This window comes from Acidovorax sp. GW821-FHT10E03 (assembly GCF_059415205.1).
Genome location: NZ_JBWKMU010000003.1, coordinates 175172 through 232247, shown reverse-complemented (window position 1 = coordinate 232247; position 57076 = coordinate 175172). Strand labels below are relative to the sequence as shown.

The window sequence follows — 57076 nt, the reverse complement described above, 5'->3', positions numbered from 1 at the left end:
AGCGCTTTCTCCACACCAAATACGTCGGCCAGAAGCGTTTCTCCCTCGAAGGGGGCGAAAGCTTCATTGCCGCCATGGACGAACTGATCCAGTCCGCCGGCGCCAAGGGCGTGCAGGAAATCGTGATCGGCATGGCCCACCGCGGCCGCCTGAACGTGCTGGTCAACTCCCTGGGCAAGATGCCTGCGGACCTGTTCGCCGAGTTCGACCACACCGCCCCCGAAGACCTGCCATCGGGCGACGTGAAATACCACCAGGGCTTCAGCTCCGACGTGACCACCCCCGGCGGCCCGGTCCACCTGTCGCTGGCGTTCAATCCGTCGCACCTGGAAATCGTGAACCCCGTGGTCGAAGGCTCGGTGCGTGCCCGCATGGACCGCCGCGCCGACCCCCATGGCAAGCAGGTGCTGCCCGTGCTGGTGCACGGCGACGCGGCCTTTGCCGGCCAGGGCGTGAACCAGGAAACGCTGGCGCTGGCGCAGACCCGTGGTTATTCCACGGGCGGCACGGTGCACATCATCATCAACAACCAGATCGGGTTCACCACCTCCGACCCGCGCGACGCACGCTCCACGCTGTACTGCACCGACATCGTGAAGATGGTCGAGTCGCCCGTGCTGCACGTGAACGGCGACGATCCCGAAGCCGTGGTGCTGGCCACCCAGCTCGCCCTCGAATTCCGCATGGAGTTCCAGAAGGACGTGGTCGTGGACATCATCTGCTTCCGCAAGCTGGGCCACAACGAGCAGGACACGCCTGCGCTGACCCAGCCGCTCATGTACAAGAAGATCGGCCAGCACCCCGGCACGCGCAAGCTGTACGCCGACAAGCTGGCCACGCAGGGCCTGGGCGAAACGCTGGGCGACGACATGGTCAAGGCCTACCGTGCCGCCATGGATGCGGGCAAGCACACGGTCGACCCGGTGCTGACCAATTTCAAGAGCAAGTACGCCGTGGACTGGAGCCCGTTCCTGGGCAAGAAGTGGACGGACGCTGGCGACACCGCCATTCCCCTGGCCGAGTGGAAGCGCCTGGCCGAGAAGATCACCACCATCCCTGAAAGCGTGACGCCGCACCAGCTGGTCAAGAAGGTGTACGACGACCGCGCCGCCATGGGCCGTGGCGAGATCCCCGTGGACTGGGGCATGGGCGAGCACATGGCGTTCGCCTCGCTCGTGGCCAGCGGCTATCCCGTGCGCCTGTCCGGCGAGGACTGCGGCCGCGGCACCTTCACGCACCGCCACTCGGTCATCCATGACCAGAAGCGCGAGAAGTGGGACATCGGCACCTATACGCCCCTGCAGAACGTGGCCGAGAACCAGGCTCCGTTCGTCGTGATCGACTCCATCCTGTCCGAAGAGGCGGTGCTGGGCTTCGAGTACGGCTACGCGTCCAACGACCCCAACACGCTCGTGATCTGGGAAGCCCAGTTCGGCGACTTCGCCAACGGTGCGCAGGTCGTGATCGACCAGTTCATCGCCTCCGGCGAAGTGAAGTGGGGCCGCGTGAACGGCATCACGCTGATGCTGCCGCACGGCTACGAAGGCCAGGGCCCCGAGCACAGCTCGGCACGCCTGGAGCGTTTCATGCAGCTGTCGGCCGACGCCAACATGCAGGTGGTGCAGCCGACCACGGCCAGCCAGATCTTCCACGTGCTGCGCCGCCAGATGGTGCGTGATCTTCGCAAGCCGCTGATCATCATGACGCCCAAGTCGCTGCTGCGCAACAAGGATGCCACCTCGCCGCTGTCCGAATTCACCAAGGGCAGCTTCCAGACGGTGATCCCGGAGCAGGACGAAGCCATCGTGAAGAAGGCCGCCAAGGTCAAGCGCGTGATCGCCTGCTCGGGCAAGGTGTACTACGACCTCGTGAAGAAGCGCACCGAGCGCGAAGACGATGACGTGGCCATCATCCGTGTGGAACAGCTCTATCCCTTCCCGCACAAGGCGTTTGCCGCCGAACTCAAGCGCTACCCCCATGCCACCGACGTGGTGTGGTGCCAGGACGAGCCGCAGAACCAGGGCGCCTGGTTCTTCATCCAGCACAACATCCACGAGAACATGCTCGAAGGCCAGAAGCTGGGCTACTCCGGCCGCGCGGCATCGGCGTCGCCTGCCGTGGGTTACTCGCACCTGCACCAGGAACAGCAAAAGGCGCTGGTGGACGGCGCGTTTGCCAAGCTCAAGGGGTTTGTCCTGACCAAGTAAGGCCAGCTACCCGAACGAACACAGAACAAACAGAACCCTACTGAAAGAATTCAAAATGGCTATCGTAGAAGTCAAAGTCCCCCAGCTGTCCGAATCCGTGGCGGAAGCCACCATGCTGACCTGGAAGAAGAAGGCCGGTGAGGCCGTGGCCGTGGACGAAATCCTGATCGAGATCGAAACCGACAAGGTCGTGCTCGAAGTGCCCGCGCCGTCGGCTGGCGTGTTGTCCGAAATCATCCAGGGCGACGGCGCCACCGTGGTGGCCGAACAGCTCATCGCCAAGATCGACACCGAAGGCAAGGCTGGCGCAGCCGCCCCCGCACCGGCTGCCGCTGCGCCGGCTCCCGCGGCCGCAGCGCCCGCCGCCGCACCAGCGGCTGGCGGTTCGAAGGGCGATGTGGCCATGCCCGCAGCCGCCAAGCTGCTGGCCGACAACAACCTGTCGGTGTCGGCCGTGGCCGGCACGGGCAAGGATGGCCGCGTGACCAAGGGCGACGTGCTGTCCGCCGTGGCCGGCGGCGCCAAGGCTGCTGTGGCTCCGAGCGTGATTCCCACGGGCGTGCCGACCAAGACGCTGCCCCAGGTGTCCGCGCCTGCCGCCAAGGAAGACCTGAGCGGCCGTCCCGAGCAGCGCGTGCCCATGAGCCGCCTGCGCGCCCGCGTGGCCGAGCGCCTGCTGCAGTCGCAGTCGACCAACGCCATCCTGACCACGTTCAACGAAGTGAACATGGCCCCCGTGATGGATCTGCGCAAGAAGTTCCAGGACAGCTTCACGAAGGAACACGGCACCAAGCTGGGCTTCATGTCCTTCTTCGTGAAGGCCGCCGTGCACGCCCTCAAGAAGTACCCCGTGCTGAACGCCTCGGTGGACGGCAACGACATCGTCTACCACGGCTACTTCGACATCGGTATCGCCGTGGGTTCGCCCCGTGGCCTGGTGGTGCCCATCCTGCGCAATGCAGACCAGATGAGCTTCGCCGACATCGAGAAGAAGATCGCCGAGTTCGGCAAGAAGGCGTCGGAAGGCAAGCTGGGCATCGAGGAAATGACCGGTGGCACGTTCTCCATTTCCAATGGCGGTACGTTCGGCTCCATGCTGTCCACCCCCATCATCAACCCGCCCCAGTCGGCCATTTTGGGCGTGCACGCCACCAAGGACCGCGCCGTGGTCGAAAACGGCCAGATCGTCATCCGCCCGATGAACTACCTGGCCATGTCGTATGACCACCGCATCATCGACGGCCGCGAAGCCGTGCTGGGCCTGGTGGCCATGAAGGACGCGCTGGAAGACCCATCGCGCCTGCTGTTCGACATCTGATCCCCTGACTGTATCGACCCACCCGCGTGGCCCGGCCTCTGGTCCTGCCCGCCGGTGGGTCTTTCTCCAACTGACTGAACGAGATTTCCCATGAGCAAACAATTTGATGTGATCGTCATCGGTGGCGGCCCCGGCGGCTACATCGCCGCCATCCGCGCTGCCCAGCTGGGCTTCAACGTGGCCTGTATCGACGAGTGGAAGAACGAGAAGGGTGGCCCCGCGCCCGGCGGCACCTGCACCAACGTGGGCTGCATTCCGTCCAAGGCGCTGCTGCAATCGTCCGAGCACTTCGAGCACGCCAACAAGCACTTCGCCGAACACGGCATCACGGCCACCGGCGTGAAGATGGACGTGGCCAAGATGATTGCCCGCAAGGACACCGTCGTGAAGCAGAACAACGACGGCATCCTGTACCTGTTCAAGAAGAACAAGGTCAGCTTCTTCCACGGCCGCGGCTCGTTCGTGAAGGCCGCCGAAGGTGGCTACGAGATCAAGGTGGCTGGCGCCGCTGAAGAGTCCATCGTTGGCAAGCAGATCATCATCGCCACTGGCTCCAATGCCCGTGCGCTGCCCGGCACGCCGTTCGACGAAGAGCTGGTGCTGTCCAACGACGGCGCGCTGCGCGTGGGCGCGGTGCCCAAGAAGCTCGGCCTCATCGGCTCGGGCGTGATCGGCCTGGAAATGGGCTCGGTGTGGCGCCGTCTGGGCGCTGAAGTCACCATCCTCGAAGGTCTGCCCACTTTCCTGGGGGCCGTGGACGAGCAGATCGCCAAGGAAGCCAAGAAGGCGTTCGACAAGCAGGGCCTGAAGATCGAGCTGGGCGTGAAGGTCGGCGAGATCAAGACCGGCAAGAAGGGCGTCTCCATCGCCTACACCAACGCCAAGGGCGAAGCCCAGGCGCTGGACGTGGACAAGCTCATCGTCTCCATCGGCCGCGTGCCCAACACCATCGGCCTGAACACCGAAGCCGTGGGCCTGGCCCTGGACGAGCGCGGCGCCATCGTCGTCGATGCCGACTGCAAGACCAACCTGCCCGGCGTGTGGGCGGTGGGTGACGTGGTGCGCGGCCCGATGCTGGCGCACAAGGCCGAGGAAGAAGGCGTTGCCGTGGCCGAGCGCATTGCCGGCCAGCATGGCCACGTGAACTTCAACACCGTGCCGTGGGTCATCTACACCAGCCCCGAGATCGCATGGGTGGGCCGCACCGAGCAGCAGCTCAAGGCCGACGGCGTCAAGTACAAGGCCGGCAGCTTCCCGTTCCTGGCCAACGGCCGCGCGCGCGCGCTGGGCGACACCACCGGCATGGTCAAGATGCTGGCCGATGCCGACACCGATGAGATCCTGGGCGTGCACATCGTGGGCCCGCAGGCCAGCGAGCTGATCTCCGAAGCCGTGGTGGCCATGGAGTTCAAGGCCAGCAGCGAAGACATCGCGCGCATCTGCCACGCGCATCCGTCCCTGAGCGAAGCCACGAAGGAAGCGGCCCTGGCCGTGGACAAGCGCACGCTGAACTTCTGATATTTGAATAAAAACCGGCTCCAGCGCTTGACCATCAAGCGCTGGCAGCTATTAAATTCATAGTATCAGGACAACCACCACGTGACCGTCAAACAGGCTTACCTGGCCGAGCTGGCCGCCAAAGGCTTTCAAAGCGACCCTGCCCAGCTGCGTGCCGTGGATGCCCTCCAGCGCTGCGCCGATGAATGGGCGGCCTACAAGGCCCGCCGCTCCAACGCGCTCAAGAAGCTGATCAACCGGCCGGACATTCCGCGCGGCGTGTACATGTATGGCGGGGTGGGGCGCGGCAAGAGCTTCCTCATGGAGTGCTTCTTCGACGCCGTGCCCCTGAAGCGCAAGGTGCGCCTGCATTTCCATGAATTCATGCGCGAGGTCCACCGCGAGCTGGCGGCGCTGCAGGGCACGGTGAACCCGCTGGACGTGCTGGGCGAGCGCATTGCGCGGCGCTACAAGCTCATCTGCTTCGATGAGTTCCACGTTGCCGACATCACCGACGCGATGATCCTGCACCGCCTGCTGGCGGCACTATTCGACAACGGCGTGGGTTTTGTCACCACCTCCAATTTCAAGCCCGACGACCTGTACCCCGGCGGCCTGCACCGCGACCGCATCCTGCCCGCGATCGCCCTGCTCAACGAGCGGCTGGAAGTCGTCAATGTCGACAACGGCACCGACTACCGCCGGCGCACCCTGGAGCATGTGAAGCTGTACCACACGCCACTGGGGCCCGAGGCGGACGCCGAGATGGGCCAGGCCTTCGACCAGCTGGCCGAAGTGCACGACGAAGACCCGGTGCTGCACATCGAGGCCCGCGAGATCCGCGCCCGCCGCAAGGCCGGCGGGGTGGTGTGGTTCGACTTCAAGACGCTGTGCGGCGGTCCCCGTTCGCAGAACGACTACCTGGAGATCGCGACGCAGTTCCATACCGTGCTGCTGTCCGACGTGCCCCACATGCCCGTGAGCATGGCGTCGCCCGCGCGGCGTTTCACCTGGCTCGTGGACGTTCTCTACGACCGGCGGGTCAAGCTCATCCTGTCCGCGGCGGTGCCGCCCGAACAGCTGTACACCGAAGGCCCCCTGGCGCACGAGTTCCCGCGCACGATTTCGCGGCTCAACGAGATGCAGTCCAAGGAATTCCTGGCGCTGGAGCGCCGCACTGTCGATACGGGGCTGACATGATCATGCTGAAGCGCCTGGCCCTTGTTGCCCTCGCAGGCTTTGCCTGTGTTTTCGCGGCCCCTGCACCGGCGCAATCCGGTGCGCCAGCGGGTGTGCCGCAGGGCAGCCCACAGGCCGCGGCCGCCCAGCGCAAGGCGGAGCACGACCGTATTCGCCACGAGCGCGATGCCGTCAAGGCCCGGCGCCAGCAGGACGAAGCGGCCTGCTACCAGCGCTTCTCGGTGGAGGACTGCCTTCGCGGTGTCCGTGCGGGAGCGCGTGACGCGGAGTCCCGCCTGCGTGCCCAGGAGATCGAACTCAACGACGCGGAGCGCAAGGAAAAGGCGGCGGAGCGCCTGAAGTCGATCGAGGAAAAGCAGCGGGCGGTGGTGCCGGAGGGGCCGTCGGCGGGTGCCAGCGCGCCGGATGCCTTGCTGCGCAAGCCGCACGATCCGCAGGGCATGAAGTCCCAGCGCGACCAGGAGGCAGGGCAACGGGCGCAGCAGCAGCGCGACCGGGTGCAGAAGCAGGCAGAGGAACGGGCTGCCCACAATGCCACGAATGCCGAGCGTGCCGCGCAGGCGCGCGAACGCCACGCGGCCGCGCTCAAGGCCGCGCAGGAACGCCGCGCACGGATAGAAAAGTCGCAGGCAGAGGCCGCTGCCCAGGGGCGCAAACCCGCCGCGCCGCTACCCGCTGCTTCGGCGGCGCGCTGAGAACGGTTCTGGCGTAGGGCATGCGCAGGGGCGCCGCGCAGGGATCTGGCGGGGCGGCCTGGGCCCACCAACCAGCGTCAGCCGGGCCCCGGGGCGTATCAGGGCCGGCCTGCGTCGGCGGGGACCAGGCGCGCCACCTTCTTTTCTTCCACCAGCGCTTCCATCTTCACGATGACCAGGGAAAGGTTGTCACCGCCGCCGCGCGCCCGGGAACGGGCTTTCTCGATCAGGAACTCCGTGGCTTCCCGTGGCGACAGCGAGTCCACCACGGAACCCAGTTCGGTGGGCGAAAAGTAGTGCCACACGCCGTCGCTGCAGGCCATGAGCACGTCGCCCGGCTGCAGCTGCGGAATCACATGGGTGGTGATGGGCGGGTCGCTTTCGGTCCCCAGGCAGCCCACCAGGATGTTGGAATGCGGATGGTTGTTGGCCTCCGCCTCGGTGAGCTCGCCCCGGTCCACCAGTGCCTGGACATAGGAATGGTCGCTGGTGCGAAACACCATGCGCGCGCCCTGAAAGTGGTAGATGCGCGAATCGCCCGCGTGCACCCAGTGGCAGTCGCCGCGCGGGTTGATGAGGAAGGCCGCGATGGTGCTGTGCGGCTCCTGCTCGGCCGCGATGGCCGTGAGGCGGATGACGATGTGGGCTTCCTCGACCATGCTCTTGAGCATGGCCACCGGGTCGTCGGTGTCCGGGGAATAGCGTTCGAACAGCTGGCGCGCCGTCATCATGACCTGGTCGGATGCCTTGCGCCCGCCGCTGCGGCCGCCCATCCCGTCGGCAATCACGCCCAGCACGCAGCCGTTGTGCCGCTCGTGCGAGATCAAGGTCACCTGGTCTTGCTGGTACTCCCGGTCACCCTTGTGGATACCGGTGGACGCGATGAGGCGAAACGCTTTGGTCATGCTGGTGATTGTGGGGGCGCGTACGCAAACGGCCGTCGCGGAATGCGGGCCAAGCGCGTATTATCCGCCCGCCTGTGGCATTTTTGCCATCCTGCGGCCCCCACGCCTTGAACCTCAGCCTCCATTCTCCGCACCGGCAGCTCATTGCACTGCGCATCGAACATGCCGATCTCGATGCCCTGATCGACCTGTGTGCTCCAGACGGGGCACCTGACGAATTCACACTGCGCCGCCTCAAGAAGCGCCGCCTTGCGCTGCGCGATGCCATGCACCGCCTGGAGCGGGCCCTTCAACCCCAAGAGCCCGCCTGATGGCGCTGGCGGAAATGGTTCAGGAGGTGTTCGCCGCCGATGGCGTGCTGGCGCGGGCGGACGTGCATTTCCAGCCCCGCGCGGGACAGACGGACATGGCGGTGGCCGTGGCGCGCACCATCGAGGCCGGTGGCGCCCTGGTCGTGGAGGCGGGCACGGGGGTGGGCAAGACCTTCTCCTACCTCGTGCCGGCGCTGCTCAGCGGCGAGCGCGTGCTGCTGTCCACCGCCACCAAGGCCCTGCAGGACCAGCTGTTCGCGCGCGATCTTCCGCGCCTGGCCCAGACGCTGGGCCTGCCGGTGCGCATGGCGCTTCTCAAGGGCCGGGCGAGCTATCTGTGCCTGTACCGCATGGGGCTGGCGCGCCAGGACGTGTCTGCCCGTGAGCCCGGCGTGGCGCGCGTGCTGGCCAAGGTGGAGAGCTGGTCGCACGGCACCCGCTCGGGCGATCTGGCGGAGCTGACAGGGCTGGACGAGCGGTCGCCCGTGATACCGCTGGTCACATCCACCCGGGAGAACTGCCTGGGCTCCCCGTGCCCGCGTTTCCGCGAATGCCACGTGCATCTGGCACGGCGGGAGGCGTTGGCGGCGGACATCGTGGTCATCAACCACCACCTCTTCTTTGCCGACCTGGCGGTCCGCGAATCCGGCATGGCCGAGCTCTTGCCGTCGGTGCGCGTGGTGGTGTTCGACGAGGCGCACCAGATCAACGAGACCGGCGTGCAGTTTCTGGGGCTTGCGCTGTCCACGGGCCAGCTGATGGACTTCGGCAGGGACCTCCTGGCCGTGGGGCTGCAGCATGCGCGCGGCCTGGCGGACTGGACGGGGCTGGCCAGCCTGGTGGATCTTTCGGCCCGGGACTTGCGCCTGACGGTGGGAGAGCGGCGGGGCGGGGCGAAGCTGCGCTGGACGGATGAGGCCCCGCAGGGCGTGGCGGCTGATGCGTGGCATGCGGCCATCCGCGGCATGGCGGTCGCCTGCGCACAGGCCCAGGAGGCGCTCGACACGGTCAGCGAAATGGCGCCCGACTTTGTGCGGCTGTACGAGCGCGGGACCGAACTGCTGGCGCGGCTGGCGCATTTCGCCGGCCCTGGCAACCCTGACGCCGTGCGCTGGATCGATGTGGGTGCGCAATTGCGCCTGATGGAGTCGCCCCTGGACATCGCCGAGGCCATGCGCACCCGCCTGCTGGCCTCGCCGGCCGAACCGGCGGGCGAAGATGGCTGGCCCGAGGAGTCCGCGGCGGGCCCCGGCAGGGCATGGATCTTCACGTCGGCGACGCTGGGCGATGACGAGCGGCTGAGCTGGTTCACGGAGCGGGCCGGCTTGCAGGATGCCGAGATCCTGCGGGTCGCTAGCCCCTTCGACTATGCGTCGCAGGCGGCACTGTACGTCCCGCGCCACCTGCCGTCGCCGGCCGACCCCGCGCACAGCGGCATGCTGGCGCAATGGGTGGCCCAGGCGGCGGAGCAGCTCGGTGGCCGCACGCTGGTATTGACCACCACGCTCAAGGCCTTGCGCACGATCGGCGATGCGCTCGGAGACCGGTTTGCGGCATCGGGCAGCCTGGAGGTCCTGGTGCAGGGCGAGTGGCCCAAGCGGCGGCTGATGGAGCGTTTTCGGGAAGGGAGCGAGCACGGACAGCGGGGCTGTGTGCTGGTGGCGTCGGCCACGTTCTGGGAGGGATTTGATGTGCCCGGCGACGCATTGCAGCTTGTTGTCATCGACAAGCTGCCTTTTCCGCCTCCGGGCGACCCCCTGGTGGAAGCGCGCACGCAGCGCATCGAAGAATCGGGCGGGAAGGCGTTCAAATCCTACGCGCTGCCGGAGGCCGCCGTCGCGCTCAAGCAGGGGGCGGGGCGCCTGATACGCCGCGAGTCCGACCACGGCATTCTCGTGGTGGGCGACACCCGCCTGGTCACCATGGGCTATGGCAAGCGCCTGCTGGCGGCGCTGCCGCCGATGCGGCGCCTGGAATCACAGCAGGAATTCGAGGCCGCGGTTCAGGCGCTTACCAGAACTTCCACCACGGATCGGCCTTGGCCCTGAGGCCGCCGCGCACGTACTCGCTCTGGGGGTACGAGGTGTCCATCACCCGACGCGCATCGTCGCGCAGCTGCGTCATGCCCAGCGCGTCATAGGACTGGATGAGGATGTACAGCGCTTCTTCCAGCGCGGGCACGCCCTGGTAGTCGGCCAGCGCCACCTGCGCGCGGCTGATGGCCGCCACATAGGCACCGCGCTGGAAGTAGTAGCGCGCCACATGCACTTCGTATTGCGCGAGCGAATTGACGATGTAGGTCATGCGCTGGCGCGAGTCCTGCGCGTAGCGCGATTCCGGAAAGCGGGTGACCAGCTCGCTGAAGGCCTCGAACGAATCCTTGGCGGCTTTCTGGTCGCGCTCGGAGAGGTCCTGGCGCGAGATGAACGAGAACAGGCCCAGGTTGTCATTGAAGTTCACCAGGCCCTTGAGGTACAGCGCGTAGTCGAACGCCGGACTGGCAGGGTGCAGCTTCATGAAACGGTCCAGCGTCGCGATGGCCTGGGCCTTCTCGCCGGCCTTGTAGTGCGCGTACGCCTTGTCGATCTGGGCCTGCTGCGCCAGCGGAGTGCCTGCCGCGCGGCCCTCCAGCTTTTCCAGCAGGGGGACGGCCTTGTCATAGGCGCCGCTGTTCATCTCGTCCTGCGCTTCCGAATGGATGCGGTTGGGGCTCCAGTTGGCCGTTTTGTCTTCGGTCGTGCTGGAGCAACCCGCCAGCAGACCGGCAAGCAGCAGGGCGGAAACGAGGGGCAGTGGGGCACGCAGCATCGCAAGCAGCTTTCAGCAAAAGAGGAGACAGGGGGTGCAGGATATCTGCGCCGGTCCAGCGGGCCGGGCGCCGTTGGCATCCGGGGCACGGAAAGGCATTGTACCGGCGGCCGTCCCTGTCAAGAGGCGCCGTGCGGCTGGCTTTCGTGGCGAGGCGCGTGGGGCTTTCTACAATGCTCCCATGTTTGTTCACCTGCGCCTGCACACCGAGTTTTCCGTCGTCGACGGTACCAATCGAATCGATGAGGTGGCCAAGGCCGCCGCCAAGGACGGCCAGCCCGCGCTGGCCATCACCGATCTCAACAACCTTTTTGGCGCGATCAAGTTCTACAAGGAGGCGCGGGGCAAGGGCGTCAAGCCCGTCCTGGGGGCCGAGATCTTTCTGGAGGGCGAGGCGGGCGCAGCGCCCTCGCGCCTCATCGTGCTGGTGCAGAACCGCCAGGGCTACCTCAATCTGTCCGAACTGCTGGCGCGCGCCTGGACGCGCAATGTCGTCAAGAACCTGGCGCTGTGCACCTGGGACTGGCTGCAGGAGCTTTCGGAGGGGCTGATCGCCCTGGCCGGGGCACAGGCAGGGCCCGTGGGGCAGGCCCTCCTGAAGGGGGATGAGTCGGGCGCCGCCCAGGTGGCCTTGCGCCTGGCGGGGCTGTTTCCACACCGGTTTTACATCGAGTTGCAGCGGGCGGGCCGCGTGGACGATGAAAGCCACGTGGTGGCCGCGGCGCAGCTGGCGGCGCGCCTGAGCTTGCCCGTGGTGGCGACGCATCCGGTGCAGTTCGCCACGGCGGACGACTACGAGGCGCACGAAGCGCGCATCTGCATCGCTGAGGGCGAGATCCTGGCCAATCCGCGCCGCGTGCGCAAGTTCACGCGCGACCAGTACTTCAAATCCTCCGCGGAGATGGAGGCGCTGTTTGCGGACGTGCCCTCGGCCATCGCGAACACGGTGGAAATCGCGCAGCGCTGCAACCTCACCCTGGTGCTGGGCAAGCCGCAGCTGCCGGACTTTCCCACACCCAACGGCATGCCGATCGACGAGTATTTCGGGCTTGCATCGTTCGATGGCCTGGAGGCGCGGCTGAAACTGCTGTTTCCCAAGGAGGCCGAGCGCGACCAGCAGCGCCCGCGTTACGTGGAGCGGCTGGAGTTCGAGATCGGCACCATTCTCAAGATGGGCTTTCCGGGTTACTTCCTCATCGTGGGGGACTTCATCCAGTGGGCCAAGGCCAACGGCTGTCCCGTGGGGCCGGGCCGGGGCTCGGGCGCCGGCTCGCTGGTGGCCTATGCGCTCAAGATCACCGACCTGGACCCGCTGCAGTACAACCTGCTGTTCGAGCGCTTCCTGAACCCCGAACGGGTGTCCATGCCCGACTTCGACATCGACTTTTGCCAGTCCAACCGGGACCGGGTGATCGACTACGTGAAGGACAAGTACGGCAAGAACGCGGTGAGCCAGATCGCCACCTTCGGAACCATGGCCGCCAAGGCGGCCATCCGCGACGTGGGCCGGGTGATGGACATGAGCTACATGTTCTGCGACGGCATCTCCAAGCTGGTGCCGGGCAAGCCCGGCATGTCGTACACGCTGGCCTACCCGCCCGAGGTGAAGAAGGAAGGCGACAAGAACAACTACGCGCTGGAACTGGAGCCGCAGCTGTACGAGCGCGTGCAGAAGGAAGAGGACGTCAAGACCATCATCGAGATGGCCCAGAAGCTCGAGGGCATGACGCGCAACATCGGCATGCATGCGGGCGGGGTGCTGATCGCGCCGGGCAAGCTCACCGACTTTTGCCCGCTGTACCAGCAGCCGGGCAGCGAATCGGCCGTGAGCCAGTACGACAAGGACGACGTGGAGGCCATCGGCCTGGTGAAGTTCGACTTCTTGGGCCTGGCCACGCTGACCATCCTGGAGATCGCGCGCGAATTCATCATGAAGCGCCACAAGGGGCAGGAGAACTTCACGTATGAAGCCGTCCCGCTGGACGACGGGCCCACCTACCGCCTGTTCTCGGAAGGCAAGACCGAGGCGGTGTTCCAGTTTGAAAGCCGGGGCATGCAGGGCATGCTCAAGGAGGCGCGCCCCAGCCGGCTGGAGGATCTGATCGCGCTCAACGCGCTGTACCGCCCGGGCCCCATGGACCTGATCCCCAGCTTCGTGAACCGCAAGCACGGCAAGGAGGTCGTGGAATACCCGCACCCGCTGGTGGAAAAGGTGCTCGCCGAGACCTACGGGATCATGGTGTACCAGGAGCAGGTGATGCAGACCGCCCAGGTGCTGGGGGGCTACAGCCTGGGCGGCGCCGACATGCTGCGCCGCGCCATGGGCAAGAAGAAGGCCGAGGAGATGGCCGAGCACCGCGAGATCTTCCGCAAGGGGGCCGCCGAGAAGGGCATTGGCCAGGAGAAGGCCGACGAAGTGTTCGACCTGATGGAGAAGTTCGCCGGCTACGGCTTCAACAAGTCGCATGCTGCCGCGTACTCGCTGCTGGCGTACCACACCGGCTGGCTCAAGGTGCACTTCACGGCCGAGTTCTTCTGCGCCAACATGACCGTGGAAATGGACGACACCGACAAGCTCAAGGTGCTGTTCGAGGACGCGCAGAAGATGGGGCTCTCGTTCGAGCCGCCGGATGTCAACCGGGGCTTCTACCGCTTCGAGCCGGTGACCGACAAGATCATCCGCTACGGCCTGGGGGCCGTCAAAGGCACGGGGCAGCAGGCCATCGAAGCCATCGTGGCCGCGCGCGAGGGGCGGGGCGAGGGGCCGCAAGGCTCGACCACCGGCCCGTTCAAGAGCCTGTTCGACTTCTGCGTGCGGGTGGACCGGGCGCGCCTGAACAAGCGCACGGTGGAGGCGCTGATCAAGGCGGGTGCGTTTGACTCGCTCCATCTCAACCGCGCCTCCCTGGTGGCTTCCATCGACCGCGCGTTCGATTTTTCGGCGGCCACGCTGGCCAATGTGAACCAGGGGGGGCTTTTCGACATGATGGGCGACGACGCCCATGGCTCGAGCACGCAGGAGCCGGATCTGGTGGATGCCATGCCCTGGGGCATCAAGGAGCGGTTGACGCAGGAGAAAACGGCGGTCGGCTTCTACCTCTCCGGCCATCTGTTCGACGAAGTCGCCACCGAGGTGCGGCGCTTCGTGCGCACCTCCATCGACGAGCTGCTGGACAGCCGAGAACCCCAGGTCCTCGCCGGGATCATCAGCGACTTCCGGGTGATCAATGGCCAGCGCGGCAGGCTGGGCCTCTTCCGCCTGGACGACAAATCCGGTGTCATCGAAGCCTCCGCGGACGAAGCACTGCTCAACACCTACCGCAACCAGCTCAAGGAGGACGAGTTCGTGGTGATGATGGGCCGCCTGCAGCTGGACCATTTCAGTGGCGGGCTGCGCGTGAAGGTGCAGCAGGTCTGGGATCTGGCCGGGGCGCGCTGCCGCTTCGGCAAGTATCTGCATGTGCTGGTGGGCGACAAGGGGCCGGATGTGCCCCGGCTGGTGCGGGAATTTCCCGCCCGCCGCGAGGAGATCGCGGAGGGCGAACTGGTCCATGGCCTGCGGGTGCGCATGGGCGTGCGCTGCGTGGCGGGCGACGCGGCGGCGGTCGCGGAGCTGCAACTGGGAGAAAGCGCCCGTTTCTATCCCACCGACGCGGCGCTCGCGGCCTGGACGGCCCAGGCTGGCAGCGGGTCCGCCACCGTGGTCTACGAATAGGGCGGGCCCGCGACACCAAAGAGTGAATATCCGGCGCGCCATAGCTTGAAAAAAACAGGATCAACGTCAGATTTCTCTCACGGCATCACCCCGCGCGGATCGCTAGAATGATTTTCATGGCAACAAAACCACCTTCACCCCCCACCGCGCCGCCCGTGACCCGGCCAGCGCGGGATGATGGCGGTTCGGTCGTGCTCGAAAGACGCACACAAAAGACCCAGCCGCCCCAGATGTACCAGGTGGTCATGCTCAATGACGACTACACCCCCATGGAGTTCGTCATCGTGGTGCTGCAGGAGTTTTTCAGCAAGGACCGCGAGCAAGCCACCCAGATCATGTTGAAGATCCACCTCGATGGCAAAGGCGTCTGCGGCGTTTACTCCCGCGATGTGGCTGCCACCAAGGTGGAACAAGTGCTTGACGCCGCCCTCAAGGCGGGCCACCCACTGCAATGTGTCAGTGAGCCTGTTGAATAACAGGTTTTTGATCCCGATCTACAGTTATCCCTTCCACGCAAGCACAAAGGAGTTCACATGATTGCCCAGGAACTGGAAGTCAGCTTGCACATGGCCTTTGTTGAGGCCCGTCAGCAGCGCCACGAGTTCATCACCGTGGAGCATCTGTTGCTTGCATTGCTCGATAACCCCAGCGCAGCGGAGGTGCTGCGCGCTTGTTCTGCCAACATCGATGATCTGCGTTCATCGCTGGCGAACTTCATCAAAGACAACACGCCCCAGGTGGCTGGCACCGACGAGGTGGACACGCAACCCACGCTGGGCTTTCAGCGTGTGATCCAGCGCGCCATCATGCACGTGCAGTCCACGGGCAATGGCAAGAAGGAAGTCACGGGCGCCAACGTGCTCGTGGCCATCTTCGGCGAGAAGGATTCCCATGCCGTGTATTACCTGCACCAGCAGGGCGTGACGCGGCTGGACGTGGTCAATTTCATCGCCCACGGCATCAAGAAGGGCGAGCCGCCAGAGCCCGCCAAGGCGGAAAACCAGGCCGAAGGCGAAGAGGGCGGTGGCTCCGAGCGCAACGAGAAGGCCTCGCCGCTGGAGCAGTTCACCCAGAACCTGAACCAGGCCGCCAAGGAAGGCAAGATCGATCCGCTGATCGGGCGCCACTACGAGGTGGAGCGCACGATCCAGATCCTGTGCCGCCGCCGCAAGAACAACCCGCTGCTGGTGGGCGAAGCCGGCGTGGGCAAGACCGCGATCGCCGAGGGCCTGGCCTGGCGCATCACGCAGAACGACGTGCCGGAGATCCTGGCGGAGGCCACCGTGTACTCGCTCGACATGGGCGCGTTGCTGGCGGGCACCAAGTACCGGGGTGACTTCGAGCAGCGCCTCAAGGGCGTTCTCAAGTCGCTCAAGGACAAGCCCAATGCAATCTTGTTCATTGACGAGATCCACACGCTGATCGGTGCGGGCGCCGCGTCGGGTGGCACGCTGGATGCCTCGAACCTGCTCAAGCCGGCGCTTTCGAGCGGCCAGCTCAAGTGCATCGGCGCGACGACCTTCACGGAGTACCGCGGCATCTTTGAAAAAGACGCCGCGCTGTCGCGCCGCTTCCAGAAGGTGGACGTGGTGGAGCCCAGCGTGGCCGAAACCATCGACATCCTGAAGGGCCTGAAGTCGCGCTTCGAAGAGCACCACAGCGTGAAGTACGCCGCGGCCGCGCTGCAGGCCGCCGCCGAGCTGAGCGCCAAGTACATCAACGACCGCCACCTGCCCGACAAGGCCATCGACGTGATCGACGAGGCGGGCGCCGCGCAGCGCATCATGGTGCCGAGCAAGCGCAAGAAGACCATCGGCAAGGCCGAGATCGAGGAGATCGTCGCCAAGATCGCGCGCATTCCGCCGGCCAACGTCTCCAACGACGACCGCGGCAAGCTGCAGACGCTGGAGCGTGACTTGAAGAGCGTGGTGTTCGGCCAGGACAAGGCCCTGGAAGTGCTGGCCAGCGCGGTCAAGATGGCGCGTTCGGGCCTTGGCAAGGGTGACAAGCCCATCGGCTCGTTCCTGTTCAGCGGCCCCACGGGCGTGGGCAAGACCGAGGCGGCCAAGCAGCTGGCCTACATCATGGGCATCGAGCTGATCCGCTTCGACATGTCGGAGTACATGGAGCGCCATGCCGTGAGCCGCCTGATCGGCGCGCCTCCAGGTTATGTCGGTTTCGACCAAGGTGGTCTGCTGACGGAAGCCATCACGAAGAAGCCGCACGCGGTGCTGCTGCTCGACGAGATCGAGAAGGCGCACCCGGACATCTTCAACGTGCTGCTGCAGGTCATGGACCATGGCACGCTGACGGACAACAACGGCCGCAAGGCCGACTTCCGCAACGTGCTCATCATCATGACCACGAACGCCGGCGCCGAGACCATGAACAAGGCGACGATCGGCTTCACCAACCCGCGCCAGGCGGGCGACGAGATGGGCGACATCAAGCGCCTGTTCACGCCCGAGTTCCGCAACCGGCTGGATGCCATCGTCAACTTCAAGGCGCTCGACGAGCAGATCATCCTGCGCGTGGTGGACAAGTTCCTGCTGCAACTGGAAACGCAGCTGGCGGAGAAGAAGGTGGAAGTCACTTTCACCGACGCCCTGCGCAAGCACCTGGCCAAGAAGGGTTTCGATCCGCTCATGGGTGCGCGGCCGATGCAGCGCCTGATCCAGGACACCATCCGCCGTGCGCTGGCCGACGAGCTGCTCTTCGGCCGCCTGACGGAAGGGGGCCGCCTGACGGTCGACATCGAGCTCAAGACCGATGACAAGGGCGTGGAAACGTCCGAGGTGCTGCTGGACATCCAGCCCTTGCCCAAGAAGGAGCGCTCGGCCAAGTCCGAACCTGCCGAGCCGGAAGAGGCCACGGCGGACTGACACGCGGCGGCGGCCGCCGCCCTGGCCGCGCGCGTGCCGGCCAGGTAAAAGCCCACGGTGTATGCCGTGGGCTTTTTTTTGGCCGGATTCGCGGAAGCTTGCGCTTTTCGCGCTGTCCGTGGGGGCGTGCAGCCGGGCGGGGCCCTGCGGGGTCAGGGCGCCTGCAGGCGCTGCAGCATCTCCAGGGTGGGGTAGCCGTCCGCCACGCTGCCGGTGCTGCGCTGGAAGGCGCGCAGCCCTGCGCGGGTGGCGGGGCCCATCACGCCGTCCGGGGTGCCGGCCGCGAAGCCCTTGCGGTTCAGTGCCTCCTGCAGGGCCTGCAGCTGGGTGCGCGACAGGGGCTCCAGGTCGCGTGGCCAGGGCGCGGCGATGGGGCCGCCCCCGCCGATCTGCTGGGACAACAGTGCGACCGCCAGGGCGTAGTTGACGGAGTTGTTGTAGCGAAGAATCGCCCGGAAGTTCGCCCCCACCAGAAAGGCGGGCCCGCGCGCTCCGGCAGGGGTCGCGATGGAGGCCGCGCCCAGGGGGGGCAGCGGCTGGCCCCCTGGCGCGCGCACGCCCTCGGCCTCCCATTGCGCGCTGGTCTGGCGCACCGCCGGGTCCGCGCGCGCGTGGTCGAAGGCCGCCGGCAACTGGACCTCGGCGCCCCAGGGCTCGCCGGATTGCCAGCCCGAGCGGGACAGGAAGTGGGCGGTGGATGCCACCACGTCCGGGATGCTGCCCCAGATGTCGCGGTGTCCGTCGCCGTCGGCATCCACGGCGTAGGCCAGGAAGACGGAAGGAAGGAACTGCGTGTGTCCCATGGCGCCGGCCCAGGAACCCAGCATGCGCTCCGCCGGGATGTCGCCCTGGTCCACGATGCGCAGCGCCGCGAGCAGCTCCGCCTGGGCCCAGGTGCGCCGGCGCCCTTCGTAGGCCAGCGTGGACAGCGCGTCCACGGTGCGAAACGTGCCGAAATTGCTGCCGTAGTTGCTCTCCATGCCCCAGATCGCCGTGATGAGGGTGGCCGGCACGCCGTAGCGGGCGGCGGCCGCCTCGAGCGCGGCGCTGTGTTCGGCCAGCTTGGCCTGGCCCTGGGCGATGCGCTGCGGGGAGACCGCGTTGTCGAGGTAGGACCACGGCGTGCGGGTGAATTCGGGCTGCGCGCGGTCCAGTTCCACCACGCGGGGCTGCCATTGCGCCTGGCCCAGCACGCTGCGCACCGTGCCGGGCTGGATGCCGGCCTCCAGGGCCTGCTCTGAAAAGGCGGCGCGCCAGGCGGCGAAGCCCGCTGCGTGGTCCACCATGTCGGCGGCGGGGCCGCCGGGGGAGGATGCGGGGGTGTCCGGGCCGGTTGCAGCGGGGGGCGCCACGCGGGCGGCTGCCGCCTGCGGCGCCGCCGCCGTCCCTGCGCCGGGGCGGTGGGTGGGGGGCGGGGCGGCGGCGCAACCCGCCAGCGCCAGGGCGGCAGTCCAGGCCGCCAGCGGGAGCCGGAGCGGGGACGCGAGGGAGATAGGGCGCCGCAAGAACGGGAAAGGTGCTCGGTGGGTGCTGTGCATGCGCCATTGTCCCGTGCCGCGGCGCGGGTGCCGGGCCACAGGTGTATCACGGCGTGAAGCGGCCGCGGAGGCGGTGGCCTTCGATTACTACTATTTTGATAGCTGTCAGCGCTTGAACGGTATGCGCTGCGGGCTAAAAATGCCTGCAAATCAGGTTACAGTTCGCTGTTTCCCCTGCCTTGTTCCCGTCCCGCCCCTGCTTGCCCACCGACCATGGCCCCCCACACCTTCCTCTGGCACGACTACGAAACCTTTGGTGCCAACACGCGCCGCGACCGGCCCGCGCAGTTCGCGGCCATCCGCACCGATGCCGAGCTCAATGAAATCGGCGAGCCGCTGATGTTCTATTGCCAGCCTGCCAGCGACTACCTGCCGGATCCGCAGTCCTGCCTCATCACCGGCATCACGCCGCAGCTGTGCCTGGAAAAAGGCGTGCCCGAGCACCAGTTCGCTGCCCGCATCGAGGCCGAATTCGCGCAGCCCGGCACCATCGGCGTGGGCTACAACACCATCCGCTTCGACGACGAGATCACGCGCTTCATGTTCTGGCGCAACCTCATCGATCCGTACGCGCGCGAATGGCAGAACCAGTGCGGGCGGTGGGACCTGCTGGACGTGGTGCGCATGACGTACGCGCTGCGGCCCGACGGCATCCAGTGGCCCCGGAAGGAGGACGGCTCGCCGAGTTTCAAGCTCGAGCATCTCTCGAAGGCCAACGGCCTGGTGCACGAGGCGGCGCACGATGCGCTGTCGGACGTGCGCGCCACCATTGCGCTGGCGCGGCTCATCCGCGAGCGCAACGCCAAGCTCTTCGACTTCGCGCTCTCGCTGCACAAGAAGGACCGCGTGGCCGCCGAGCTTCGCCTGCCGGCCACCGCCATCACGGCCCGGCCGTTCCTGCACGTCTCGGGCATGTTCCCGGCCGAGCGCGGGTGCCTGGCCGTGATGTGGCCGCTGGCCAGCCATCCCACCAACAAGAACGAACTCATTGCCTGGGATCTCTCCCAGGATCCGGCGGCCCTCGCCACCATGGGGGCCGACGAGATCCGCCTGCGCATGTTCAGCAAGGCCGACGCGCTGCCCGACGGCGTGACGCGCCTGCCGGTCAAGACCATCCACCTCAACAAGTCGCCCATGGTGGTGGGCAACGTGAACACGCTCACGCCCGCGCTGGCGCAGCGCTGGGGCATCGACCTGGCCCAGGCCGCCCAGCATGCCGAGGTGGCCCGCGGCCTGCCCGACATGAGCGGCATCTGGCCCGCCGTGTTCGCCCGCCCGCCCGAGGCCACGCCCGATGTGGACCAGGACCTGTACGGCGGCTTCGTCGGCAACAACGACCGCCGGCTGCTCAACGACCTGCGCACTATGAGCGGCGAGAAGCTGGCCCGCTCCCGCGCCGCGTTCGACGACCCGCGCCTGGCCGAGCTGCTGTGGCGCTACCGGGCGCGCAACTTCCCCGCTACGCTGTCGCCTGAAGAAGCGCAGCAGTGGGAGGCGCACCGCGCGGCCTGCTTGTTCGACGGGCAGGGCGGGGCACGTACGGTGGAGCAGCTGTTCACCGAAATCGACACGCTGTCGGAGACCGCCGAAGACGACCGCACGCAGGACATCCTGGGGGCCCTGTACGATTACGCGGAGCACATCGCGCCGGAGAGGTGACTCCCCCTGAGGCGCTGCGCGCCTTCCCCCCTGAGGGGGACGCACCCGGTGGCCTGGCGAAGCCAGTTCCACGCGTGCACTGGTATGGGGGCGCGCCGGTTTTTGGGCGCCAGTGCCTTTCACATAGACATCGCTTCTTGTTATGACGACACCGCAGACCAACCATTTCACGACCGAGATCCTGCACGCCGACCGCCAGGGCGGCGCGGAGCATGGGGCCATCCACAAGGCCATCCACACCTCGGTCCAGTACGGCTACGACAAGGTCGAGGACCTGATCGCCGTGTTCCAGGGCACCGCCAAGGGCGGCTTCAACTACGCGCGGCAGGGCACGCCCACCACGGCGGCGCTGGAGGCCAAGATCACGCAGATGGAAAAAGGGCAGGGCACCATCGTGTTCGCCACCGGCATGGCGGGCATCTGCGCGATCTTTCTCACGCTGCTCAAGGCGGGCGACCACCTGGTGGCCAGCCAGTTCGTGTTTGGCAACACCAACAGCGTGTTCGGCACGCTGGCCGACCTGGGCATCGAGGTGACCCTGGTGGACGTGACGGACGCAGCCCACGTGGCCGCCGCGGTGCGGCTCAACACCCGCATGGTGTTTGTCGAGACCATCGCCAACCCCGGCACGCAGATCCCCGACCTGGACGGCGTGGGCACGGTCTGCCGCGAGCGCGGCCTGCTGTACGTGGTGGACAACACCGTGGCGTCGCCCTACCTGTTCCGCGCGTCCACGGTGGGCGCGGGGCTGGTGCTCAACTCGCTCACCAAGAGCATCGGCGGGCAGGGGGCGGCGCTGGGCGGCGCGGTGACCGACACCGGCCTGTTCGACTGGAGCACGTACCCCAACATCTTCGCCCCCTACCGCAAGGGCGACGCCAAGGGCTGGGGCCTTCAGCAACTGCGCAAGAAGGGCCTGCGCGACATGGGGGCCACGCTGTCTTCCCACGCCGCGCACCAGATCGCGCTGGGCGCTGAAACCCTGTCGCTGCGCATGGACCGCACCAGCGCCACGGCCCTGGCCCTGGCGCAATGGCTGGAGCAGCACCCGGCGGTCTCGCGCGTGCTGTACCCCGGCCTGCCGTCGCACCCCCAGTACGCGTTTGCCCAGAAGCACCTCAAGGCCGGTTCGTGGCTGCTGTCGTTCGAGCTGCGCGACCCCGGGCAGTGCCTGCCCGTGTGCAACCGGCTGCAGCTGCCGATCAAGGCCACGGGCCTGGCGGACACGCGCACGCTCATCATCCCGGTGGCCCACACCATCTTCTGGGAGGCCGGCCCGGCCGTGCGCGCCGCCATGGACATCGCCGACAGCATGATCCGGCTGTCGGTCGGGCTGGAAGAGGTGGAAGACCTGCTCGCGGACTTCGAGCAGGCCCTGGCCGGCTGCTGAGGCGGCACCCCGCAACCTGTCAGCGCGCCATGGCCACCACCACCTCGGCCCCGCCCGCCAGCATTGGCAAGTACCGCATCGAGCGCGAGCTGGGCCGGGGCGCCAGCGGCATCGTGTTCCTGGGGCTGGACGGTTTTCGGGGCCGCAAGGTGGCCATCAAGCAGACCCACGCGCACCTGCTCAGGCAGCCCGAGCAGGCCGAGCGCTACCGCAAGCTGCTGCGCAACGAGGCCGCCTTGTCCGGCCGCCTGCGCCACCCCAACATCGTGCGCCTGCTCGATGCGGACGAAGAGGCGCTGCCGCCGTACCTGGTGCTCGAATACGTCGACGGACAGCCCCTGTCGGCGTTTGCCACGCCCGACGCGCTGCTGCCCGTGCCCCAGGTGCTGGACATCGCGTTCAAGTGCTGCAACGCGCTCGAATACGCCTACCGCGAGGGCCTGGTGCACCGCGACATCAAGCCCGCCAACCTGATGCTGGCCCAGGGCGGCGACGTCAAGCTCACCGACTTCGGCGCGGCGCTGTCGCTGCGCAGCGATGCCACGCAGCTGTCGGGCCTGGTGGGCTCGCCGTCGTACATGTCGCCCGAACAGGTGCGCGAGCAGGACCTCACCCACCACAGCGACATGTTCTCGCTGGCCGTGGTGGTGTACGAACTGCTCACCGGCCGCCGCCCCTTCGACGGCGACACGGATTTCGCGACCCTCTACAAGATCGGCAACGAAGCCCCCACGCCGCCCAGCCTGCTGCGCGCCTCGCTGCCCGGCCATGTGGACGACGTGCTGCTGCGCGCCCTGGCCAAGCAGCCCGCAGACCGCTTTGCCACCTGGCAGGATTTCGCCCAGGCCCTGCTCGCCGCCCACCAGGGCCTGCCGCGCCAGCGCTCGCAGGACACCGAGGCCGAACGCTTCGCGCGCCTGCGCGCACTGCCGTTCTTCGCCGACTTCCACGACGTGGCGCTGTGGGAGCTGATGCGCCTGGGCAGCTGGCGCCGGCTGGAGCGGGGCACCGTGCTCATGCGCGAGAACACGCCTGGCGACTCCTTCTGCATCCTCATCGAGGGGCAGGTGGCCGTGAGCCGCCAGGGCTGGACCCTCAGCACCCTGGGCCCGGGCGTCACCCTGGGCGAGATGACCTACCTGCGCCCGGAGAACAGGAAGCGCACCGCCACCGCCGTGGCAGAGACCGAGGTGCTGGTGCTCAAGGTGCGCAACCCGGCGCTGCGCGGGGCGTCGGAAGACCTGCAGTCGCACTTCGACAAGGCGTTCATCAAGCTGCTGGTGGGGCGGCTGATCGCCACCAGCGAGCAGCTGGCGGAGTGGGAACAGGGCCTGAGCGGGCCGGAGTGAGGCCGCCGCTCATCGCACCGCTGGTTCCCGCGCCGCGCGGCGCCGGCTCCACCCGGCGCCCGCTGCCGCCACGCCCAGCGACAGGGCCAGCAGCGCCGGGAGGGACAGCGTGGGGATGGCGGCGGGCCCGGCGGGTACCGCGCCGCTGTCGGTGATGCGCAGCAGCACGCTGTTCGTATCCGCCACCCAGCTGGCGCCAGCGTCGACGGTGTAAAACGTGTCACCGGCGTCCGCCGCCGTGCCCCAGCGGAAGGTGTCCCCGGCCACGGCGGCCTTGGCCACCACCCAGAGGTGCTGCCCGGCCGGCGCGGCGTAGCTGCCCGTGAACTGTACGGGTTCCAGTGACGACGAGATCGGACCGACGGGTGTGAACGCCGCGCACGATGGCCCGGGCGCCGTGCCGCCAGGGCCATCGTCGCAGACCTGCAGGTTCACCGTGCCGATCGCGCTGACGCCGCCGCCGTTGCTGAGCAGCAGCGTGACCTCGGCCACGGAGAAGCCGGCACCTCCGACGGGGATGCGCACGGCGGTGAACTGGGTGAAATTCAACCCGTTGAACCAACCCAGTCCCCCCATCCCCAGGTTGTCATGCAGCGTGGCGGCGCCAGCCGCCAGGGGGGTGGCTGCCAGCGCGGCAGCGGCGGCTGCCAGGGCCACGCGCCAGCGGCAGGCGCGCAAAAGGGACCGGGGTCGAAGCAGCAGGGGCGAAAAATGCATGGCAAACAGTGGTGGAACGATGGAGGGGGTCCGGGCGGGGTCTCTGACGGCACCACGGCGGCGACGGGTTGAGCGTAGGCGGAGTGCGGGCGGCGGATTGACTGGCTATCCCGCCGGCCTTTGACCCGGCGTTTCCGGGATGGCGTCCCATCTCGACAATATGAATGAGAATCAGTATCATTTAAGTGCCTGAGTACGCCACACCCGTCCACCGCAAAAGGCTTGTCCTTCTTCAAGGAGCATTGCCATGGACACCGGCGTACACACCAACTCCCACCAGAGCGCAGCCGTGCACCACGCGCCCGCCACGCTGGCGCGGTGGCAGCATGCCGTGCAGCGCGCACGGGCAGCGCAGCAGACGGGCCAATGGCGCATGGCGACCGCCTATCAGCACCAGGCCCTCGCGTTGTCGCTGCGGCTGCTGGAGCACACGCCGCCACCGGGGCGCGAGGACGACTGCGTGGCGGCGGTCGTGGTCTCGCACCTCAATGTGGCCGACCTGCAGGTGCAGGCGGGCGCCGTGGACGACGCCACCCAGATCCTGTGCCGCGCCCATGCCGTGCTGCTGGGCCTGATGGCCGATGCACGCCACGGCGCGGGCCTGCAGCAGGCCGCGTGGCGCCACAGCCGCGAAACCCATGCCGCCTTGCTGCGCCATGTGCAGGCCCATGGCGCGCACCCGTCCGTCACGCAGGCCCTGGCCTCGGCCCATTTGGCCCACGGCCCGGGGCCGCACTGAAGGGCGTGCCGCTTCCTGGCCGTGGGGTGCCATGGCCCGAAGGACGACGCGCTCCGGCCTTTCTATCCACTCCGTTTCCGATCCAAGGACACCATGCCCCATACCTTGCCCGCCTTGCCCTATGCCTATGACGCGCTCGAGCCCCACATCGATGCCCGCACGATGGAGATCCACCACACCCGGCACCACCAGACCTACATCAACAACCTGAACGCCGCGCTGGAAGGCACGCCGCACGCCCAACTGCCCATCGATGAGCTGGTGGCGCGGCTGGTGCTGCTGCCCGAGAACCTGCAGGGCCCGGTCCGCAACAACGGCGGCGGCCATGCCAACCACAGCCTCTTCTGGAGCGTGATGTCGCCCCGGGGCGGCGGCCAGCCCCAGGGAGAGCTGGCGCGGGCCATCGATACGGATCTGGGCGGGTTCGGCGCCTTCAAGGAGGCCTTCACCAAGGCCGCGCTCACGCGCTTTGGCAGCGGCTGGGCCTGGCTTTGCGTGACCAAGGCGGGCCAGCTGGTGGTGGAAAGCACGGGCAACCAGGACAGCCCGCTCATGGCGGGCCCGATGTCGGGCCACACGCCCGTGCTGGGGCTTGATGTGTGGGAACACGCCTATTACCTGCAGTACCAGAACCGGCGTCCCGAATACATCGCCGCGTTCTACAACGTCATCGACTGGGCCGAGGTGGCCCGCCGCCATGCGCTTGCCCGGGCCTGACGGGCCATCGCGCCCGCTCCACCACCCGCATTCTGAAAACCGCCCCCCGACAACCCCAGGAGCCGCCATGCAGACCCCGCCCGCTTCCACCCATACGGTTCTCGAACCGCTGGCGCGTTCCGCCTCGGCGGCCCGCCGCGTCGCCACCCTGCGTGGGCGGCAGTGGCTCGGGCTGGGCATCGTGCTGCTTGGCATCGTGGCGGGCTCGGCGCAGGCATGGGCCTGGATCGCCGGCCAGCCGGTGGTGCTGGGTGCGCTCTGGGGCGGCCTGGCGGCAGCGCTGGCCACGGCGCTGGGCACCGCGCCGGTGCTGCTCTCGCAGCGCCTTTCCGAGCGCACGCAGGACACGCTGTTCGGCTTCGGCGCGGGCGTGATGCTCGCCGCCTGCTCGTTCTCGCTCATCATCCCCGGCATCCAGGCGGCACGCGCGGGCGGCGCCGGTGCCTGGGCGGCCGGGGGCACGGTGGGGGCGGCCATCCTGCTGGGCGCGCTGGTGCTGCTGATGATGGAGCGGCTGCTGCCGCACGAGCACTTCATCAAGGGCGTGGAGGGCGGGCAGGCCTCGCGCACGCTGCGGCGCACGTGGCTGTTCGTCTTCGCCATCGGGCTGCACAACCTGCCCGAGGGGCTGGCGATCGGGGTGGCCTACGCGGGCGGCGATGCCCTGCGCGCCAGCGCCCTGGCCACCGGCATCGCGATCCAGGACGTGCCCGAGGGCCTGGTGGTGGCCGTGGCGCTGCTCGCCGCAGGCTACCGGCGCTTGCTGGCCGTGGGGCTCGGGATGGCCTCCGGGCTGGTGGAGCCCGTGGGCGCCGTGCTGGGAGCCGCCGTGGTCAGCTACTCCGCAAGCCTGCTGCCCTGGGGGCTGGGTTTCGCGGCCGGGGCCATGCTGTTCGTGATCAGCCACGAAATCATCCCCGAGTCGCACCGCAAGGGCCACGAGGCCTGGGCCACCGGCGGCCTGATGCTGGGCTTCGTGATCATGATGCTGCTGGATACGGCGCTGGGGTGAATTTTGCTATCGAATTAATAGCTTTCAGCGCTTTCCTGTCAAGGGGGAGGTGCCGATTTGATCCGTAGTGCAGGGAATGCAGGACTGGCACCGCCCCCGCTGCCTCCGCCCGGCGCGGTCCGCACCCGTGCCACCGCGAAGCCGGCTTGCCGGGGGGAGGGGCAAGACATGCCGGGGGACCTTTTTCCCTACCCAAAGAACCGGTAGCACACCACGATGGCCGCCACCACGCCCGCCAGCTCGGCCAGCAGCGCGCAGCTGACGGTGTGGCGGGTGCGCTGGATGCCCACCGCGCCGAAGTACACCGCCAGCACGTAGAAGGTGGTCTCGGTGCTGCCCTGGATGGTGGCCGCTGCCAGCGCGGCAAAGCTGTCCACGCCCTGGGCCTGCATGGTCTCGATGAGCATGGCACGCGCGGCGCTGCCGGAGAATGGCTTGACCAGCGCGGTGGGCAGCGCATCGACGAACCGGGTGTCCGCGCCCAGCACCTGCACGCACCAGCGGATGCCGTCGAGCACATAGCCCAGCGCCCCGGATGCCCGGAACACCCCCACGGCGCACAGCATGGCCACCAGGTACGGCAGCAGGCCCTTGGCCACATCGAAGCCTTCGCGCGCACCCTCGATGAAAGCCTCGTACACGGCGACCTTGCGCCAGGCGCCCAGGGCCACGAACAGCACCACCAGCATGAACAGCGTGAGGTTGCCGAGCAGGGAAGACAGCTGCGACAGCGCCGCCGCGCTCAGCGTGGTCAGGAGTGCCATGAAACCGCCGAGCACCAGCGCCACGGGCAGCAGGTAGGCCAGCACCACGGGGCTCCACAAGGGCAGGCGCTGCACCACCGCCACGCTGAGCAGGCCCACGAGGGTGGATGCGGACGTGGCCAGCAGGATGGGCAGGAAAACGAGTGTCGGGTCGGGCGCGCCCTGCTGCATGCGGTACATGAAGATCGTCACCGGCAGCAGCGTGAGCGAGGAGGCATTGAGCACCAGGAACAGGATCTGCGCGTTCGTGGCGGTCTCTGGCTCGGGGTTCAGCTCCTGCAGGGCTTTCATGGCCTTCAGGCCCATGGGGGTGGCCGCGTTGTCCAGCCCCAGCGCGTTGGCCGCGAAGTTCAGCGTCATGAGGCCCAGGGCCGGGTGGCCGCTGGGCACGCCGGGCATGAGGCGGCGGAACAGCGGCGCCAGCCAGCGCGCGAGGGCGTCCACGATGCCCGCCTTCTCGGCGATGCGCAGGAAGCCCAGCCAGAGCGTGAGCGTGCCGAACAGCAGCACCATCACCTCGACCGAGAGCCTGGCCATGGCGAACAGCGCCTCGACCATGGCGGCGAAGATCTGCGCGTTGCCCGCCACGAGCCACTGCGCCAGCGCCGCCACCGCGGCGGTCAGGAAAAAGCCCAGCCACAGGGTGTTGAGCATCAGGGGGTACCGGGAAGAGTGGGGGGATCAGCCTGCATGCCGCCAAGGTTACCCGGCTTGCCGCGCAACACCCGCCGATACCGTGGCTGGCAGGCAACGGATGGGTCAGTGGTACCCTATAGGGTTCGGTTTACCGCCGTGCGGGGGCTTTGGGAAGCGCTTTTCCCGCGCCTGCGGGGGCCGCACCACACATCCTCAGGCGCCTGGCGCGCCGCAACACCAACGAAAAGAGATCCAACATGGGCGCGCAGTGGAAAGCAAAAGGCAAGGCACAGGTGGCGGATGCCAAGGGCAAGCTGTTTGGCAAGCTGGTCAAGGAAATCACCGTGGCCGCGCGCGGCGGCGCCGATCCGGCCAGCAATGCGCGCCTGCGCCTGGTGGTCGAGCAGGCCCGCAAGGCCTCGATGCCCAAGGACACGCTGGAGCGCGCCATCAAGAAAGGCTCGGGCACGGGCGCCGACGCGGTCAACTACGAGCGCGTGATCTATGAAGGCTTCGCACCCCACCAGGTGGCGGTGATGGTCGAATGCCTGACCGACAACGTGAACCGCACCGCGCCCGAGATGCGCGTGCTGTTCCGCAAGGGCCAGCTGGGCACTTCGGGATCGGTGGCCTGGGACTTCAACCATGTGGGCATGATCGAAGCCGAGCCCGCCACGCCCGATGCCGACCCCGAACTGGCTGCCATCGAGGCGGGCGCGCAGGATTTCGAGGCCGGCGACGAGGAAGGCACCACCACCTTCTGGACCGACCCCACCGACCTGGACCTGGTGAGCCGCGCGCTGCCCGCCCATGGCTTCAATGTGCTGTCGGTCAAGCTGGGCTACAAGCCCAAGAACCCCGTGAATCCCGCCAACCTCTCGCCCGAGCAGCTCGAAGAGGTCGAGAACTTCCTGGCGGCCATCGACTCCAACGACGACGTCCAGAACGTGTTCGTGAGCCTGGGCGGCTGATGCCGGTGCGCCGGCTTCGCGGCCGGGCCCGCTCCCTGCATCGCCCTCGCAATTGACTTGTCCATGACCGCAGACCACTACGCAGCCCTCGGGCTGGCGGCCAACGCGTCGCTCGCCGACATCAAGAAGGCCTTTCGCCAGAAGGCGTCGTTCTACCACCCGGACCGCAACGACGCGCCCGACGCCGCCCAGCGGTTCCAGGCCGTGCAGAAGGCCTACGAAGTGCTGTCGGACGACACCGCCCGCCAGGCCTACGACGACAACCGCCGCCGCAACCTGCTGGACGACCCGCTGCAGACCGCGCAGGAGATCTGGCAGGCCTACTCCTCGCGCATCCTTTCCTCTCCTTCTTCCGCTTCGTGAAACTATCTCCCTACTTCTACGATCTGCGCTCCGCCTACCAGGCCGAGCTGGATGACCTGGTCTCCGACTCCGAGGGCAAAGACGTCCTGCGCAAGCGCCTGGCGGAAAAGCGCAACGAGATCGCCTTTCTGGTGCAGATGATGGAGCTGGCCCCCGAGATGGTCGCGGTGGTCTTTCACCACGGCTTTCGCTTCACCAAGCCCGGCGCGGTGGAGCACCTGCTGGGCCTGCCGGTGGACGAACTGCCCGACTGGCACAGCCTGGCCCATGCCGTCACGCTCGAGCCCTGGGCCCAGAGCCTGGCGCAGACCGTGCTGCGCGAGCCGCAGGGCGCCCGGTTCATGGCGGTGGCGGCCGGGCTCGAGTACCTGCACCTGCATGCCCGCATGGCCCCCGCGGCGCACGCGGCCGAGGGCGACGGCGACCAGGGCGAAGACGCTGCGGATGCGGCGGAACACGATGACGATTTCAGCGCCCTGAGCGCCGACGACGCCGTGGACCCGCAAAACAGCCGCACCCGCGAGGAAGCCAGCTCCAACTGGCTGGCCGATGTGGGGTTCGACAGGAAGGACTGAGGCCCTCCCGAGGCGCTGCGCGCCATCCCCGCGAGGGGGACGCCTGCTGCGGACCGGCAAAGCCGGACCAAGGCAAGGCGGCGCTGGCGACGGCGGCGCGCCAGTTTTTAGCGGTCTGCGCCCGGCGCAGCGACACACCAAGGAATACGCATGAGCAGCAACAACACCCACCTCGCCCTGATCACCAGGACCACCAGCCTGATCGCGGCCGGCGACATCGTGGGCGCCGAGTCGGCGCTGGCCGAGCTGGCCGATACCGACGGGGACGGCGCGCTGATGGTGGTGCTGGACCAGCTCGCGCCCAAGGACATCCTGGCCGTGATGCGCGAGTACGACGACTCCAAGGCCTCGGTGGTCAACCTGCTGGTCACGCCCGAGCAGTTCGCGCGCGCGATGGTGCTGGAAAAGCAGTACAAGGACCTCACGCACACGCACCTGCGCAACATGGTCAATGCCGTCATCTTCCGCGACGACGCCGATCCCGTCGAGTTCCTCACGGCCATCGGCGACCTGGAAGGCGGCGCCGAGGCACTGGCCAACTACTTCGCCGAAAAGTGGAGCCGCATCGAAGCCTTTGCCCGCACCGGCACGTTCGACGCGGTGGAAGACTACGGCCCCACGCTGACCGACGACGAACTCCTCGCCTCGGGCTATGTGCAGCCGCGCATCGACCAGGACGAGGTGGCGGACCGCGACTGGATGCAGATGGCCTGGCTGCTGCGCTACGAGTGCCGCGACCTGTTCATCGAAACCTTGCTGGTGCTGCGCGCCAAGGCCCGCGCCTTTGACCTGGGCCTGGAAGAGGGCGACGAATCGCCCGCCGAGGAAGACGACGGCAAGTTCGAAACCAGCGAAACCGACCGTGGCAAGGCCACGCCCGCCGCCCGCACGTCCGACGAAGAATCCGCGATTTAGATGACAACCCCCTGTGGCGCTTCGCGCCTTCCCCCTTCTCTCGAATGGCTGCGCCATTCGGGAAGGGGGACACCGCCAGCGAGGCGGGGCGGCCCTTGCGCGGCGGTTCTGGCCTGGAGCGTGCCAGTTTCATGGCCCATGAGCACTGCGAAGCGCGATAGATACTGATATGACTGTGCCCAACACGCCTTCTTCAACGACTGACGAGATTGCAGCCGCCAACGCGCTGCAGCTCCACGACGCCCGCCCGTTCTTTGAAAAGGCGCTGGCGCATGGCGTCCAGCATGGCGTGCTGGGTGCCGACAAGCTCGCGGCCATCAATGCCGATGCGCCCAAGGGCATGGTGCAGATCGCGCGCTACTTCGGCAGCGAATTCTTGCGGCCCGAGCTGGAGAAGGCGCGCGACCGCATGGTCAACCTCATCAGCCTGTACCTGCTGGACACCACCGGGGGCGACCTGCACGAGGCCGCCGTCTCGCTGCGCGACCATTCGTTCCTGTCGCGCTCCAAGGGGGGCTCGGACATGCTCAAGCGCCTGATCGCCATGCCCGAGAGCAGCAATTTCGGCATGGCCGGCTATGCCGATGCCGAAACCCCGTTGCTGGCCGTGTGGTCGCTGCGCAGCCACGCCGACTACCGGGCCGAGCTGGCGCGCCGCACGCAGATTGCGCAGGCCATCCGGGCCGCCCAGTGGCTGGCCGGGCAGTTCGACCTGGACCCCGACGAGCTGGAAGCCGCGGGCGCCGACGCGGAAGCCGTCATCCGCGCTGGCTTGCTCATGGTGGCCCTGGCGCCCAAGGCCATGGACCTCGGCGAGTGGCCCAACACCGTGTCGTTCGAAAAAGTGCTGATGGCACAGCGCAAGAAGAAGCTCGCGCCGCCCGTGCAGCTGCGCCTGCCTGCCGGCTTGCCTGCCGAACTGCGCGAGGTGGTGCAGGCGCATTGCGCCAGCGTGCTGGCCGACCTGCCCAAGCTACTCGACGCGGCCACACCGGTGCGCACGCTGCTGCGCCCCACCGGCGCTTTCCGCGCGCGCTACTTTCTGCTGGACGACCCCTTGGCCGAGGTGGACAACTTCCACCGCAGCCTGGATGCGCTGGAGGAGGGTGAGGAACCCCCGCTTCCCGCGAGCAAGACCTGGACGAGAACGGTGCAGGGCAACGATGACGAACATTCGCTGCTCACGCTGTGCCTGTGCCTGGCGGCCGGGGCCCCCAAGAAGACGCTGCTGACCGAGAAGACCGCCGCGAGCCTCGTCCGAAAGATCCGCAAATCGGGCCTGCAGCCCGCGCTGGCGGCCGACTTCATCCGCGCCCATGCGCCCGGCGTGCACCAGCAGGACTACATCGCCCTGTGGACCGGCTTCGTGCAGGACGCGGAAAAGACCCTGCTCAGCGACATGGACTACCAGATGCACGACGCCCTGGCACTGCTGCGCCGGGAGTGCAACGTGGTGGGCGACTGAGCACCAAGGAAGAGGTGGCCGGCCGCGGCCTGGGGCATGGGCGCTGGCACCGGCGGCCCGCGCCCGTGGCGCCGCCGCGTGGCCCCGCGCGATAGTTCCTGCATTTCGCAACGGCTCGGTTAACATTCAGCGCGTTTCTTGTCCTGCCGCAATCCCTTCATGCCAGCCCCGCGGGGCTCCCTTACGCCGCTGCCCCGTTCCGTCTCCGTGCACAGCCCCACACTCGTCATTCTCGCGGCCATCCTGTCGGCGCTGGTTACCGCAGTGCTGTATGCCGTGTGGCATTTCAACAAGAACATCCCGGGCCTGCGGCTGTGGACGCTGTCATTCCTGGGCGCGTCGGTGTTCTGCGCCACGCTGCTGGCGCGCGAGCGGATGCCCGAAGTGCCGGCCGTGGTGCTGGCGCAGGGGGCCAATGCGCTGGCGGCCTACCTGTGCTGGCTGGGCAGCCGCGCCTACATGGGGCGCCCGCCCATCGCCCACCGGTATGCCGCGGCCGCCATCGTGTCGCTGGTGGCGCTGTCGGTGTATTTCACGGTGGCGCAGCCCCATCCCGGCGCGCGGTTCGCCCTGGCGGGCTGGTTCGCGGGCGTGTGCTTCCTGCTCACGGCGCGCACGCTGGCGCAGGGTGGCTTTCGCCGTGTGCCGGCGCGTTACCTGCTCGCGGGCGTCATGGCCTTCCATGGGGTGTGCGTGCTGGTGCGCCCCGTGATCTTCCGGCTGGCCGCCCCTTCGGATGCCGGCCTGCTGACGCAGCTGTCGCAGTTCGTGGTGCTGGAGGCCACGGTGGCCCTCGTGATGATCGCGTTTGGCGTGCTGATGCTGACCAATGAATTCGTGACGAGCGAGCTGCGCCACCTCGCCGAGATCGACCCGCTCACCAGCGTGTTCAACCGCCGCGCCTTCATCACGCTGCTGGACAAGGGCCTGAGCAATGCCCAGCGCACCCGGGCCGCGCTGCCCGTGCTGGTGATGGACCTCGACCACTTCAAGAAGATCAACGACACCGGCGGCCACCAGTGCGGGGACGACGCGCTGCGCCACTTCGTGGACCTGGCCCACCGCTGCCTGCGCCGGGAGGATGTGATGGGCCGCCTGGGTGGGGAGGAGTTCGCCATCTTCCTGCCCAACGCGGACGGCCCTGGTGCCGCCGGCGTGGCCGAACGCCTGCGGGCGCTGGTCGAGTCCGAGCCCATGGATGCCGAACGGCGTCGCGTGGCCCTGACCGTGAGCATCGGCATCACGCTGTCCACCAGCGGGGATTCGGCCGAGGCGGTGCTGCAGCGAGCGGACGAGGCGATGTACCTTGCCAAGGCGCGCGGGCGCAACCGGGTGGAGGTCGTGGCGCTGCCGGACGATCCCGTGCCGTTGAAGTGGCCGCGCCCCGCGGAGCGGCCAGGCACCGCGCGCAGCGCGGCGGTGCTGTAGCCAGCTTCCACCAGGCGCGCGTGCGGTCGCGCCGCCGGGCCCTGCCGCTTGCCTGATGGGCCTGAAACGCTGCCTGTGTCGGCTGCCCGACCTTCGGGCGTGCCGCCGCGCAGCGCGCCGCCGCACAATGGTGGCCTTGCCTCGTCCCGTCCATTCCCAGACCACCACCATTCCCCATGGCATTGAATCCCCTCGGCAGCAACCCGCTCGGCGGCGCGGGCCCGGGCACCGCGCCCGGTGCATCGCCGTCGGCGCCCGCAGCGCAGCGCAGGGCGTTCCTGGCATCCGGCACGGGGCTGGCCGCCCTGGGTGTGGCGGCGGCCGCCGGGGCAGGCTACCTGCTGTACCGGCCGGGCAACGACCGGCAACTCGTCTTTGGCACCCTGGCGCGCGCCATGCAAGAGGTCGAGCGCCTTGCGGGCGCTGCGGTCCAGCCGCTGGCGCCCGCCACGGCCTGGAACTGGCCGCAGACGCTGGAGCACTGCGCACAGAGCATCGAGTTCTCGCTGCGGGGCTTCCCGGCGCCCAGGTCGGCGCTGTTCCAGAACACCCTGGGTGCGGCTGCTTTCAACGTGTTTGCCCTGCGCGGCCGCATGAGCCACGACCTGGCGGAGCCCATCCCGGGCGCGCCCGCGCTGGATGCGTCCACGCCCGGGGCGTCGGCGGCCCTGGCCCGGCTGCGCCAAGCCGTGCAGGACTTCTCCGTGCACGCGGGGCCGCTGCACCCGCACTTCGCCTACGGGGCGCTGGACAAGGCGCAGTACGAGCAGGCGCACGCCATGCACCTGGCCAATCATCTGTCGGCGTTTGACGCAGGGGGCTGAGCGCGGGCTGCGCGGCCCTGTGCAGTTCCATGCCATGCGGATGCCGGCTGGATGCTATTGAAGTTATAGCTATTGGCGCTTGTCCAGAAAGCGCCAGAGGCATATTTCACCCGAATGTGCCCATTCTCTCTCAGCCCAGATCGTCAAAATCCCATTGGGCGCAGAGGGCGTCAAAGCGCAGGGCGTCCAGCACGCTCAGGAACACACCGGGTTCCGCAAGCTCCCCCTCGGAGTGCAGGTACCACACCAGCGCCTGCGGGCCCACGGTGAAGATGCGCAGCCCCGCCATGTCCACGACGGGCCGCGCCCGCAGGGCGTCCAGCAGCGACGCCAACTCGCCGGGCGTTGAGAACGCCCCGCACGTGCGCATGCCGCAGAACGGATAGCCGCCCTGTGCCATCTGGTAGTAGGAGACGGTGTGCAAAAACGCCTCCAGGCCCACGGCTTCCTCGAACCAGTCCGGGGAATCCAGGTCGGTGGTCTGCCACACCCGCTGCCGGGCATCGGTGGCCCACCAGCACACGCCCTGGTTCTCTTCCAGAAACAGCAGCTTGTCGCCCAGGCACTCCCAGTCTTGCGGCGGCGCAAACCGCTGAAAACCGGCCATCAAATCGGCACGCCTGCCCACGGCGGCGTAATAAGCGTGCAGGGCAGGGGGCACTGGGCCACCCAGGCGATGGCTTGCGGCGGCCAGTTCATCTTCCGGCAGCCCGTCTTCGGGGCTGACAGGGCGGCCCAGCAGCCAGGCCAGGGTGTCTGAAAGGGGCGGGGTGGTGAGGGCAGTCATGGGTGTCGGTTCAAGGGGCCGCCACGCGCGGCAGGTGCAGGCCGGATGTTCGGGTGGCGATTGATGCAGGTCAAGGGAGGGCGTGCTGCGGCTTGGGGTAACGCGGGGTGCAAAGCTACCATCCCTCGACGGGCCCAAGTGCCCACAAGGATGGACCATGAGCAAGCAATGGAAGATCGCTGCGGCTTTGGCCGTGGTGCTGCTGGGGGGAGGGCTGCTGCTGCGCTGGGCGCCCTGGCAGGCCAAGTGGCCAGGCCCCGGCTTCGTGAGCGGCAACGGCCGCATCGAGGCCACCGAGATCGCCGTGGCCACCAAACTCGCGGGCAAGGTGCTCGATGTGCTGGTGGCCGAGGGCGATTTCGTGAAAGCCGGGCAACCCCTGGCCCGCATGCAGATCGACAGCCTGCAGGCCCAGCGTGAAGAGGCGGTGGCCCGGCTGCAGCAGGCGCAGCTGGCCATCGGCAGTGCCCAGGTGCAGGTGGCCCAGCGTGATAGCGACTACCAGGCCGCGCTGGCCGTGGTCGCGCAGCGCGAGAGCGACCTCGACACCGCCCGCCGCCGCCTGCCGCGCTCCGAGCAGCTGGCGCGCGAGGGCTTTTTCTCCAGCCAGTTGCTCGACGACGACCGCGCCAAGGTGCGCAGCCAGCAAGCCGCTGTGACCGCTGCAAAAGCCCAGGCGAAGGCCGCGCAGGCGGGCATCGGTGCGTCGCGCACGCAGGTGACCAGCGCCGAGGCCAATGTGCGCGCGCTGCAGGCCACGCTGGCCCGCATCGATGTGGAGCTGGCCGACAGCGAGCTCAAGGCGCCGCGCGATGGCCGCGTCCAGTTCCGCGTGGTGCAGCCCGGCGAGGTGGTGGGTGCGGGTGCGCGCGTGCTGCAGCTGGTGGACCTGAGCGACGTGTACATGACCTTCTTTTTGCCTGAGACCGTGGCGGGCCGCGTGGCGCTGGGCAGCGAGGTGCGCATCGTGCTCGATGCCGCGCCGGGCTTCGTCATCCCGGCCACCGTGTCGTTCGTGGCCAGCACCGCGCAGTTCACCCCCAAGACGGTGGAAACCGCGAGCGAGCGCCAGAAGCTCATGTTCCGCGTGCGCGCGCAGATCGACAAGGCGCTGCTGCTGCGCCACCAGGAACAGGTCAAGACCGGACTGCCCGGCGTGGCCTGGCTGCGGGTGGACCCTGCGGTGGAGTGGCCCGCAGAACTCGCCGTCAAGGCTGGCCAGTGAACCCAGCGGCCGGCGCTGCACCCGTGGCCCGCCTGCGCGGCGTGGGCCAGCGCTACGGGCGCACGGTGGCGCTGGAGGGCATCGACCTGGAGGTGGCCGCCGGCCGCATGGTGGGCCTGATCGGGCCGGATGGCGTGGGCAAGTCCAGCCTGCTGGCCCTGGTGGCGGGCGCGCGGGCGGTGCAGCAGGGCACCGTGGAGGTGCTGGGCGGCGACATGGCCCAAAGCCGCCACCGCAGCCGGGTGTGCCCCCGCATCGCCTACATGCCCCAGGGCTTGGGCAAGAACCTGTACCCCACGCTGTCGGTGGAAGAGAACCTGCAGTTTTTTGGCCGCCTGTTCGGGCACGACGCGGCCGAGCGGCGCCGCCGCATTGACGAACTCACGCGCAGCACGGGGCTGTATCCATTCCTGGCGCGGCCAGCGGGCAAGCTCTCGGGCGGCATGAAGCAGAAGCTGGCCCTGTGCTGCGCGCTCATCCACGACCCCGACCTGCTGATCCTGGACGAGCCCACCACCGGCGTGGACCCGCTGGCGCGCGCGCAGTTCTGGGATTTGATCGGCCGCATCCGCGCCGCGCGGCCGGGCATGAGCGTGATCGTGGCCACGGCCTACATGGAAGAGGCGCAGCGTTTTGAATGGCTGGTGGCCATGGACGAAGGGCGCATCCTGGCCACCGGTACGCCTGCCGAGCTGATGGCCCGCACCGGGCACGATGCGCTGGAGCAGGCTTTTGTGGCCCTGCTGCCCGAGGCCAAGCGCCGGGGCCACCGGGCGGTGCAGATTCCGCCGTTGGACCGGTCGCAGGCAGACGACGCTGCCAACGTCGCCATCGAGGCGCGCGACCTCACCATGCGCTTTGGCGACTTTGTGGCGGTGGACCATGTGAGCTTTCGCATCCAGCGGGGCGAGATCTTTGGCTTTCTGGGCAGCAACGGCTGCGGCAAGTCCACCACCATGAAGATGCTCACCGGCCTGCTGCCCGCCAGCGACGGGCAGGCCTGGCTGTTTGGCCAGCCGGTGGACCCCAAGGACATGGCCACGCGGAGGCGGGTGGGTTACATGTCGCAGGCGTTTTCGCTGTACAGCGAGCTGTCGGTGGAGCAGAACCTGGTGCTGCATGCCCGGCTGTTCCACGTGCCCGAGGCCGAGGTACCCGCGCGCGTGACGGCCATGCTCGAGCGCTTTGACCTGCAGGCCGCGCGCGGCTCGCTGCCCATGAAGCTGCCGCTGGGCATGCGCCAGCGCCTGTCGCTGGCCGTGGCCATGGTGCACCAGCCCGAGCTGCTGATCCTGGACGAGCCCACCTCGGGCGTGGACCCCATGGCGCGCGACAACTTCTGGCGCCTGATGGTGGAGCTGGCGCGGCGCGACAAGGTCACCATCTTCATCTCCACCCACTTCATGAACGAGGCCGAGCGCTGCGACCGCATCTCGCTGATGCACGCGGGGCGTGTGCTGGAGAGCGCCGCGCCGCAGGACATCGTGGCCAAGCGCGGTGCTGCCACGCTGGAGGAAGCCTTCATCGGCTACCTGGAAGATGCCGCGGGCACGGCCCAGGCCCCTGTACCCGTGGAGGCTTCGGACCACACCAGGCTATCGGCTGTACCCACACCCAACGCCTCCACCTGGCCCACTCGTTTGCGCCAGAGCCTGGCCCGCATCCACAGCACCCAGTGGCGCGAATCTCTGGAGCTGCGCCGCGACCCCGTGCGGGGCGCCATGGCGCTGCTGGGCTCGCTGATCCTGATGTTCGTGATGGGCTACGGCATCAGCATGGACGTGGAGAACCTGCGCTTTGCCGTGCTGGACCGCGACCAGACCGCGCTGAGCCGCGCCTACACCCTGAACCTCGCGGGCTCGCGCTACTTCACCGAGCAGCCGCCGATTGCCACCTACGCCGAGCTGGACGCGCGCATGCGCTCCGCCGAGATATCGCTGGCGCTGGAGATCCCGCCCGGCTTTGCGCGCGACGTGGCACGCGGCCAGCCGGTGCAGATCGGTGCCTGGGTGGACGGGGCCATGCCCCAGCGCGCCGAAACCGTCATCGGCTACGCCCAGGGCCTGCACCAGCAATGGCTGGTGGAGCAAAGCCGCAGCCGCACGGGCGTGGTGCCCCGGGGCCTTCTGGAGGTGGAGCCGCGCTACCGCTACAACCCCGACGTGCGCAGCCTGCCGTCCATGGTGCCTGCCGTGATCCCGCTGCTGTTGCTCATGCTGCCCGCCATGCTCACGGCCCTGGCCGTGGTGCGCGAGAAGGAACTGGGCTCGATCATCAACCTGTATGTGACGCCCACCACGCGCACCGAATTCATGCTGGGCAAGCAGCTGCCCTATGTGCTGCTGGCGCTGTTCAACTTTGGCTTGATGTGCCTGGCGGCGGTGACGGTTTTTGGCGTGCCGATGACGGGAAGTTTTGCCACATTGACGCTGGCCGCCGTGGTGTTCAGCCTGTGCTCCACGGGCATGGGCCTCTTGGCCTCCACCGTCACGCGCAGCCAGATCGCGGCGATGTTCTTCGCCATGGTGGGCACCATCATTCCCGCCGTGCAGTTTGCGGGGCTCATCAACCCGGTGTCGTCCATGACGGGGTTTGCGCGCTGGGTGGGCGAGGTCTACCCGGCCAGCCACATGTTCACCATCAGCCGGGGCGTGTTCAACAAGGCGCTGGGATTGCAGGACCTGCAGGCCGAGTTCTGGCCCATGCTGGTGGCGGTGCCGGTCATCGTCGGTGCCGCCATTGCCTTGCTGAAGAAGCAGGAGACCTGACATGGCGTTGCGTGGACGGTGGTCCAACATCTTTCGGTTAGGCATCAAGGAGCTTTGGAGCCTGTGGCGCGACCCGGCCATGCTGTTCCTCATCGTCTACACCACCACACTCGCGGTGTACTCGGCGGGCATGGCGCAGCCCGAGACGCTGCACCACGTGCCCATTGCCATCGTGGACGAGGACGACTCGGCCTTGTCCCAGCGCATCGCCACCGCGTTCTACGCCCCCCAGTTCACGCGCCCCGCCATGATCAGCATGCGCGAGGTGGACCCGGGCCTGGACGCCGGCCGCTTCACGCTGGTGCTGCACATCCCCGCCCACTTCCAGCGCGACGTGCTGGCAGGCCGGGTGCCGCAGGTGCAGCTCAACATCGACGCCACGCGCATGGGGCAGGCGTTCGCGGCCAATGGGGCGGTGCAGCAGATCGTGCAGCTGGAGGTGGCCGAGTTCGTGCAGCGCGACCGCTCCGTGGCCGAGCAGCCCATCGAGCTCACGGTGCGCTCGCGCTTCAACCCGGCGCTGAACCCCGCGTGGTTCGGCTCGCTCATGGAGCTGATCAACATCGTGACCATGCTCTCCATCATCCTCACCGGCGCCGCGCTGATCCGCGAGCGCGAGCATGGAACGGTGGAGCATTTGCTGGTGATGCCCGTCACCCCGGGCGAGATCATGCTGGCCAAGGTCTGGGCCATGGCGCTGGTGGTGCTGGTCGCCACGTGGATTTCGCTCACGGCGGTGATCCGCTGGGCGATTGGCGTGCCCATCGAGGGTTCGGTGCCGCTGTTCCTGCTGGGGGCCACGCTGCACCTGTTTGCCACCACGTCCATGGGCATCTTCATGGCCACGGTGGCGCGCAGCATGCCGCAGTTTGGCTTGCTGATGGTGCTGGTGATGATGCCGCTGCAGATGCTGTCGGGCGGCGTCACCCCGCGCGAGAGCATGCCGCTGTGGGTGCAGTACGGCATGGCGCTGGCGCCCACCACCCACTTCACCGAACTGGCCCAGGCCATCCTCTACCGGGGCGCGGGCTGGGCGGTGGTGTGGCCGTCGCTGGTGTGGCTGCTGGGGATTGGGGCCGTGCTGTTCAGCCTGGCGCTGGCGCGGTTTCGCAAGACGATTGCGCGCATGGCGTAGATGCTTGTAATGCTATGGAATGTGTAGCTGCCTGCGCTTGATACATAAGCGCGAGAGGCTAATTTGATGTGAAATTCACGTTGTCGGGCCGCCCCGGCAGGTGCAGTTGGGCCACGGGGGGCGGGCTGCTGGCCAGTAGCTTGCCGCGCCGCCACACGCCCAGGCGCGCGGCGCGCAGGCGGATTGCTTCCACGGGATTGCGTGCGTGCAGCAGCACGAAGTCGGCATATGCGCCCGGCTCGATGCCGTAGCCCTCCAGCCCCAGCAGCTTGGCGGGATTCACCGTCACCGCATCAAAACACTGCCGCATCGCGGCCTGGCTGGTCATCTGCCCCACGTGCAGGCCCATGTGCGCGGCCTCCAGCATGTCGGCGCTGCCGCCGCTGTACCAGGGGTCCAGCACGCAGTCGTGGCCGAACGCCACGGTCAGGCCCGCGGCCATCAGCTCGGGCACGCGGGTCATGCCCCGGCGCTTGGGGTAGGTGTCGTGGCGGCCCTGCAGCGTGATGTTGATGAGCGGGTTGGCCACCACGCCCAGGTCGGCCTCGGCCATCAGCGGGATGAGCTTGCTCACGTAGTAGTTGTCCATGCTGTGCATGGAGGTGAGGTGCGAACCCGTCACGCGGCCCTGCAGGCCCAGGCGCTGGGTCTCAAAGGCCAGGGTTTCGACGTGGCGTGACAGCGGATCGTCGGATTCGTCGCAGTGCATGTCCACGCGCTTGCCCTGGCTTGCCGCCAGTTCGCAGAGGACCTTCACGCTCTCGGCGCCCTGGGCCATGGTGCGCTCGAAATGCGGAATGCCGCCCACCACCTCCACGCCCATATCCAGAGCCCGTTTCAGGTTGTCGAGCCCCCCCGGCGCGCGCAGCACCCCGTCTTGTGGGAAGGCCACGAGCTGCAGGTCCAGGTAGGGCGCCACGCGCTGTTTCACATCCAGCAGGGCCTGCACGGGCAGCAGGCTGGGGTGGCTCGTGTCCACATGGCTGCGAATGGCCAGCAGTCCGCGCGCCACGGCCATGTCGCAATAGCGCAGGGCGCGCTCTACGATGGACTCGTGCGTCAGCATCGGCTTGAGCTCGCCCCACAGTGCAATGCCTTCGAGCAGCGTGCCACTCTCGTTCACGCGCGGCTGGCCGTAGCTCAGGGTCGAGTCCATGTGGAAATGCGCGTCCACGAACGGTGGGCTGACGAGCAGGTCGCCCGCATCCACTGTTTCGTGCGCGGGGGCTTGCAGGCCCTCGGTCACCTCGGCGATGCGGCCGTCCTGCACGGCAATCGACATGTTCTGGCGGCCGTCGGGCAGGGTGGCGTGGGTGATGAGCAGGTCGAGCATGGTGGGGGCGTCTGGTGTCGGGGTGTCGGGTTTTTTCAAGACCGTGGCGGGCTTTGTGCCTAAGCTGGGTGTCTCACAGGGCGCATCTATTTCAGCGCATTTTTGCAAAGGCAGTCTTCATGCAATTTGGCTACACCATTCTCTACGTCGAAGATGTTCCCAGGACCATCGCTTTTTATGAGGCCGCCTTCGGCTTCACCCGCCGCTTCGTGCACGAGGCCGGCGACTTCGGCGAGCTGGACACGGGCGCCACCGCGCTGGCCTTCTCGTCGCTGCGGCTGATGGCCGAGCTGGGCAAGAACCCGCAGCGCGCGTCGGCAGAGGCGCCCAGTTTCGAGATCGCGTTCACCACCACCGACGTGGCTGCTGCCGTGCAGCGCGCGGTGGATGCCGGTGCCCGGCTGGTGCAGGCGCCCGGGCAGATGCCCTGGGGCCAGACGGTGGCCTATGTCGCGGACATCAACGGTGCGCTGGTGGAGCTGTGCACGCCCATGGGGCCGCCCGCCGTTTGAACGGTCGTGGTGGCGCAGGCGTAGACGGTGGTGCCGGCCCCGGGGCGTGGGTTTCACATGAAATTCAGCCATAGCCCGCCTGCGCCACCGTGGCCAGCAGTTGTGGTGTGCGGCGCAGCGCTGCAGGCGTCTGCCCGAGCCAGCGCAGACAGTCGCGGTGGAAGTGGGCTTGGTCGGCGTAGCCGTTGTCGGCTGCAATCTCCGCCAGCGGTTTGGCCGTGCCGAGCGCCTGCGCTGCACGGCGCACGCGGGCCAGCGCGCGCCAGAAGCGGGGCGATTGGCCGGTGGAGCGTTGGGTCAGACGCTCCAACGTGCGTTCGGACACCCCTAGGCCGTGTGCTGCCGCGCCCACCGTGGCTGCATGCGCCAGCGCGTGTAGCGCCTCTTGGACGCGTGGGTCCCTGTCGGTGTGGTGGTCGATGGCCTCCAGCAGCAAGGCTTCCAGCGCCGTGGTGTCGTGGCCCAGGCCGCAGGAGCGTGGCCCAGCGCGGCGCCTGTGCTGGTGCCAGATGGCCCGTGCGGACTGCAGCAATGCTGCTGCATCGATGGTGGTGCCGGGACACAGGCGGTAGCCCAGCCACTGCTCGCCAGCGCGTCCGGGCACCTCCATGGCAGCGTCGGCCAGTGGTGAGACATGCCAGGCGGAGTGCCCGCAAGCCTCCACATGCAGGATGAGGTCGCTGCAGCCATCGGGCAGCACCGTGGTGGCACTGGCATCGGTGGTGTCGAACTGCCAGCGCGCCAGCACGGTCAGTGGCAGCAAGGGGCTGGTGCTGAGAGAAGGCGGCACGTCTGGCATGGCAGGCCCGCCGTCAGCGCTTTTGTGTGGTGCGAAAGCGCACCTCGCCCGGGTTGTGTCCAGCGTCGATGGTGATACGGAACACACTGTCGTCATGGCCAGACTGCGCCCGCGCTGTGAAGCGAATGCCCCGGCGCGTGGGCAGGCAGCTCATCTGGCTCAGGGTGATGGCGGCATGGTCGTTGTTGATCTGCGCAAAACCCTCGGTGTGAACCGCGGCGGCGCTGTCGGTGCGGTCCCGCGCGATCCACTGCAGGTAGAGAAAAGACTGCGCGTAGCGCGTGGCGTGCACGATGCGGTACGTGCCGCCGCCTTCACCCGGCTGCACCGGGGCGGGCCACTGACCGCAAACCTTGACCCAGTCCACATCGGGCGCGGCGGTGAAGGATTCATACGGCATGTCTTGCCCCAGCGCGTGGGCATGCCCCGCACAGGCCAGCAGCGCGGCCGCCAGCCAAGGCGCGATGGGGCTGGGCGCGCGCCTCACCGCTCGCCCTTGCGGTAGGGCTTCATCAGCGCCTGCGGGTACGCTGCCTTGCGCGCCACCAGCACCAGGGCCAGTATGGAGAGCAGGTAGGGCAGCATCAGATACACCTGGTACGGAAGCCACGCGCCGCCCGCCTGCTGCAGCCGAAGCTGCAGCGCATCGAAAAAAGCGAACAGCAGCGCGCCCAGCAGTGCCTTGCCGGGGCGCCACGAGGCGAACACCACCAGCGCGACGCAGATCCAGCCGCGCCCGTTCACCATGTTGAAGAAGAAAGCGTTGAACGCCGACAGCGTGAGGAAGGCCCCCGCCACACCCATCAACGCCGAGCCCGCCACGATGGCCCCCGTGCGCGTGGCCGCCACCGGGATGCCCTGGCCCTCGGCGGCCTGCGGGTTCTCGCCCACCATGCGCACGGCCAGGCCCAGCGGCGTGCGCATGAGCACCCAGGCCAGTATCGGCACCAGGGCCAGCGCCAGCAGCGTGAGTGGCGTCTGCGCTGAGAGAATGGGCACGCCCAGCCAATCCATGGCGGCGAAAGGCTCGATGGTGGGCGGCGTGTTCACCTTCGGAAAGCTCACGCGGTAGCCGTAGTAGCTGAGCGCCGTGGCCAGCAGCGTGATGCCCAGGCCCGAGACATGCTGCGACAGCGCCAGCCCCACCGTGAGCCAGGCATGCAGCAGCCCGAACACGCCCCCCGTGAGCGCCGCCACCAGCACCCCGGTCGACAGGCCGTGCCCGGCGTACACCGTGAGCCAGCCCGTGAAGGCGCCCGCCACCATGATGCCCTCGATGCCCAGGTGGAGCACGCCGGCGCGCTCGCACAGCAGCACCCCGAGCGTGCCCAGGATGAGCGGCGTGGCCACGCGCAGCGTGGCGATCCAGAAGGCCGGATTGGCCAGGATGTCGAGGAGTTCGGTCATTTCCACCTCACCCGGTACTGCGTGAGCAGGGTGGCGACGAGCACCGCGATGAGCGAGGTGGCCACGATCACGTCGGCGATGTAGGTGGGCACGCCCACCGCGCGGCTCATGCTGTCGGCACCCACCAGCACGCCGGCCACGAAGGTGCCCGCCGCGATCACGCCCAGCGGGTGCAGCCCGGCCAGCATGGCGATCACGATGCCGCTGTAGCCATAGCCCGGCGACATGTCGAGCGTGACGTAGCCGGTGCGGCCCGCCACCTCGATGGCACCGGCCAGCCCCGCCAGCCCGCCCGAGAGCAGGGCCACCAGCACCACGGTGCGGGTGATGGGCACGCCGGCAAACGCGGCGGCCCGCGCATTGGCACCGGCCGCGCGGATGTCGAAGCCCGGCACCGTGCGCCGCAGGATGGCCCAGAGGATCAGTGCCAGGCCGATGGCCCACAGCAGTCCCGTGTGCAGGCGCGTCTGCGGCACCAGCCTGGACAGCTCCAGGTCTCCCTGCAGCGCCACGCTCTGCGGCCAGCCCATGGACAGCGGGTCTTTCATGGGACCGTCGAGCAGGGCCGAGACCAGCAGCAGGGTGATGAAGTTGAGCAGCAGCGTGGTCACCACCTCGTCCACCCCCAGGCGCGACTTCATGAGCGCCGGGCCCAGCAGCAGCAGGGCGCCGGCCAGGGCCGCCGCCAGCATCATCGCCGGGAACAGCAGCCAGGGCGACCATTCCAGCCCCGTGCCGCCATGCAGGCCGCCCACGGCCACGGCGGCCAGCGCACCGGCATACAGCTGCCCCTCGGCACCGATGTTGAACAGCCGGGCGCGAAAGGCCACGGCCGCGGCCAGCCCGGTCAGGATCAGCGGCGTGGCGCGCGTGAGGGTTTCGGTCAGCGCGAAGACCGAGCCGAAGGCGCCCTTGACGAGCAGTGCATAGGTCTGGCCCACGGGCGCGCCGGCCCACAGCACCAGCAGGCCGCTGATGACGAGGGTGAACACCACGGCGCCCACCGGCGCCGCCACGTAGGCGGCGGGGGAGATGTGGTTGCGTTTTTCAAGCCGCATGGGTCGGCGCTTCGTGGGGAATGGAGGGCATCGGATTACCATCCGCGGCGGAGAGGTTCGGCTTGCTCCACGCAGGCCGCCAATAACGGGAGAGAGAGATCATGCAAAACCTGGTGTGGGGATGGCTTGGGCGCATGTTGCTGTGCGGCGCGCTGGCGCTGGGCTGCGCAGGTGCCATGGCACAGGCATTGACCGGCGAGGGCCCGGCAACGGCTGCGCCGGTCGCCCCGCCGGACCTGCCGCTGAAGAACGAAGCGGAATACACCGCCGACATCAACGAATGGCTGGACCACACACGCAGGCTGCAGGAAGAAGGTCGGGTGCGGCACAGGCGCATCACCATCGGCGTGGTGTCGGCCCTGGTGGCAGGCTTTCTCGGCCTGCTGCTGCATACCTGGCGCAGCGGCCGGCCCATGGCCTTCAAGATCAGCCGCGTGCTGCTGTGGGCGCCCCTGTTCCTGTTGGCGGGGGTGTTGTTCTTTCCATCCATCATCCTGATGGTGATGGGGTGTGCGCCCGTGATGCTCGGCGTGTGGTGGCGGCGCGCCCTGTCGTGGTGGGAGCTGTCCATCGCCTCCGCGCTGTACCTGCCGGCCCTGGTGTTCACCTGGCTTGTCTTCAGGACACTGGCTGGCATGGGCGGCGGGTAAGGGCCCGGGCGCTGAATCGGCGCCTGCGCAGTCACGGGGTTTCCTCCGCGCTGCTGGCCGCGCCCGCCATCGCCAGCCCGATGGCCTCGCGCGTCCAGCCCTCTGCGGGCCGCGCTGCGCTCAGGTGCCCCTCGTGCATCACCGCCACGCGGTCGCCCAGGGCCAGCACCTCGTCGAGATCGTCCGAGATCAGCAGCACGGCGGCACCGCCGTCGCGCGCGTTGATGAGCTGCTGCTGCACGAAGGTGACGGCGCCGATATCGAGCCCCCAGGTGGGCTGGTGGGCCACGATGAGGCGCGGCGCAGGGGCGCTCTGGCTGGCGTCGTAGGGCGGCAGCAGGGCGCGGCCCAGGATGAGCTTTTGCATGTTGCCGCCCGAGAGCGCGCGGGCAGGGGTGTCGGGCCCGCCGCCGCGCACGTCGAAGGTCTCGGCCACGCGCTGGGCATGCTGGCGCGCGGCGCCGCGCTTGACCCAGAAGGCCCGGAACCAGGGGTGGGCGAACCAGTGGCTGCGCAGGCGTTCGGACACGGCGTTCTCCCACACCGGCAGGTCGCCCACCACGCCCACGGCATGGCGGTCCTCGGGGATGCGGGCCACGCCCTGGTCCACCACCCAAGCCGGGCGGGCCTGCAGCGGCGTGCCCAGCAGCGTGATCTGGCCGGCGGTGGCGGCGCGCACGCCGCACAGCACATCGGCCAGCGCCACCTGGCCATTGCCCGAGACACCGGCGATGGCGACGATCTCGCCGGCGTTCAGGGTGAGCGACACCCCCTGCAGCCGGTCGCGCCCGGTGGGGGCGGTGGACACATCGGCCAGCGTGCACACCGGCGCACCCACGCTCCGGGCGGGGCGGCGTTCGCTGGCCTCGATGGTATGGCCCACCATCCACTGCGCGAGCTGGCCTTGCGTGGTGCCCTGCGCGGGGGCCTCGGCCACGAGCTTGCCCTGGCGCAGCACGGCCACGCGGTGCGAGACGCGCAGCACCTCGGCCAGCTTGTGGCTGATGAAGATGATGGACAGGCCCTGCGCCACCATCTGCGCGAGCGTGTCGAACAGCGCTTCGCTTTCCTGCGGCGTGAGCACGGCGGTGGGTTCGTCCAGGATGAGGATGCGCGCGCCCCGGTACAGCGCCTTGAGGATCTCGACGCGCTGGCGCTCGCCGACCGAGAGGCCGCCCACCAGCGCCTCGGGCCGCACGGGCAGGCCGAACTGGCGGGACACCGCCAGCAGGCGCTCGCGCGCACCCGCGCGCCGTGAGAAGGGCTGCCACAAGGGTTCGGTGCCCAGCAGCACGTTGTCCAGCACCGTGAGGTTGTCGGCCAGGGTGAAATGCTGGTGCACCATGCCGATGCCCGCCGCCAGCGCCGCGCGTGGCTGGCCGGGCGGCAGCGGCTGGCCGAAGACCTCGATGTGGCCCGCGTCGGCCACGTAGTGGCCGAACAGGATGGACATCAGCGTGGACTTGCCCGCCCCGTTCTCCCCCAGCAGTGCCAGCACCTCGCCGCGCTGCAGCGCAAGGCTGATGCCGTCGTTGGCTACCAGCTTGCCGAAGCGTTTGGTGATGCCCTGCAGCCGCAGGACGGGGCCGGAGGGGTCCGTCATTTCCAGTTTGAGAGAAAGGCCAGCAGCACCTTGGCGGAATTGGCCGCCGCCAGGCCCATGAAGGTGCCCATTTCATTCTCGCCTTCGCCACCACCGGCCAGATCGCTCAGCGAGCGAAAGGCGATGTAGGGCACGCCGTTGCTGTGGGCCACCATGGCGGTGGCGGCGGTCTCCATGTCGAGCACATTGGCCTCGAAGGTCTTGAACGCGTATTCGCGGAAAGCCTTGTTGTCCACGAAGGCCTGGCCCGACACGCCGTTGCCGCCCACCACGAGCTGCGGACGCTGTTTCAGGCAGGTGCTGGCCAGGCAATGCGCCAGGCCCACGTCCTGCAGGCCGCGCGCGGTGGCCAGCATTTGGGGGTCCGCCTCAAACCAGAACTGTCTGGTGATGCCGGGCTTGGCCGCCGACCTCACCTCGACCGGGCGCGGGTGCATCATGCCGAAGGCGGGCATCGTCAGTTCGCTTTTCATCCACGCGGGGGCGCTGTACTGGCCGGGCTGGTCTTCACGCGCCATCAGCCATTCCATGTACTGGCCCCACTGCGCGGGCACGGTCACGTCGCCAATGTGCAGGCCGGGGTTCACGCCGCCGGCAATGCCGGAAAAGACGATGTGGCTCACGTTGAAGCGGTCCAGCACCAATTGCGTGTTCATGGCCGCGTTGGTCATGCTGATGCCCGACAGGAACACCACCACGGGCTTGCCCGAGAGCGTGCCGGTGGTGAATTCCACGCCGTTGACGCTGTGCCTGGCCGGCTGCTGCACCTGGGGCAGCAGCACCGTCAGCTCGGGTGCAAAGGCCGAGATGACGGCGATGCGCGGCGTGCTGTCCAGCCGTGCCGCCTGGCCCGGCGCGACCGCGGCGCAACCCGCCACCAGCGTGGCCAGGGCCAGGGCGCCCAGCAGGCGCATGCACCGCGCGGCCAGGGCGGTTGTCTCGGGGCGGTGGGAAAGCGGTGCGGGCATGGCGCTCCTTGTCGGGAAAAAGAAGAAAAGGAAAAATCGTACAGCGCAGCGCAGCGCACGGCGGCGCAGGCCACAGCGCAGCCGGTGCCCGCGCGCCGGGGTGCCTACCTGGCCGTGGACTTGGGCTGGCTGTCGTCCACCTTCACGCTGAACTTGCCGGCCAGGATGTCGGCCTCCTTGGCCTTGACCTTGGCCACGATGTCGGCGGGCACCTTCTTCTCGAACGTGCCCAGCGGCGCCAATTCAGAGCCCTTGTGCTTCATCATCGAGTAGGGGCCGTAGTCCTCGGCCGTGAACTTGCCGTCCTTGACCAGCTTGAGGGCGCGTTCGATGCTGGGCTCCATGTGCCACAGCGCGGAGGCGACCACGGTGTCGGGGTACTTGTCCTGGGTGTTGATCACGTTGCCGATGGCCAGCTTGCCCTTTTCCTTGGCCGCGTCGGACACGCCAAAGCGCTCGGCATAGAGCACGTCGGCGCCCTTGTCGATCATGGCGAAGGTGGCTTCCTTGGCCTTGGGCGGGTCGAACCAGCTGTTGATGAAGGTGATGGTGAACTCGACCTTGGGGTTGGTCTCCTTCGCGCCGGCCATGAAGGCGTGCATCAGGCGGTTGACCTCGGGAATGGGGAAGCCGCCGACCATGCCGATCTTGTTCGTCTTGGTCATGCCGCCCGCGACCATGCCGGACAGGTAGGCGGGCTCCTGGATGTAGTTGTCGAACACGCTGAAATTGGGCGCCTGCGGCTTGCCCGAGGAGCCCAGCAGGAACGAGGTCTTGGGGAAGTCCTTGGCCACCTTGCGGGCGGCGGTCTCCACCGCGAAGGCCTCGCCCACGATGAGCTGGTTGCCGCCGGTGGCGTACTCGCGCATCACGCGCTCGTAGTCGGCGTTGGAGACGTTCTCGCTGGCCTTGTATTCGATCTCGCCGCGCGCTTCGGCGGCCTTCAGGGCCTTGTGGATGCGGCTCACCCACTGCTGCTCGTAGGGCACCGTGTAGATCGCCGCGACCTTGAGCTTGGACTGCGCGTGGGCCAGCGAGGGTGCCAGGCCCATGGCGGCCGAAAGGGCCATGGAAGTGCAGAGCAGGCGTCCGGTGAAGATGCGGCGAGTGGTCATGGTGGAGTCCTTTGCGTCGGTGAGTGGGCGGGAAAATGGCTGTTTGGCAGTCCGAGTGCTTGTAAGCAAAAAATATGCACGCTCATGATAGGCGCTGTCTGTGTTGTCGGTGTGGGTTGACATCCCGTTTCAAAAAATGGGCAACCGTTGCATATAGAGTCGCGGCAAGTTACGCCTCTTACGCCTAGCATCCCGGTCACATAAGAAAAGAGGGGATGCAATGATCGAGCAGCAGGGGAGTGGCGCGGCCGCGCCGTGTGGGGTTGTTGGTGAATCGGCAGCACGGGATGGCAGGGGTAAACAGGAGGCAAACCCGGCCGATTCCCTTGCATGTCTGTGCGTCCTGGCCCGCTTCCACCAGATCCCCGCAGACCCGGCCACGCTGGCCCACCAACTGGGCCTGCAGCCCAGCCAGACTACCAGCACCGAAGACCTGCTGCGCGCCGCCAAGCATCTGGGCCTCAAGGCCAAACTCTCGCGCACGACAATCGAGCGGCTGCAGTTGTCGCCCTTGCCCGCCCTGGCGCTGATGCGTTCGGATGATGGTGCTGTCCGCACAGTGGTCCTGGCCCAATGCGATGGCCAGCGCGTGCTGATTCAAGACCCGGCCGCTTCTGGTGGCGGCTCCCGCCCGGTCATCGAATCCCTGAACACATTCGCCGCCCAATGGAGCGGCGAACTTGTTTTGGTGACCAGCCGCGCCAGCCTGGCGGGCGAACTCGCCAAGTTCGACTTCTCCTGGTTCATCCCCAGCCTCATCAAACACCGCAAGCTGCTGGGCGAGGTGCTGCTCATCTCCTTCATGCTGCAGCTGTTCGCCCTGGTCAGCCCTTTGTTTTTCCAGGTGGTGATGGACAAGGTGCTCGTACACCGGGGCGTCACCACGCTGGATGTGCTCGTCATCGGCCTGGTGGTGGTCGTGGTGTTCGAGAGCCTGCTCAATGCCCTGCGCACCTACGTCTTCAGCCACACCACCAGCCGCATCGACGTGGAACTGGGCGCCCGGCTGTTCCGGCACCTGGTGCAGTTGCCCCTGGCGTACTTCCAGGCGCGGCGTGTGGGCGACTCGGTCGCCCGCGTGCGCGAGCTGGAGAACATTCGCAGCTTTCTTACCGGCAACGCCCTCACCGTGGTGCTGGACGTGTTGTTCTCGGTAATCTTCATCGGCGTGATGCTGTTCTACAGCGTGCCGCTGACCCTTATCGTGCTGGTGAGCCTGCCGCTGTACTTTGGCCTGAGCCTCGCGGTAGTGCCCATCCTGCGAAGGCGGCTCGATGTCAAATTTGCCCGTGGTGCAGAGAACCAGTCCATGCTGGTGGAGACCGTCACCGGCATCCAGACCGTGAAAGCCAGCGCGCTGGAACCCAGCTTCGCCCGCCGCTGGGACAACCAGCTGGCCGCCTACGTCAGCGCCAGCTTCAGAACGCAGAACCTCGCCAGCTGGGCCCACGAAGGTGTCAACCTCATTGGCAAGCTGGTGAACGCCGCCACCCTCTGGTACGGCGCCCACCTGGTCATGGGCAACGAACTCACCGTGGGCCAGTTCGTGGCCTTCAACATGTTTGCCCAGCGCGTGGCCCAGCCCATCATGCGCATGGCCCAGCTGTGGACCGACTTCCAGCAGACCGGCATCTCCATGGCCCGCCTGGGCGACATCCTGAACACCCGCACCGAGGTGCCCCCCAGCAGTGCCGCCCAGTTGCCGCCCATCAAAGGCCGCATCACTCTGGACGGCATCCACTTCAGATACCGCCCCGAAGCCGCCCCGGTGCTCGGCGGCGTCAGCCTGGACGTGCGCGCCGGCGAAGTCATCGGCATCGTGGGCCGCTCCGGCTCCGGCAAAAGCACCCTCACAAAACTGGTGCAACGCCTGTACACCCCCGAGCAAGGCCGCATCCTGGTCGACGGCATCGACATCAGCCTCATCGACGCTGCCCAGCTGCGCCGCCAGGTGGGCGTGGTGTTGCAGGAGAACCTGCTCTTTAACCGCAGCGTGCGCGAGAACATCGCCATTGCCGACCCCGCCGCCCCCATCGAAGCCGTGGTGCACGCCGCCCAACTGGCCGGCGCCCACGACTTCATCAGCGAACTGCCCGAAGGCTACGACACCCTGGTGGGCGAGCAGGGCGGCAGCCTCTCTGGCGGGCAGCGTCAGCGCGTTGCCATTGCCCGCGCCCTGTTCACCAACCCCCGCATCCTCATCCTGGACGAAGCCACCAGCGCCCTCGACTACGAGTCCGAAGCCATCATCCAGCGCAACATGCAGCACATCTGCCAGGGCCGCACCGTGCTCATCATTGCCCACCGCCTGAGCGCGGTCAGACACGCCCACCGCATCATCGTCATGGACAAGGGCCGCATCGTCGAAGCCGGCCCGCACGACGCCCTGATCCAAAAGCAGCAAGGTTTGTATGCCCACCTGTGGCGCATGCAACACGGCAGCCGGGCGGAGCCACCACCAGCCCCCAGTGGCGGCAGCAACCCTGCCCAGCAAGAGGTGGCGGCATGAACAGCACCACAACAACCGTGCACACGGCGGCAAACCTGGCCGCACCGGCAGCCCCGCGCCACCCCGCCACCGAACTGCTGTCCCGCTACCGCGCCATCTTCAAAGCCGCCTGGCAGCATCGCCATGAGCTGGCTGGCCCCGCCCGGCTGGCCGACGAGCAGGCCTTCCTGCCCGCCGCCCTGAGCCTGCAAGAAACTCCCGTCCACCCCGCACCCCGGCGCATTGCCTTTGTGCTCATGGCGCTGTTCCTCATCGCCCTGGCCTGGGCCATCTTCGGCAAGATCGACATCGTGGCCGTGGCCCCTGGCCGCATCATCGTGAGCGACCGCACCAAGGTCATCCAGCCGCTGGAGCGCAGCGTGGTGCAGCGCATCCTGGTCAAAGACGGCGACCACGTAGAAGCAGGCCAGCCCCTGGTGGAGCTGGATCCCACCACCGCCCAGGCCGACAAAGCCAGCCTGCACGAGACCCGCAAGGCCGCCCAGTCCGACTGGCTGCGCGCCCGGGCTTTGCAGCAGGTGCTATTAAAACAAGAGCTGGTAGCGCACACCCATCAAGCGCTAGATGCCAAAAAAGCTCTAAACCAAGACACCCCGGCAGACTGGACAGCCGCCGACAAAGCCGACACCCAGGCCCAACTGGCCGCCGAGTGGAGCGACATCACCGCCCGCCTGGCCAAGCTGTCTGCCGAACATCAGCGCCGCCAGGCCGAGATGGCCACCGTGCGCGCCATGATCGGCAAGCTCGAAGCCACCGTGCCCATCGCCCGCCAGCGCGAGCAAGACTTCCAGGCCCTCACCGCCCAAGGCTTCATGTCTGGCCACGCCAACCAGGACCGCACCCGCGAACGCATCGAGCTCGAACGCGACCTGGCCACCCAGCAGGCCCGGCTGCAGGAAGCCCAGGCCGCCCTGCGCGAAGCCGAGCACACCCGCAGCGCCTACCTGGCAGAAAGCCGCAGAGCCCTGAGCGAACGCCAGGCCCAGGCTGACCTCAAGCGCCACCAAACCGGCCAAGAACTCACCAAGGCCACCCAGCGCGAGCAACTCGCCACCCTCACAGCCCCCGTGGCCGGCACCGTGCAGCAACTGGCCCTGCACACCGAAGGCGGCGTGGTTACCGAAGCCCAGGCGTTGATGGTCATCGTGCCCGATGCGGCCAGTATGAGCGCCGAGGTGACGCTGGAGAACAAGGACATCGGTTTTGTGGCACCGGGGCAGGACGTGGCCATCAAGCTGGAGACGTTTCCGTTCACCCGGTACGGCACTGTCAAGGCCAGCGTGGACAAGGTCACGCGGGACGCGGTGAATGATGAGAAACGGGGCGCGATCTTCCCGGCGACCCTGAAGCTCAACCAGACCAGCATTGATGTGGACGGTAAACAAATCAAGCTGGCGCCGGGGATGAATATCACAGCGGAGATAAAGACCGGGCAACGGAGAGTTGTCGAATACCTGCTCAGTCCGATTCAGCGGGCGGGCAGTGAGAGTTTGAGGGAGCGGTGAATATTATTGTTAATGATGTGGTCAATGCGAAAATATCAATGAAAACGAATGACATAACTTTTAAATTCAAGGATTTCTATCTTGCATGGACGAGTTTTATTATTGCTTTTGTACTCGTGGTGCACGTGCTTGCAGAGATTGCAAAGGGCGAAGTCCGGATGGCATGGGTCGCCTTCGCGATTTGGGGTGGTGTATTGTTGTTGAGACTATTTTTGGTCGTTACTTCGCCAAAAGAAATTTCTATATTCGCATTTAGTAGGATGATAAGAATAATGCCCAGAAGACGTTGGCAGAGAACGATTGACCTATCGTTGTGTGGCTTGCTGTGTGTTGATCGATCAATAACCGTTGGAAGATTCCCCATGGTTCGTGTTTGCCTAAAATTTTATGACGGTCGAGTGGAGGAGATTTATTTTAGACCGAGTGTAAAAAGGCTGGGATTTTTCTCTTTTTCTAGTGAGAGTATTCCAGTGGAGGTAGAGGATCTTGTTGTTGAACTGAAGCATTATGAGGAGCATGGTGTATGAGTAGCGTGATTAACGTTGGAGCAATATTTGGTGGCGGAAGAGATGTCTATGATGGTGTGTCAAATATTGTTAATGGACAATCAATTGTTCGGGATAACAATTCTATCGGAGGGAATGCTTACGGTGTTTTTTCCGGGGCTCTTGGAATTGTTCAGGAGCTGACCAAACCGGGGTCGCCATTTAATTCGGCAGCAGCAGCGACATCTCCAATATTGGCTGTGGTAAACGTTGCATCAGCGCTAGATGATTATAGGAGTGCGGTAAATTCGGGGCAATCTGATGCGATAATTAGTTCATATCTCGGATTTGCTGCAGCGCTTGGCGACTTGCTTGCAACGATTCCCACGCCTCAAACCAAAGGGCTTGGCATTGCCTTAAAGCTGATGGCTACCTTTGCTAAGGATGCTTGGGATTCTGGCTATCGTCCCAATGGGGATAATCCCATTGATGCGCCGCCAGGTGCGTATATACCAAACGGTGAATATGAATTCGATTTCTGGCGAATCCCTGGAAGCCAGCTTTCGAAAAATGGCTGCATATCAAACGTAGTCCTCAGTAACCCCGACCCCCTCGTCAAAGACATCAAATACGTCATGGTCGACCCCCTGGTCCTGGACCTGGACGGCGACGGCCTAGAAATCACCCCCCTGTCCCGAGGCGTTCAGTTCGACGGCAACGGTGACACCATCCGCACTGCGACCTCCTGGGTGCAAGCCGACGACGGCCTGCTGGTGCTGGACCGCAACGGCAACGGCGTCATCGACTCTGGCCGGGAACTCTTTGGCGACGAAACCCTGCTGGCCGATGGCAAAAAGGCTGCCCACGGTTTTGCCGCCCTGGCCGAACTGGATGTGGGTGGTGCTGCAAACGCCACTGGTGGCGCAGGCGATGGTCTGTTCGACGCCAAGGACGCCCAATACACCAACGTGCGCATCTGGCGCGACCTGAACCAGGACGGCATCAGCCAGGCGGGCGAGATGCAGACCCTGGCCGAGGCGGGCATTGCCAGCGTCAAGCTGAGCAGCACCAAAACAGCCACCAGCTATGGCGATGCGCAACTGGTGCAGTCCGGCAGCTTTACCCGCACCGACGGCAGCGAAGGCCAGGCGGGCAGCTTCATCCTGGCGCAGAACAACGCGGTGACCACCCACCCGCCAATCGCCATCAGCGCAGAGGCGGCGGCACTGCCCGGCCTGCAGGGCAGCGGCTGGGTGCGCGGGCTGCAAGAGGCGGCCACGCTGGACCCGGGCTTGATCGCCCGGTACACCCAGGCCCAGGGCGCGGGCAACCGTGCGGGCTACGTGGGCAGCGTCAGCGAAATGCTGCTGGAGTGGGGCGGCCGCTCGGACTACATGACAGCAAGCAAGGTGGCGATGGAGGAAGACGGCGTGGGCCTGATCCTGCGCAACCCGGCGGACGAGCAGGAGGCGGCCTGGATGTACGTGGCCGTCAAGGCCGACCGGCTGACGCGCGAGACATTCCGCAGCGGCCTGTCGACCGAAGACAGAGCCAAATTCGACGCCATGCGCTCGGGCATGGTGGGGCAGTTGGAAAAGCTCTACACCTACGAAGCATTTACGGGCTACACCTTCCTGAGATGGTCCGACATCGAACCGCGTTACGCTCCCCCCAGCAACGGGGCGGGCACGGGGCGGCCTGTCACCGTCGATACGCCACTGTCGCAGGTGATCCAGGAGAAGGCCCACGGCCTGCCGGCCAGCGTGCCGGGCTACAGGATCGTGGTGATCCCGCCCCCCCTGGTAGGCAAGCCGCACATTGAAATGCTGTGGGACCGGCTGGTGGAGGATGCGAGCAAGAACATGATGCCCTCCGTGCGGCTGTCGCAGTATGCGGACATGGTGCAGCTGAACGTGTCGGAAGCAGGGGTGGAGCTGGACTTCTCGCAGATGGACGCGGCGCTGGAGGTGGCCAGCACGGCCGATGCACAGGAAGGGGCTGCGATGTTCCTGGACCTGTACCGGGCCTATGGAGAAACCTTCACGGCGGCGGGCTGGAACGGGGCAGAGAAGCTGCGCACGCTGATGCAAACAGGGGTGGCAGGAAACACGGCGATCCATGATGCATTCAAAGCGGTGGGTTTGAACCTTGTGGGAGCGTCGGCGGTGAAAGGCACCGTCAATGACGACAGCTATGCGGGGGACGCCAATGCCAATACCTTCAATGGGGATGCAGGTAATGACTTCCTGGATGGTTTGACGGGGGATGACATTCTCTCTGGGGCGATGGGCAACGATGTGCTGCTGGGCGGTGATGGCAAAGACACCCTGAGCGGGGGGGATGGGGCGGATACGCTGGAGGGTGGAGCGGGCAACGACACGCTCCAAGGCGACTTTGGTTCGGACACATTGATTGGTGGGGAGGGCAACGACATCCTGTATGCGATGGGTGGCTTTGGCGGCGGTATTGCAGGAGATGCAGACACCCTGGATGGCGGAGTGGGCAATGACCTGCTTTGTGGTGGCTATGGGAGCCAGACCTATCTGTTCGGGCGGGGTGATGGTCAGGACTCAATCACCAACTTCGCTTACTCGCAGAGCTCGGTGGACCCCACGGT

General features: G+C 67.3%; 46 protein-coding genes (1 of these 46 only partly in view). 32 read left to right on the top strand and 14 right to left on the bottom strand.

What is annotated here, in order from left to right; all coding sequences use genetic code 11:
• From AC07OD_RS06855 to AC07OD_RS06835, 5 genes are all read left to right on the top strand, one after another.
• Positions 1-2207: the 3' portion of a 2-oxoglutarate dehydrogenase E1 component gene (locus tag AC07OD_RS06855; protein ID WP_218294819.1), read on the top strand. Its footprint begins 673 nt before the window's first position; only the last 2207 of its 2880 coding nucleotides appear in the window; the start codon falls outside the window, past its left edge; it ends in the stop codon at positions 2205-2207.
• A 55-nt stretch (positions 2208-2262) separates the two neighbouring features.
• Positions 2263-3525 (top strand): 2-oxoglutarate dehydrogenase complex dihydrolipoyllysine-residue succinyltransferase, encoded by a 1263-nt coding sequence (gene odhB / locus AC07OD_RS06850; RefSeq protein WP_218294820.1) that lies wholly within the window; start codon positions 2263-2265, stop codon positions 3523-3525.
• 90 nt (positions 3526-3615) lie between these two features.
• On the top strand, positions 3616-5043 hold the full coding sequence (gene lpdA / locus AC07OD_RS06845; protein ID WP_494595785.1) for a dihydrolipoyl dehydrogenase: 1428 nt from the start codon (positions 3616-3618) through the stop codon (positions 5041-5043).
• 81 nt (positions 5044-5124) lie between these two features.
• Positions 5125-6222, top strand: a complete 1098-nt coding sequence (zapE, locus tag AC07OD_RS06840; protein WP_218294822.1) for a cell division protein ZapE — start codon at positions 5125-5127, stop codon at positions 6220-6222.
• The gene (locus AC07OD_RS06835) at positions 6219-6917 is read left to right on the top strand and encodes a hypothetical protein (protein ID WP_218294823.1); all 699 of its coding nucleotides are present in this window, start codon (positions 6219-6221) and stop codon (positions 6915-6917) included. Before zapE ends, AC07OD_RS06835 begins: the two co-directional genes overlap by 4 nt.
• A 98-nt stretch (positions 6918-7015) precedes the next feature.
• On the opposite strand, the gene AC07OD_RS06830 is transcribed toward AC07OD_RS06835, so the two are convergent.
• Positions 7016-7822, bottom strand: coding sequence for a PP2C family protein-serine/threonine phosphatase (locus AC07OD_RS06830; protein WP_218294824.1), 807 nt, complete (start codon positions 7820-7822; stop codon positions 7016-7018).
• 107 nt (positions 7823-7929) lie between these two features.
• Between AC07OD_RS06830 and AC07OD_RS06825 the strand changes: the two genes are divergently transcribed.
• Both AC07OD_RS06825 and yoaA read left to right on the top strand, forming a co-directional pair.
• Positions 7930-8133 carry a YdcH family protein gene (locus AC07OD_RS06825; protein ID WP_218294825.1) on the top strand — a complete coding sequence of 68 codons (204 nt, stop codon included), beginning with the start codon at positions 7930-7932 and terminating at the stop codon, positions 8131-8133.
• Positions 8133-10181: a DNA repair helicase YoaA gene (yoaA, locus tag AC07OD_RS06820; RefSeq protein ID WP_494595782.1), complete on the top strand. Its 2049-nt coding sequence runs from the start codon at positions 8133-8135 to the stop codon at positions 10179-10181. The genes AC07OD_RS06825 and yoaA overlap by 1 nt, the downstream gene beginning before the upstream one ends.
• Here yoaA and AC07OD_RS06815 read toward each other — a convergent pair.
• Positions 10144-10941 carry an outer membrane protein assembly factor BamD gene (locus tag AC07OD_RS06815; protein WP_218294827.1) on the bottom strand — a complete coding sequence of 266 codons (798 nt, stop codon included), beginning with the start codon at positions 10939-10941 and terminating at the stop codon, positions 10144-10146. The genes yoaA and AC07OD_RS06815 overlap by 38 nt on opposite strands.
• Positions 10942-11122: 181 nt before the next feature.
• Here AC07OD_RS06815 and dnaE point away from each other — a divergent pair, with 181 nt between their 5' ends.
• From dnaE to clpA, 3 genes are all read left to right on the top strand, one after another.
• Positions 11123-14656 carry a DNA polymerase III subunit alpha gene (gene dnaE / locus AC07OD_RS06810; RefSeq protein ID WP_218341139.1) on the top strand — a complete coding sequence of 1178 codons (3534 nt, stop codon included), beginning with the start codon at positions 11123-11125 and terminating at the stop codon, positions 14654-14656.
• Between the two features lie 107 nt (positions 14657-14763).
• On the top strand, positions 14764-15132 hold the full coding sequence (gene clpS / locus AC07OD_RS06805; RefSeq protein WP_029414237.1) for an ATP-dependent Clp protease adapter ClpS: 369 nt from the start codon (positions 14764-14766) through the stop codon (positions 15130-15132).
• A gap of 57 nt (positions 15133-15189) precedes the next feature.
• Positions 15190-17538 carry an ATP-dependent Clp protease ATP-binding subunit ClpA gene (clpA, locus tag AC07OD_RS06800; protein WP_218294829.1) on the top strand — a complete coding sequence of 783 codons (2349 nt, stop codon included), beginning with the start codon at positions 15190-15192 and terminating at the stop codon, positions 17536-17538.
• A gap of 152 nt (positions 17539-17690) precedes the next feature.
• On the opposite strand, the gene AC07OD_RS06795 is transcribed toward clpA, so the two are convergent.
• The gene (locus AC07OD_RS06795) at positions 17691-19076 is read right to left on the bottom strand and encodes a lytic murein transglycosylase (protein WP_494595779.1); all 1386 of its coding nucleotides are present in this window, start codon (positions 19074-19076) and stop codon (positions 17691-17693) included.
• A gap of 213 nt (positions 19077-19289) precedes the next feature.
• Between AC07OD_RS06795 and sbcB the strand changes: the two genes are divergently transcribed.
• The 3 genes from sbcB (at position 19290) to AC07OD_RS06780 (ending at position 23474) form a co-directional block, all read left to right on the top strand.
• Positions 19290-20735, top strand: coding sequence for an exodeoxyribonuclease I (sbcB, locus tag AC07OD_RS06790; RefSeq protein WP_369642565.1), 1446 nt, complete (start codon positions 19290-19292; stop codon positions 20733-20735).
• A gap of 142 nt (positions 20736-20877) precedes the next feature.
• The gene (locus AC07OD_RS06785; protein ID WP_369642564.1) at positions 20878-22125 is read left to right on the top strand and encodes a cystathionine gamma-synthase family protein; all 1248 of its coding nucleotides are present in this window, start codon (positions 20878-20880) and stop codon (positions 22123-22125) included.
• 29 nt (positions 22126-22154) lie between these two features.
• Positions 22155-23474 carry a protein kinase domain-containing protein gene (locus AC07OD_RS06780; protein ID WP_218341140.1) on the top strand — a complete coding sequence of 440 codons (1320 nt, stop codon included), beginning with the start codon at positions 22155-22157 and terminating at the stop codon, positions 23472-23474.
• A gap of 9 nt (positions 23475-23483) precedes the next feature.
• On the opposite strand, the gene AC07OD_RS06775 is transcribed toward AC07OD_RS06780, so the two are convergent.
• The gene (locus tag AC07OD_RS06775; protein ID WP_492805007.1) at positions 23484-24191 is read right to left on the bottom strand and encodes a hypothetical protein; all 708 of its coding nucleotides are present in this window, start codon (positions 24189-24191) and stop codon (positions 23484-23486) included.
• Between the two features lie 247 nt (positions 24192-24438).
• Between AC07OD_RS06775 and AC07OD_RS06770 the strand changes: the two genes are divergently transcribed.
• The 3 genes from AC07OD_RS06770 (at position 24439) to AC07OD_RS06760 (ending at position 26659) form a co-directional block, all read left to right on the top strand.
• A complete protein-coding gene (locus tag AC07OD_RS06770; protein WP_218341142.1) occupies positions 24439-24930 on the top strand; it encodes a DUF2753 family protein in 492 nt (163 codons plus the stop codon).
• 93 nt (positions 24931-25023) lie between these two features.
• Positions 25024-25647 (top strand): superoxide dismutase, encoded by a 624-nt coding sequence (locus AC07OD_RS06765; protein WP_494595776.1) that lies wholly within the window; start codon positions 25024-25026, stop codon positions 25645-25647.
• 67 nt (positions 25648-25714) lie between these two features.
• Entirely contained in the window at positions 25715-26659 is a 945-nt protein-coding gene (locus AC07OD_RS06760) for a ZIP family metal transporter (protein WP_494595774.1), read from the top strand.
• Positions 26660-26847: 188 nt separating this feature from the next.
• Here AC07OD_RS06760 and AC07OD_RS06755 read toward each other — a convergent pair whose 3' ends face one another.
• Positions 26848-28077, bottom strand: a complete 1230-nt coding sequence (locus AC07OD_RS06755) for a nucleoside recognition domain-containing protein (RefSeq protein ID WP_218341145.1) — start codon at positions 28075-28077, stop codon at positions 26848-26850.
• A gap of 239 nt (positions 28078-28316) precedes the next feature.
• Between AC07OD_RS06755 and AC07OD_RS06750 the strand changes: the two genes are divergently transcribed.
• From AC07OD_RS06750 to AC07OD_RS06720, 7 genes are all read left to right on the top strand, one after another.
• Positions 28317-29030 (top strand): YebC/PmpR family DNA-binding transcriptional regulator, encoded by a 714-nt coding sequence (locus tag AC07OD_RS06750; protein ID WP_218294839.1) that lies wholly within the window; start codon positions 28317-28319, stop codon positions 29028-29030.
• A 63-nt stretch (positions 29031-29093) separates the two neighbouring features.
• Positions 29094-29393 (top strand): DnaJ domain-containing protein, encoded by a 300-nt coding sequence (locus tag AC07OD_RS06745; protein WP_218294840.1) that lies wholly within the window; start codon positions 29094-29096, stop codon positions 29391-29393.
• On the top strand, positions 29390-29968 hold the full coding sequence (locus tag AC07OD_RS06740) for a hypothetical protein (RefSeq protein WP_218294841.1): 579 nt from the start codon (positions 29390-29392) through the stop codon (positions 29966-29968). The genes AC07OD_RS06745 and AC07OD_RS06740 overlap by 4 nt, the downstream gene beginning before the upstream one ends.
• A 150-nt stretch (positions 29969-30118) precedes the next feature.
• Positions 30119-30883 carry a hypothetical protein gene (locus AC07OD_RS06735; protein ID WP_218294842.1) on the top strand — a complete coding sequence of 255 codons (765 nt, stop codon included), beginning with the start codon at positions 30119-30121 and terminating at the stop codon, positions 30881-30883.
• A 169-nt stretch (positions 30884-31052) separates the two neighbouring features.
• Positions 31053-32348 (top strand): hypothetical protein, encoded by a 1296-nt coding sequence (locus AC07OD_RS06730; RefSeq protein WP_218294843.1) that lies wholly within the window; start codon positions 31053-31055, stop codon positions 32346-32348.
• 159 nt (positions 32349-32507) lie between these two features.
• Positions 32508-33776 (top strand): GGDEF domain-containing protein, encoded by a 1269-nt coding sequence (locus AC07OD_RS06725; protein WP_218294844.1) that lies wholly within the window; start codon positions 32508-32510, stop codon positions 33774-33776.
• A gap of 176 nt (positions 33777-33952) precedes the next feature.
• Positions 33953-34600 (top strand): DUF1569 domain-containing protein, encoded by a 648-nt coding sequence (locus tag AC07OD_RS06720; RefSeq protein ID WP_218294845.1) that lies wholly within the window; start codon positions 33953-33955, stop codon positions 34598-34600.
• Between the two features lie 130 nt (positions 34601-34730).
• Here AC07OD_RS06720 and AC07OD_RS06715 read toward each other — a convergent pair whose 3' ends face one another.
• Positions 34731-35387: a hypothetical protein gene (locus tag AC07OD_RS06715; RefSeq protein WP_218294846.1), complete on the bottom strand. Its 657-nt coding sequence runs from the start codon at positions 35385-35387 to the stop codon at positions 34731-34733.
• A 157-nt stretch (positions 35388-35544) separates the two neighbouring features.
• Between AC07OD_RS06715 and AC07OD_RS06710 the strand changes: the two genes are divergently transcribed.
• Genes AC07OD_RS06710 through AC07OD_RS06700 form a run of 3 tightly spaced genes read left to right on the top strand, consistent with a single transcriptional unit; the run spans position 35545 to position 40515 of the window.
• Positions 35545-36612 carry an HlyD family secretion protein gene (locus AC07OD_RS06710; RefSeq protein WP_218294847.1) on the top strand — a complete coding sequence of 356 codons (1068 nt, stop codon included), beginning with the start codon at positions 35545-35547 and terminating at the stop codon, positions 36610-36612.
• Positions 36609-39380, top strand: a complete 2772-nt coding sequence (gene rbbA, locus AC07OD_RS06705) for a ribosome-associated ATPase/putative transporter RbbA (RefSeq protein WP_218294848.1) — start codon at positions 36609-36611, stop codon at positions 39378-39380. The genes AC07OD_RS06710 and rbbA overlap by 4 nt, the downstream gene beginning before the upstream one ends.
• 1 nt (position 39381) lies before the next feature.
• Positions 39382-40515 carry an ABC transporter permease gene (locus AC07OD_RS06700; protein WP_369642555.1) on the top strand — a complete coding sequence of 378 codons (1134 nt, stop codon included), beginning with the start codon at positions 39382-39384 and terminating at the stop codon, positions 40513-40515.
• Between the two features lie 58 nt (positions 40516-40573).
• On the opposite strand, the gene AC07OD_RS06695 is transcribed toward AC07OD_RS06700, so the two are convergent.
• A complete protein-coding gene (locus tag AC07OD_RS06695) occupies positions 40574-41848 on the bottom strand; it encodes an amidohydrolase family protein (RefSeq protein WP_218294850.1) in 1275 nt (424 codons plus the stop codon).
• 119 nt (positions 41849-41967) lie between these two features.
• On the opposite strand from AC07OD_RS06695, the gene AC07OD_RS06690 reads away from it, so the two are divergent.
• The gene (locus AC07OD_RS06690) at positions 41968-42360 is read left to right on the top strand and encodes a VOC family protein (protein ID WP_218294851.1); all 393 of its coding nucleotides are present in this window, start codon (positions 41968-41970) and stop codon (positions 42358-42360) included.
• Positions 42361-42424: 64 nt separating this feature from the next.
• On the opposite strand, the gene AC07OD_RS06685 is transcribed toward AC07OD_RS06690, so the two are convergent.
• Genes AC07OD_RS06685 through AC07OD_RS06670 form a run of 4 tightly spaced genes read right to left on the bottom strand, consistent with a single transcriptional unit; the run spans position 42425 to position 45624 of the window.
• On the bottom strand, positions 42425-43159 hold the full coding sequence (locus tag AC07OD_RS06685) for an AraC family transcriptional regulator (protein ID WP_494595768.1): 735 nt from the start codon (positions 43157-43159) through the stop codon (positions 42425-42427).
• Positions 43160-43172: 13 nt separating this feature from the next.
• Positions 43173-43646 (bottom strand): hypothetical protein, encoded by a 474-nt coding sequence (locus AC07OD_RS06680; protein ID WP_492245332.1) that lies wholly within the window; start codon positions 43644-43646, stop codon positions 43173-43175.
• The gene (locus AC07OD_RS06675) at positions 43643-44566 is read right to left on the bottom strand and encodes an ABC transporter permease (protein ID WP_494595766.1); all 924 of its coding nucleotides are present in this window, start codon (positions 44564-44566) and stop codon (positions 43643-43645) included. The genes AC07OD_RS06680 and AC07OD_RS06675 overlap by 4 nt, the downstream gene beginning before the upstream one ends.
• A complete protein-coding gene (locus tag AC07OD_RS06670) occupies positions 44563-45624 on the bottom strand; it encodes an ABC transporter permease (RefSeq protein WP_492805024.1) in 1062 nt (353 codons plus the stop codon). The genes AC07OD_RS06675 and AC07OD_RS06670 overlap by 4 nt, the downstream gene beginning before the upstream one ends.
• A gap of 101 nt (positions 45625-45725) precedes the next feature.
• On the opposite strand from AC07OD_RS06670, the gene AC07OD_RS06665 reads away from it, so the two are divergent.
• Positions 45726-46274, top strand: a complete 549-nt coding sequence (locus AC07OD_RS06665; RefSeq protein WP_494595764.1) for a hypothetical protein — start codon at positions 45726-45728, stop codon at positions 46272-46274.
• A 31-nt stretch (positions 46275-46305) separates the two neighbouring features.
• On the opposite strand, the gene AC07OD_RS06660 is transcribed toward AC07OD_RS06665, so the two are convergent.
• From AC07OD_RS06660 to AC07OD_RS06650, 3 genes are all read right to left on the bottom strand, one after another.
• Entirely contained in the window at positions 46306-47877 is a 1572-nt protein-coding gene (locus AC07OD_RS06660) for an ABC transporter ATP-binding protein (RefSeq protein WP_494595762.1), read from the bottom strand.
• Positions 47874-48845, bottom strand: a complete 972-nt coding sequence (locus AC07OD_RS06655; RefSeq protein ID WP_369642549.1) for a 5'-methylthioadenosine/S-adenosylhomocysteine nucleosidase — start codon at positions 48843-48845, stop codon at positions 47874-47876. The genes AC07OD_RS06660 and AC07OD_RS06655 overlap by 4 nt, the downstream gene beginning before the upstream one ends.
• A 104-nt stretch (positions 48846-48949) precedes the next feature.
• The gene (locus tag AC07OD_RS06650) at positions 48950-49960 is read right to left on the bottom strand and encodes a BMP family protein (RefSeq protein ID WP_218294858.1); all 1011 of its coding nucleotides are present in this window, start codon (positions 49958-49960) and stop codon (positions 48950-48952) included.
• Between the two features lie 220 nt (positions 49961-50180).
• On the opposite strand from AC07OD_RS06650, the gene AC07OD_RS06645 reads away from it, so the two are divergent.
• The 4 genes from AC07OD_RS06645 to AC07OD_RS06630 form a co-directional block, all read left to right on the top strand.
• Positions 50181-52469 (top strand): type I secretion system permease/ATPase, encoded by a 2289-nt coding sequence (locus AC07OD_RS06645; protein ID WP_218341160.1) that lies wholly within the window; start codon positions 50181-50183, stop codon positions 52467-52469.
• A complete protein-coding gene (locus AC07OD_RS06640; RefSeq protein WP_218341161.1) occupies positions 52466-53974 on the top strand; it encodes an HlyD family type I secretion periplasmic adaptor subunit in 1509 nt (502 codons plus the stop codon). Before AC07OD_RS06645 ends, AC07OD_RS06640 begins: the two co-directional genes overlap by 4 nt.
• The gene (locus AC07OD_RS06635) at positions 53971-54501 is read left to right on the top strand and encodes a hypothetical protein (RefSeq protein WP_218341162.1); all 531 of its coding nucleotides are present in this window, start codon (positions 53971-53973) and stop codon (positions 54499-54501) included. Before AC07OD_RS06640 ends, AC07OD_RS06635 begins: the two co-directional genes overlap by 4 nt.
• 593 nt (positions 54502-55094) lie before the next feature.
• Positions 55095-57076: calcium-binding protein (locus tag AC07OD_RS06630; RefSeq protein ID WP_494595758.1), on the top strand; the 1982-nt coding region annotated here is incomplete at its 3' end.

What these genes read in the sequence shown, in the direction of transcription:
- AC07OD_RS06710 (WP_218294847.1), top strand. Translation starts at nt 35,545, where the DNA reads ATGAGCAAGCAATGGAAGATCGCTGCGGCTTTGGCCGTGGTGCTGCTG.
- AC07OD_RS06690 (WP_218294851.1), top strand. Translation starts at nt 41,968, where the DNA reads ATGCAATTTGGCTACACCATTCTCTACGTCGAAGATGTTCCCAGGACC.
- AC07OD_RS06730 (WP_218294843.1), top strand. Translation starts at nt 31,053, where the DNA reads ATGACTGTGCCCAACACGCCTTCTTCAACGACTGACGAGATTGCAGCC.
- AC07OD_RS06755 (WP_218341145.1), bottom strand. Translation starts at nt 28,077, where the DNA reads ATGCTCAACACCCTGTGGCTGGGCTTTTTCCTGACCGCCGCGGTGGCG.
- lpdA (WP_494595785.1), top strand. Translation starts at nt 3,616, where the DNA reads ATGAGCAAACAATTTGATGTGATCGTCATCGGTGGCGGCCCCGGCGGC.
- AC07OD_RS06745 (WP_218294840.1), top strand. Translation starts at nt 29,094, where the DNA reads ATGACCGCAGACCACTACGCAGCCCTCGGGCTGGCGGCCAACGCGTCG.
- odhB (WP_218294820.1), top strand. Translation starts at nt 2,263, where the DNA reads ATGGCTATCGTAGAAGTCAAAGTCCCCCAGCTGTCCGAATCCGTGGCG.
- AC07OD_RS06795 (WP_494595779.1), bottom strand. Translation starts at nt 19,076, where the DNA reads ATGCACAGCACCCACCGAGCACCTTTCCCGTTCTTGCGGCGCCCTATC.
- AC07OD_RS06815 (WP_218294827.1), bottom strand. Translation starts at nt 10,941, where the DNA reads ATGCTGCGTGCCCCACTGCCCCTCGTTTCCGCCCTGCTGCTTGCCGGT.
- AC07OD_RS06750 (WP_218294839.1), top strand. Translation starts at nt 28,317, where the DNA reads ATGGGCGCGCAGTGGAAAGCAAAAGGCAAGGCACAGGTGGCGGATGCC.
- AC07OD_RS06765 (WP_494595776.1), top strand. Translation starts at nt 25,024, where the DNA reads ATGCCCCATACCTTGCCCGCCTTGCCCTATGCCTATGACGCGCTCGAG.
- AC07OD_RS06785 (WP_369642564.1), top strand. Translation starts at nt 20,878, where the DNA reads ATGACGACACCGCAGACCAACCATTTCACGACCGAGATCCTGCACGCC.
- dnaE (WP_218341139.1), top strand. Translation starts at nt 11,123, where the DNA reads ATGTTTGTTCACCTGCGCCTGCACACCGAGTTTTCCGTCGTCGACGGT.
- AC07OD_RS06720 (WP_218294845.1), top strand. Translation starts at nt 33,953, where the DNA reads ATGGCATTGAATCCCCTCGGCAGCAACCCGCTCGGCGGCGCGGGCCCG.
- AC07OD_RS06735 (WP_218294842.1), top strand. Translation starts at nt 30,119, where the DNA reads ATGAGCAGCAACAACACCCACCTCGCCCTGATCACCAGGACCACCAGC.
- sbcB (WP_369642565.1), top strand. Translation starts at nt 19,290, where the DNA reads ATGGCCCCCCACACCTTCCTCTGGCACGACTACGAAACCTTTGGTGCC.
- AC07OD_RS06835 (WP_218294823.1), top strand. Translation starts at nt 6,219, where the DNA reads ATGATCATGCTGAAGCGCCTGGCCCTTGTTGCCCTCGCAGGCTTTGCC.
- AC07OD_RS06640 (WP_218341161.1), top strand. Translation starts at nt 52,466, where the DNA reads ATGAACAGCACCACAACAACCGTGCACACGGCGGCAAACCTGGCCGCA.
- clpA (WP_218294829.1), top strand. Translation starts at nt 15,190, where the DNA reads ATGATTGCCCAGGAACTGGAAGTCAGCTTGCACATGGCCTTTGTTGAG.
- AC07OD_RS06770 (WP_218341142.1), top strand. Translation starts at nt 24,439, where the DNA reads ATGGACACCGGCGTACACACCAACTCCCACCAGAGCGCAGCCGTGCAC.
- AC07OD_RS06715 (WP_218294846.1), bottom strand. Translation starts at nt 35,387, where the DNA reads ATGACTGCCCTCACCACCCCGCCCCTTTCAGACACCCTGGCCTGGCTG.
- AC07OD_RS06685 (WP_494595768.1), bottom strand. Translation starts at nt 43,159, where the DNA reads ATGCCAGACGTGCCGCCTTCTCTCAGCACCAGCCCCTTGCTGCCACTG.
- AC07OD_RS06650 (WP_218294858.1), bottom strand. Translation starts at nt 49,960, where the DNA reads ATGACCACTCGCCGCATCTTCACCGGACGCCTGCTCTGCACTTCCATG.
- AC07OD_RS06830 (WP_218294824.1), bottom strand. Translation starts at nt 7,822, where the DNA reads ATGACCAAAGCGTTTCGCCTCATCGCGTCCACCGGTATCCACAAGGGT.
- AC07OD_RS06675 (WP_494595766.1), bottom strand. Translation starts at nt 44,566, where the DNA reads ATGACCGAACTCCTCGACATCCTGGCCAATCCGGCCTTCTGGATCGCC.
- AC07OD_RS06700 (WP_369642555.1), top strand. Translation starts at nt 39,382, where the DNA reads ATGGCGTTGCGTGGACGGTGGTCCAACATCTTTCGGTTAGGCATCAAG.
- AC07OD_RS06695 (WP_218294850.1), bottom strand. Translation starts at nt 41,848, where the DNA reads ATGCTCGACCTGCTCATCACCCACGCCACCCTGCCCGACGGCCGCCAG.
- AC07OD_RS06645 (WP_218341160.1), top strand. Translation starts at nt 50,181, where the DNA reads ATGATCGAGCAGCAGGGGAGTGGCGCGGCCGCGCCGTGTGGGGTTGTT.
- AC07OD_RS06725 (WP_218294844.1), top strand. Translation starts at nt 32,508, where the DNA reads ATGCCAGCCCCGCGGGGCTCCCTTACGCCGCTGCCCCGTTCCGTCTCC.
- AC07OD_RS06660 (WP_494595762.1), bottom strand. Translation starts at nt 47,877, where the DNA reads ATGACGGACCCCTCCGGCCCCGTCCTGCGGCTGCAGGGCATCACCAAA.
- yoaA (WP_494595782.1), top strand. Translation starts at nt 8,133, where the DNA reads ATGGCGCTGGCGGAAATGGTTCAGGAGGTGTTCGCCGCCGATGGCGTG.
- clpS (WP_029414237.1), top strand. Translation starts at nt 14,764, where the DNA reads ATGATTTTCATGGCAACAAAACCACCTTCACCCCCCACCGCGCCGCCC.
- AC07OD_RS06655 (WP_369642549.1), bottom strand. Translation starts at nt 48,845, where the DNA reads ATGCCCGCACCGCTTTCCCACCGCCCCGAGACAACCGCCCTGGCCGCG.
- AC07OD_RS06665 (WP_494595764.1), top strand. Translation starts at nt 45,726, where the DNA reads ATGCAAAACCTGGTGTGGGGATGGCTTGGGCGCATGTTGCTGTGCGGC.
- AC07OD_RS06775 (WP_492805007.1), bottom strand. Translation starts at nt 24,191, where the DNA reads ATGCATTTTTCGCCCCTGCTGCTTCGACCCCGGTCCCTTTTGCGCGCC.
- AC07OD_RS06780 (WP_218341140.1), top strand. Translation starts at nt 22,155, where the DNA reads ATGGCCACCACCACCTCGGCCCCGCCCGCCAGCATTGGCAAGTACCGC.
- AC07OD_RS06670 (WP_492805024.1), bottom strand. Translation starts at nt 45,624, where the DNA reads ATGCGGCTTGAAAAACGCAACCACATCTCCCCCGCCGCCTACGTGGCG.
- AC07OD_RS06760 (WP_494595774.1), top strand. Translation starts at nt 25,715, where the DNA reads ATGCAGACCCCGCCCGCTTCCACCCATACGGTTCTCGAACCGCTGGCG.